The 57671-nt window shown below is 69.9% G+C and carries 49 protein-coding genes and 1 pseudogene (2 of these 50 running past the window's edge); 26 read left to right on the forward strand and 24 right to left on the reverse strand.

Annotated features, from left to right (window positions below):
• Both K7640_RS01335 and K7640_RS01340 read left to right on the forward strand, forming a co-directional pair.
• A protein-coding gene (locus tag K7640_RS01335; RefSeq protein ID WP_222952784.1) for a hypothetical protein crosses the window boundary here: on the forward strand, positions 1–119 show its 3' end. Its footprint begins 553 nt before the window's first position; only the last 119 of its 672 coding nucleotides appear in the window; the start codon falls outside the window, past its left edge; it ends in the stop codon at positions 117–119.
• A gap of 209 nt (positions 120–328) precedes the next feature.
• Complete coding sequence (locus K7640_RS01340) at positions 329–1540, forward strand: hypothetical protein (RefSeq protein WP_222952785.1); 1212 nt, start codon at positions 329–331, stop codon at positions 1538–1540.
• A 21-nt stretch (positions 1541–1561) separates the two neighbouring features.
• Here K7640_RS01340 and K7640_RS01345 read toward each other — a convergent pair whose 3' ends face one another.
• A complete protein-coding gene (locus tag K7640_RS01345) occupies positions 1562–2020 on the reverse strand; it encodes a hypothetical protein (protein ID WP_222952786.1) in 459 nt (152 codons plus the stop codon).
• A gap of 23 nt (positions 2021–2043) precedes the next feature.
• Here K7640_RS01345 and K7640_RS01350 point away from each other — a divergent pair, with 23 nt between their 5' ends.
• The 5 genes from K7640_RS01350 to K7640_RS01370 all read left to right on the forward strand — a co-directional run bounded on the left by K7640_RS01350 (position 2044) and on the right by K7640_RS01370 (position 7346).
• Positions 2044–2316: a hypothetical protein gene (locus K7640_RS01350; RefSeq protein WP_222952787.1), complete on the forward strand. Its 273-nt coding sequence runs from the start codon at positions 2044–2046 to the stop codon at positions 2314–2316.
• Positions 2309–2920, forward strand: coding sequence for a DUF6879 family protein (locus tag K7640_RS01355; protein WP_222952788.1), 612 nt, complete (start codon positions 2309–2311; stop codon positions 2918–2920). The genes K7640_RS01350 and K7640_RS01355 overlap by 8 nt, the downstream gene beginning before the upstream one ends.
• A 48-nt stretch (positions 2921–2968) precedes the next feature.
• Positions 2969–5338, forward strand: a complete 2370-nt coding sequence (locus tag K7640_RS01360) for a tetratricopeptide repeat protein (RefSeq protein WP_222952789.1) — start codon at positions 2969–2971, stop codon at positions 5336–5338.
• A gap of 120 nt (positions 5339–5458) precedes the next feature.
• Positions 5459–6325, forward strand: a complete 867-nt coding sequence (locus K7640_RS01365; protein WP_222952790.1) for a hypothetical protein — start codon at positions 5459–5461, stop codon at positions 6323–6325.
• 334 nt (positions 6326–6659) lie between these two features.
• Positions 6660–7346, forward strand: a complete 687-nt coding sequence (locus K7640_RS01370; protein WP_222952791.1) for a hypothetical protein — start codon at positions 6660–6662, stop codon at positions 7344–7346.
• A gap of 19 nt (positions 7347–7365) precedes the next feature.
• Here K7640_RS01370 and K7640_RS01375 read toward each other — a convergent pair whose 3' ends face one another.
• The 3 genes and pseudogenes from K7640_RS01375 to K7640_RS01385 form a co-directional block, all read right to left on the reverse strand.
• Positions 7366–7950 carry a hypothetical protein gene (locus K7640_RS01375; RefSeq protein ID WP_222952792.1) on the reverse strand — a complete coding sequence of 195 codons (585 nt, stop codon included), beginning with the start codon at positions 7948–7950 and terminating at the stop codon, positions 7366–7368.
• 546 nt (positions 7951–8496) lie between these two features.
• Positions 8497–8748 carry a hypothetical protein gene (locus K7640_RS01380; RefSeq protein WP_222952793.1) on the reverse strand — a complete coding sequence of 84 codons (252 nt, stop codon included), beginning with the start codon at positions 8746–8748 and terminating at the stop codon, positions 8497–8499.
• A pseudogene (locus K7640_RS01385) lies at positions 8745–9033 on the reverse strand (DivIVA domain-containing protein). Before K7640_RS01385 ends, K7640_RS01380 begins: the two are co-directional and overlap by 4 nt.
• A 483-nt stretch (positions 9034–9516) precedes the next feature.
• On the opposite strand from K7640_RS01385, the gene K7640_RS01390 reads away from it, so the two are divergent.
• Together K7640_RS01390 and K7640_RS01395 are read left to right on the forward strand one after the other, a co-directional pair.
• Positions 9517–10398, forward strand: coding sequence for a helix-turn-helix transcriptional regulator (locus K7640_RS01390; protein ID WP_222952794.1), 882 nt, complete (start codon positions 9517–9519; stop codon positions 10396–10398).
• On the forward strand, positions 10391–10588 hold the full coding sequence (locus K7640_RS01395) for a DUF397 domain-containing protein (RefSeq protein ID WP_222952795.1): 198 nt from the start codon (positions 10391–10393) through the stop codon (positions 10586–10588). The genes K7640_RS01390 and K7640_RS01395 overlap by 8 nt, the downstream gene beginning before the upstream one ends.
• Before the next feature lie 539 nt (positions 10589–11127).
• Here K7640_RS01395 and K7640_RS01400 read toward each other — a convergent pair.
• The 4 genes from K7640_RS01400 to K7640_RS01415 all read right to left on the reverse strand — a co-directional run bounded on the left by K7640_RS01400 (position 11128) and on the right by K7640_RS01415 (position 21961).
• Positions 11128–16038, reverse strand: a complete 4911-nt coding sequence (locus tag K7640_RS01400; protein ID WP_222952796.1) for a class I SAM-dependent DNA methyltransferase — start codon at positions 16036–16038, stop codon at positions 11128–11130.
• Entirely contained in the window at positions 16035–18836 is a 2802-nt protein-coding gene (locus K7640_RS01405; RefSeq protein ID WP_222952797.1) for a helicase-related protein, read from the reverse strand. The genes K7640_RS01400 and K7640_RS01405 overlap by 4 nt, the downstream gene beginning before the upstream one ends.
• A 14-nt stretch (positions 18837–18850) precedes the next feature.
• On the reverse strand, positions 18851–19915 hold the full coding sequence (locus K7640_RS01410) for a serine/threonine-protein kinase (RefSeq protein ID WP_222952798.1): 1065 nt from the start codon (positions 19913–19915) through the stop codon (positions 18851–18853).
• Positions 19916–20014: 99 nt separating this feature from the next.
• On the reverse strand, positions 20015–21961 hold the full coding sequence (locus K7640_RS01415; RefSeq protein ID WP_222952799.1) for an N-6 DNA methylase: 1947 nt from the start codon (positions 21959–21961) through the stop codon (positions 20015–20017).
• A 100-nt stretch (positions 21962–22061) separates the two neighbouring features.
• On the opposite strand from K7640_RS01415, the gene K7640_RS01420 reads away from it, so the two are divergent.
• From K7640_RS01420 to K7640_RS01455, 8 genes are all read left to right on the forward strand, one after another.
• Positions 22062–22583, forward strand: a complete 522-nt coding sequence (locus K7640_RS01420) for a DUF4352 domain-containing protein (RefSeq protein ID WP_222952800.1) — start codon at positions 22062–22064, stop codon at positions 22581–22583.
• A 79-nt stretch (positions 22584–22662) separates the two neighbouring features.
• Positions 22663–23235, forward strand: a complete 573-nt coding sequence (locus K7640_RS01425; RefSeq protein WP_255607730.1) for a hypothetical protein — start codon at positions 22663–22665, stop codon at positions 23233–23235.
• 39 nt (positions 23236–23274) lie between these two features.
• Entirely contained in the window at positions 23275–24105 is an 831-nt protein-coding gene (locus K7640_RS30690) for a ribonuclease HI (RefSeq protein ID WP_222952801.1), read from the forward strand.
• 194 nt (positions 24106–24299) lie between these two features.
• Complete coding sequence (locus K7640_RS01435) at positions 24300–26402, forward strand: ATP-binding protein (RefSeq protein ID WP_222952802.1); 2103 nt, start codon at positions 24300–24302, stop codon at positions 26400–26402.
• Positions 26403–26457: 55 nt separating this feature from the next.
• Positions 26458–27186: an NUDIX domain-containing protein gene (locus tag K7640_RS01440; RefSeq protein ID WP_222952803.1), complete on the forward strand. Its 729-nt coding sequence runs from the start codon at positions 26458–26460 to the stop codon at positions 27184–27186.
• Positions 27183–28343 carry a 5'-methylthioadenosine/S-adenosylhomocysteine nucleosidase gene (locus tag K7640_RS01445; RefSeq protein WP_222952804.1) on the forward strand — a complete coding sequence of 387 codons (1161 nt, stop codon included), beginning with the start codon at positions 27183–27185 and terminating at the stop codon, positions 28341–28343. Before K7640_RS01440 ends, K7640_RS01445 begins: the two co-directional genes overlap by 4 nt.
• The gene (locus K7640_RS01450; protein ID WP_222952805.1) at positions 28340–30322 is read left to right on the forward strand and encodes a hypothetical protein; all 1983 of its coding nucleotides are present in this window, start codon (positions 28340–28342) and stop codon (positions 30320–30322) included. Before K7640_RS01445 ends, K7640_RS01450 begins: the two co-directional genes overlap by 4 nt.
• Positions 30323–30640: 318 nt before the next feature.
• Positions 30641–32161 (forward strand): arabinofuranosidase catalytic domain-containing protein, encoded by a 1521-nt coding sequence (locus K7640_RS01455; protein WP_222952806.1) that lies wholly within the window; start codon positions 30641–30643, stop codon positions 32159–32161.
• Positions 32162–32448: 287 nt separating this feature from the next.
• On the opposite strand, the gene K7640_RS01460 is transcribed toward K7640_RS01455, so the two are convergent.
• Both K7640_RS01460 and K7640_RS01465 read right to left on the reverse strand, forming a co-directional pair.
• On the reverse strand, positions 32449–36747 hold the full coding sequence (locus tag K7640_RS01460) for a CHAT domain-containing protein (protein ID WP_222952807.1): 4299 nt from the start codon (positions 36745–36747) through the stop codon (positions 32449–32451).
• An 8-nt stretch (positions 36748–36755) separates the two neighbouring features.
• Positions 36756–37136, reverse strand: coding sequence for a CU044_2847 family protein (locus K7640_RS01465; protein ID WP_222952808.1), 381 nt, complete (start codon positions 37134–37136; stop codon positions 36756–36758).
• 237 nt (positions 37137–37373) lie between these two features.
• Here K7640_RS01465 and K7640_RS01470 point away from each other — a divergent pair, with 237 nt between their 5' ends.
• The 5 genes from K7640_RS01470 to aroF all read left to right on the forward strand — a co-directional run bounded on the left by K7640_RS01470 (position 37374) and on the right by aroF (position 41862).
• Positions 37374–37925: a hypothetical protein gene (locus K7640_RS01470; RefSeq protein WP_222952809.1), complete on the forward strand. Its 552-nt coding sequence runs from the start codon at positions 37374–37376 to the stop codon at positions 37923–37925.
• Positions 37926–38055: 130 nt separating this feature from the next.
• Complete coding sequence (locus K7640_RS01475) at positions 38056–38868, forward strand: phytanoyl-CoA dioxygenase family protein (RefSeq protein ID WP_222952810.1); 813 nt, start codon at positions 38056–38058, stop codon at positions 38866–38868.
• Positions 38869–38915: 47 nt separating this feature from the next.
• Positions 38916–39740, forward strand: coding sequence for a TrmH family RNA methyltransferase (locus K7640_RS01480; protein WP_374198042.1), 825 nt, complete (start codon positions 38916–38918; stop codon positions 39738–39740).
• 203 nt (positions 39741–39943) lie between these two features.
• On the forward strand, positions 39944–41023 hold the full coding sequence (locus K7640_RS01485) for a LuxR C-terminal-related transcriptional regulator (RefSeq protein WP_308042395.1): 1080 nt from the start codon (positions 39944–39946) through the stop codon (positions 41021–41023).
• A gap of 74 nt (positions 41024–41097) precedes the next feature.
• Positions 41098–41862: a 3-deoxy-7-phosphoheptulonate synthase gene (gene aroF / locus K7640_RS01490; RefSeq protein ID WP_222952812.1), complete on the forward strand. Its 765-nt coding sequence runs from the start codon at positions 41098–41100 to the stop codon at positions 41860–41862.
• A gap of 286 nt (positions 41863–42148) precedes the next feature.
• Here the strand turns inward: aroF and K7640_RS01495 are convergent, their stop codons facing one another.
• The 6 genes from K7640_RS01495 to K7640_RS01520 all read right to left on the reverse strand — a co-directional run bounded on the left by K7640_RS01495 (position 42149) and on the right by K7640_RS01520 (position 47396).
• Positions 42149–43429: an MFS transporter gene (locus K7640_RS01495; protein ID WP_222952813.1), complete on the reverse strand. Its 1281-nt coding sequence runs from the start codon at positions 43427–43429 to the stop codon at positions 42149–42151.
• Complete coding sequence (locus K7640_RS01500) at positions 43426–44670, reverse strand: acetyl-CoA carboxylase biotin carboxylase subunit family protein (protein ID WP_222952814.1); 1245 nt, start codon at positions 44668–44670, stop codon at positions 43426–43428. Before K7640_RS01500 ends, K7640_RS01495 begins: the two co-directional genes overlap by 4 nt.
• Positions 44667–45884 carry an aminoacyl--tRNA ligase-related protein gene (locus tag K7640_RS01505; protein ID WP_222952815.1) on the reverse strand — a complete coding sequence of 406 codons (1218 nt, stop codon included), beginning with the start codon at positions 45882–45884 and terminating at the stop codon, positions 44667–44669. The genes K7640_RS01500 and K7640_RS01505 overlap by 4 nt, the downstream gene beginning before the upstream one ends.
• Before the next feature lie 2 nt (positions 45885–45886).
• Positions 45887–46144 (reverse strand): phosphopantetheine-binding protein, encoded by a 258-nt coding sequence (locus K7640_RS01510; RefSeq protein WP_222952816.1) that lies wholly within the window; start codon positions 46142–46144, stop codon positions 45887–45889.
• 14 nt (positions 46145–46158) lie between these two features.
• Positions 46159–46932 (reverse strand): thioesterase domain-containing protein, encoded by a 774-nt coding sequence (locus K7640_RS01515; RefSeq protein ID WP_222952817.1) that lies wholly within the window; start codon positions 46930–46932, stop codon positions 46159–46161.
• Between the two features lie 173 nt (positions 46933–47105).
• Positions 47106–47396, reverse strand: coding sequence for a hypothetical protein (locus tag K7640_RS01520; RefSeq protein WP_222952818.1), 291 nt, complete (start codon positions 47394–47396; stop codon positions 47106–47108).
• Between the two features lie 32 nt (positions 47397–47428).
• Here K7640_RS01520 and K7640_RS01525 point away from each other — a divergent pair, with 32 nt between their 5' ends.
• The gene (locus K7640_RS01525) at positions 47429–47569 is read left to right on the forward strand and encodes a hypothetical protein (RefSeq protein ID WP_222952819.1); all 141 of its coding nucleotides are present in this window, start codon (positions 47429–47431) and stop codon (positions 47567–47569) included.
• A 239-nt stretch (positions 47570–47808) separates the two neighbouring features.
• Here the strand turns inward: K7640_RS01525 and K7640_RS01530 are convergent, their stop codons facing one another.
• From K7640_RS01530 to K7640_RS01540, 3 genes are all read right to left on the reverse strand, one after another.
• Positions 47809–48192: an MmcQ/YjbR family DNA-binding protein gene (locus tag K7640_RS01530; protein ID WP_222952820.1), complete on the reverse strand. Its 384-nt coding sequence runs from the start codon at positions 48190–48192 to the stop codon at positions 47809–47811.
• Positions 48193–48288: 96 nt separating this feature from the next.
• The gene (locus K7640_RS01535; RefSeq protein ID WP_374198043.1) at positions 48289–49428 is read right to left on the reverse strand and encodes an arabinogalactan endo-beta-1,4-galactanase; all 1140 of its coding nucleotides are present in this window, start codon (positions 49426–49428) and stop codon (positions 48289–48291) included.
• A 124-nt stretch (positions 49429–49552) separates the two neighbouring features.
• A complete protein-coding gene (locus K7640_RS01540) occupies positions 49553–50743 on the reverse strand; it encodes a cellulose binding domain-containing protein (protein ID WP_222952821.1) in 1191 nt (396 codons plus the stop codon).
• Between the two features lie 99 nt (positions 50744–50842).
• Between K7640_RS01540 and K7640_RS01545 the strand changes: the two genes are divergently transcribed.
• The 3 genes from K7640_RS01545 to K7640_RS01555 all read left to right on the forward strand — a co-directional run bounded on the left by K7640_RS01545 (position 50843) and on the right by K7640_RS01555 (position 53514).
• Positions 50843–51454 (forward strand): phosphatase PAP2 family protein, encoded by a 612-nt coding sequence (locus K7640_RS01545; RefSeq protein ID WP_222952822.1) that lies wholly within the window; start codon positions 50843–50845, stop codon positions 51452–51454.
• Between the two features lie 558 nt (positions 51455–52012).
• Positions 52013–52591, forward strand: coding sequence for a hypothetical protein (locus tag K7640_RS01550; protein WP_222952823.1), 579 nt, complete (start codon positions 52013–52015; stop codon positions 52589–52591).
• A gap of 242 nt (positions 52592–52833) precedes the next feature.
• The gene (locus tag K7640_RS01555) at positions 52834–53514 is read left to right on the forward strand and encodes a lytic polysaccharide monooxygenase (RefSeq protein WP_222952824.1); all 681 of its coding nucleotides are present in this window, start codon (positions 52834–52836) and stop codon (positions 53512–53514) included.
• On the opposite strand, the gene K7640_RS01560 is transcribed toward K7640_RS01555, so the two are convergent.
• From K7640_RS01560 to K7640_RS01580, 5 genes are all read right to left on the reverse strand, one after another.
• Positions 53481–54236: a PP2C family protein-serine/threonine phosphatase gene (locus K7640_RS01560; protein WP_222952825.1), complete on the reverse strand. Its 756-nt coding sequence runs from the start codon at positions 54234–54236 to the stop codon at positions 53481–53483. The two genes, K7640_RS01555 and K7640_RS01560, sit on opposite strands and share 34 nt — an antisense overlap.
• Positions 54237–54281: 45 nt before the next feature.
• A complete protein-coding gene (locus K7640_RS01565) occupies positions 54282–55133 on the reverse strand; it encodes an alpha/beta fold hydrolase (protein ID WP_222952826.1) in 852 nt (283 codons plus the stop codon).
• A gap of 104 nt (positions 55134–55237) precedes the next feature.
• Positions 55238–56512 (reverse strand): glutaminase, encoded by a 1275-nt coding sequence (locus tag K7640_RS01570; RefSeq protein ID WP_222952827.1) that lies wholly within the window; start codon positions 56510–56512, stop codon positions 55238–55240.
• Positions 56513–56594: 82 nt separating this feature from the next.
• Positions 56595–57263, reverse strand: coding sequence for an NADPH-dependent F420 reductase (locus K7640_RS01575; protein ID WP_222952828.1), 669 nt, complete (start codon positions 57261–57263; stop codon positions 56595–56597).
• On the reverse strand, positions 57260–57671 hold the end of the coding sequence (locus tag K7640_RS01580) for an LLM class flavin-dependent oxidoreductase (protein ID WP_222952829.1). The gene runs 650 nt beyond the window's last position; only the last 412 of its 1062 coding nucleotides appear in the window; its start codon lies beyond the right edge, outside the window; its stop codon occupies positions 57260–57262. Before K7640_RS01580 ends, K7640_RS01575 begins: the two co-directional genes overlap by 4 nt.

Genomic DNA, 57671 nt, shown 5'->3' on the forward strand with positions numbered 1-57671 from the left:
ACTTCCGAGCCGCGCCGCAAGCCTTCCGCCAGTGGGCGCGAACCCAGCTGAACGGCGGGGTGCTGTCGGTCGGCCGCGACGGCACGGTCCTCGTCGTACGGGGCGCAGAGCGGCACTGATCACGACGACCGCGCCACGGACCGGCTTCGGCCTGAACCGCGTGAGTCAAGTTTGCGATATCCGTTCCGGCCTCCCCATGCCTATCCTGCGACGGCTTGAGTCCGATGAACGGGATTCTCCGTAGCCGATGTGATCGGAAATGCACCGGGCAGCCTGGCGTTGCCGACCAGCCATGCACAGCCGGGCCTGCCGGCGGACGGGATACGGAATGAGCCGAACCGAAGAGCTGCGCCCCGAGGCCGACACAGAGAGCCAGCCTCCACGCAAGAGCCCGGCCGGTTGGCAGGTGGTGCTGAGCGTGTCGGTGCTCGCTTTGGCGCTCATGGCGGTTCGCTGGTTGCTGGTGGGGCAGGGCATCCTGTTCGGCTCATCCCGGATAGCGTTGGTCGACATCGTGATCAGCGCGGTGGTGGTGATCACCGGCACCGCGCTGTACCGACGGCGAATCGGGCGCGCGGCAGAGGCGGACGGCGCGCCGTCCGCGTTGTTGACCACCGCTGTCGCCGTGTTGGGCCTCCCGGCGCTGATCGGTGGGGTGCTGAACCTGGTGGTCCCTGCCACGCCTGCAGGGCTCCCCCATTCCGCCTGCGCCGGCGTGCAGACCCACAAAGTTCCGTATCGTGCCACGACCGCCGGCCCAAGCGGCAATTTCGCCCGGTCGGGGCCGGGCCTCAGTTTTCCCCAGTCCGACCGCTTCAACAAGGACTGCATCGTTGGCTTCAGTGGCTACTGCATCGGCGATCCAGTAGACGACCCAGTCGTCAAAGGCTGGAAGGACACCCGCTGGCTGTTGGCCGCCCGCCATGACAAGGAACCGACCCGCACGTTGGCTCGATGGCTCTCCGGCGAGCCCCAGGGTCGGCGATTCGTGTCCAGTTCCTACCTCGCCCCGCAGAGTCCCGACTCCAAACTGCGCTACCTCGACAAGCAGTGCCCCGACGGCCTTCCCCTGCCGAGCAAGGTGGTCCTCACCCCCGGCGATGCCGTCGACCAGACAACCGGGAAGCCGAAGCCCGGTGTGATCGGCCTGCCAGCCCGCGCGCCGCATGCGTTCAACATCGGCTTCGCGCTCGCCGTACACGACCCGACGGCGCTGCAGGCCGGCACTGCGCTGCGGCAACTTCATGGCAGCGGAGAGGTGGCACCCGACGGGACCGGGCGCGGGGAGTGGGACCCGAGCATCCTCCGCAGCCAACTGCGCAAGAGCCTCGTCACCCCGATCACCGTGACGGTGCTCGCGGTGCCGTGCGTTGATCCCCTCACTCCCGCCGCGTCCGACACGGCGGCGACCCTCGGCTACCGGGTGCCCGCGTACTCCGACGGCGTCGTCACGCCCACCACTGCCCCGGAGCTACCCGCGGACACGCGGGAGCGCCTGCTCAATCTCGCCTGCGACACCGAGCTCAGCGAGCCCCGGTAACGGGCGCAGGGACCGGCGTGGTCAGCGCCGGGCGGTGCCGTCGCCGAGGTGGATCCCGCCGTGGACGTCGCGTGCCTGGACGACCGGCCCGTGCACGTCACCGGAGACTGAGTTCGCCACGCCGCCGGCCCCCTCGGCGATCACCGCGTCGGCCCACGACCATCGCGAACGCAGCTCGGCCGCGAAGGACGGGTCGCGGCGTGACTCGCCGTCCAGCAGGTCGGCGAGACGACTCACGGCCTGTGGCGAGGGCTGCGACAGAGCGCGCTCGACAATTTCTCGCGCGGCCGGGTCATGGGACAAGCGGGCCCGCAGAAAATCGATCAGGGACACCACCGCCGTCCGCCCGCTCTCGGCCAACTCGGTGGTCGCCCAGGCGACGAGCGTCGTCGCCGCGGTGACCATGACCGGATCTGCCATCCGCCGCCTCCGATCGCCGCTGCCATCAAGCGCACTCAATGTTACCCTGAGTGCCGACACGCACACATCTCGGGGAGGTAGGCATGAGCGGGCAGCGCTGGGAAGCGAACCCCACCGCCGAGCTGAAGCGCCGCTGGGGCAAGTCCTCACACGAGTTGGGCAACACCTCCGGTGACGGCAGTTGTCCCGATGTGTGGGAACTGAGCAACGGCGACGTGGCGGTGATCGGGCAGGACCTCACCGAGACATACCGGGGACGACTGCCCGAAGGAGTCTCGGTGGACCCGGGTGAGCGGCTTATCATCATTCCCCGATCGACCATGATCGCGGCGAAGGTGGACATACCTGATGCATGAGCTGTTCAACGGCGACACCGGCGAGAGTCTGAGCCTGGAGGACTACTGGGCTGACTTCGAGAAACGATTCTGGCAGACCAGCGACCCGGGCTTCTGGAAGCTGGAGCGCCAGCAGACCTTCAAGGAACCCGGCGACGAGGGGTGGGAGGCGTTCGCCGCCGGGCGGTGGGAGGACTCACTGCGGATCCTCGACGGTCGCCGCCCGGAGTTCGAGGATTACTACCGCCGTATCGCCGACAACGGCTTCGCCACTCGCCGGGCCCGCGTCGTCGAGGAACCCCTGACGCCCTACCTGCAGTGGGAGTTGCACGTGCTGCGGCTGCGCCACGAGTACGGCGGGCTGACCCGGGTGGTGAGCGTCGACGCGGTGGCGACGGCCGAGTCGCGCGGCCCACTGCCGGAGATCTACACCCTCGGCACCGAGGTGATGTACGAAGCGGTCTACGACGCCGACGGCGTGCTGGCGTCCGCCCGCCGCTGGCGTGACCCGGAGCTGGTGACACGTTGCCAGGCCTTCATCGAGTCGCTCTATCGACGTGGTGAACCGCTGGATGCCTTCTTCGGCCGGGCGGTGGCACCGTTGGAGCCTCCTCGCGCGGGGTGAACCGTGAACGGGGTCGGGTCTGACGGAGCCGGGCACCCGCCGGCGCACGTGAACCGGTCCGAGGTGTCCGGCCCGGCGGAGCTGGTCCAGGCTCGCGACGTGTACGGCGGCGTGCACTTCCACGGCGACGCGGCAGCTCCGGACGTGCCGCAGCAGCTCCCCGGTGACGTACGCGGCTTCGTCAACCGGGTCGACGAACAACGGGCACTGGACCACTTGCTGTCCGACGGGCACCGCCGCGCCGAGGTCACCCTGTCGGTGATCACGGGCACGGCCGGTGTCGGCAAGACCGCGCTGGCCCTGCGCTGGGCACACCATGTCCGGCACCGCTTCCCCGACGGGCAGCTCTACGCCAACCTGCGCGGCTACGACCCCGGCGAACCGGCCCAGCCCGCACAGATCCTCGACCGATTCCTGCGGGCACTGGGCGTACCACCGTCGGCCGTGCCGGTCGACCTCGACGACCGGGCGGCGCTGTACCGGTCCCGGCTGGCCGGCCGGCGCGTACTGGTGGTGTTGGACAACGCCGCGACGGCCCGGCAGGTGCGCCCGCTGCTGCCCGGCTCGGATCTGAGCCTGGCGGTGGTAACCAGCCGTAACCTGCTGTCCGGGCTGGCCACCCGCGACGGCGGCCGGCGGCTGACCCTGCGCATCCTCGCCGAGGACGACGCGGTCACCCTGCTGCGGGACGTCACCTCGGCCTACCGCAGCGGCGACGACCCCGACGAGTTGACCGAGTTGGCGCGACTCTGCGCCCGGTTGCCCCTGGCGCTGCGCATCGCGGCCGAGCGGGCGGCGAGCCGGCCGTTCATGCCGCTCGGTGAGCTCATCGAGGACCTGCGCGACGAGTCGGCGCTGTGGGACGCGCTCACCGCGGAGGAGGGCGAGGAGTCCGACGCGGTCCGTGCGGTCTTCGCCTGGTCCTACCGGGCGCTGAACCCGACGGCGGCCCGGCTGTTTCGGCTGCTCGGGCTGCACCCCGGCCCGGACCTCACCGTCCCGGCCGCCGCCGCGCTGACCGGCGCGGCGACATCCCGGGTACGTCAGCCGCTGGACGCGTTGGTCGCCGCGCACCTGCTGGAGCAGAACGCGCCGGGGCGATACGAGCTCCACGACCTGTTGCGCGCCTACGCCGTCGACCAGGTCCGGCACCTGGAGAGTACGGAGGATCGGCGGGCGGCGCTGAGCCGCCTCCTGGACTGGTATCTGCACACCGCCGACGCGGCGCTGGACCGCACCCTGCCCTTCTACCGGACCGTACCGTTGGATCCGCCGGCCGACGTCACGCCGTTGGGGTTCGCGACCAGCGGTGACGCGAACGCCTGGTTCGACGCGGAGCGGGACAACCTGGTGGCTGCCACCCGGGTGGCAGCGGAAGCTGGCCTGCCACGGACCGCCTGGCAACTGGCGGCGCTGCTGCGCAGCGTCTTCATGCACCGCAACGCCTTCGAGAGCTGGTTCACCACCGCCCGGATCGGGCTGGCAGCGGCCCGCACACTGGACGATCGGCGAGGCCAGGCGGAGGCATTGGAAAGCCTCGGCAAGGCGCACTTCCAGGCCCGCCAGCTCACCGAGGCGGCCGAACACCATCGGGCCGCGCTGACCATCCGGCGGGAGATCGGCGATGTGCACGGCACGGCGGTGTCGGTCAACGCGCTCGGGTTGCTGGGCCTGCGCCACCGGCGGCTCACCGACTCGCTCGCCCACTTCGGCGAAAGCCTGATGATCTTCGAGCAGCTCGGTGATCAGCGCTGGCGGGCGCTGTTGTTGAGCAACCTCGCCGAGACCCGCTATGAGATCGGCGACCTTCCTGAGGCCGCCGAACTGCTGGAGCAGGCGCTCGCGGTGCAGCGAAGCATCGACGACCGCGGGCAGGAGGGCAATTCGCTGTTCTTCCTCAGCATGACGCTGCGCGAACTCGGGCGGGTGGACGAGGCCGCCGCAGCGATCGAACGGGCGGTGACCATCGCCGAGGAGGACGCCAACCAGGTGTGGTTGGCGCACTGGCTGGTCGAACAAGCTCGGGTGCTGCGCGCCTCGGGCCGGCCGGCCGAGGCGCTGGAGGCGGTGCACCGCGCGGCCACGATCCAACGCGAACTCGGTGACCGCAGCCGCGAGGCGATGGCGCTGGACGGCGCCGGTGAGGCGTACCGGGAGCTGGGGCAGGCGGACGAGGCGATTGCCTTCCATCTGCGGGCGGCTGCGGTGCACCGGCAGCTCGGCGACGACTGGCAACTGGCGCTGGCCCTCGACCACCTGGCCGCAGCCCTGACGGCGGCCGGTCGCGCCGACGAGGCCGCACCACACCGCGGGGAGGCGTACGCCCTGCTGGGCCGGTTCGCCGACGCCCGGGCCGTCGCGTTCCGCGAACGCCTCGCCGCGTCTCTGCCAGGAAGGAGTAAACGGCCGCACCGATGAACAAGCCGTTCGTCATCCAGTCAGGACGATCGGTTACTTCCATGCGTTGCGCGACCGTCATAGTGTCGACTGCCTCACGTTCGGTGATCGACCCCGACGGCATGGGAGGGCACCTTGGTCATGAGGCGCACCATCGCCAACTGGTATGCCAACGCGGAGGGTCGGAATTCAGCCGACTTCCGCCAGGACTGGGAGAACGACGACCGGCCTGACCGCACCCCCGATACCTGGCTCGACCGATTGAAGCCGTCGGAGCGGCCGGCTGCTGCCCGCCCTTCGGGCCGTTCCGCCCCGGCCTCGCGGAGAAGCAGCCCCGGACGGGTACCCACACAACGGGACCTGGCGGATGCCGCCCGCGAGCTCCAGGCTCGGATGCGCGGCATCAAGGACACGACGATCGCCCGGCATCTCCGGCAGAGCGGCTGGTCGCACGTCTCCGCGGAACAGGTTCGTCAGGCGCTGCGTTCCCACCCCGCCCGCTCGAACGCACAGTCCCAGCGACCCGTCACCGTACCGCCCACGCCTGCCACAGCCCCGCAGTCGACGACGACGAGGACCAAGTCCGGCGGAACCATCACGGTGATCTTTCCGCCTACCAACCCTCCCCCACCGACGAAGAAGTCCAAGGGGAAAATCACGGTGACCGCCTCCCCAACCGCGAAACGGAAGCAGACCCGAGCCAGCACTCCTGCTCACGAGCGGCCACCCCTGGCCGAGGTGATCCGCGCCGTCCAGGCAAGGCATCCGGGCCTGGGCATCAAGCTGTTGGTCCAGGAGGTCAGGGCAGGCGGCTGGCCGGCGGCCACCAGGAAGGAGGTGGAAGCCGCTCGGCAGTCCTTGCTTTCGACCCCGCCGCCACGAACTCCCGCGACGCTGAAGGCACAGGCATCGGCTTCATCGCTTCGAACCGCGCGAGCCCCGCACCCCGATGCCTGCTTCGCGTGCGGCGTCGTGCCTTCGCCGCTCGGGACGTGCCGTTGTTCCTGACGCCGATCGCATTCTCATCAACCGGCGCCGGCCTGTCGCGCCAGACTGGCGTAACGCCCGGTCGTCGTCCTGCAGCTCGGGATCGCGGCCTCGAGCGGCGTCCGGCCGGGGCGGCGGAAACCGCCGGCTCGACCGCGACGCCCGATGGTGTCAAGGTGCCATCGGCGGGAGCGAATGAACATGACGTGGTCGTCGAGTGACCGTTCGTACCGAGTGGACGGACACTTCTGATCTTCCGGCGGTCAGGCGCCCCCGCATAGCCTGACTCACTGCGACCGAGCCCGAACCGGCTCGGACCGCCTACCCCACACGCCTCGGCCAAGGAGTTCCCGGCATGACCTCGGATGCCCTCGACGGACCGGTTCCGGAAGCAGCCGTACCTGGGCAGCGGGTCCTCGACCTCCTGGACAAGGCGATCGCCGTCCAGAGCCCGTTGGTGCGCAAGAACATCGCCCGGGCCCGCCAGCGGAACCCGGAGGCGAGCCCTGAGCAGGTGATCCGCAACCTGGAGCGGATGTATGTCAGCGCGTTGACCGGAACGGGTGCGGCAGTTGGCGGGACGGCGGCGGCGCCCGGTGTCGGCACGGGCATCGCGTTGGCGCTGTCGGCCGGCGAGGCGCTCTCCTCCCTCGAACTGAGCGCGCTCTTCGCGCTCTCGGTCGCCGAGGTCCACGGCGTCGGCATCGACGAGGTCGAGCGCCGCCGGACCATCGTCATGGGCATCATGCTCGGCGGGTCCGGCTCCGCCACCATCACCAAGGTCGCCGAGCGCACCGGGCAACACTGGGGACGCCAGGTCGTCGCGAAGGTGCCGCGGGAGACGTTGAAACAGATCAACAAGATCCTGGGCAAAAACTTCATCACGAAGTACGGGACCAAGCAGGGAATCATCGTGCTCGGCCGGGTGGCGCCGTTCGGGATCGGCGCGCTGGTCGGTGGCGGCGCCAATGCCGCCATGGCCACCCTCGCGGTGAAGGCCAGTCGCCGCGCGTTCGGCCCGCCGCCGCCGTCGTGGCCATAACCGGGGGTACGCGCTGCCGTCAGCCTCCCGCCGTCCCGTATACGCCTCGCTCCACAACCGATGGCTTGGCCGGGAACTGCGCCAGGCCGGTCCAGTCCTCCAACGCGGCGACGAGGATCTTCTTGACCTGAGTCTTCGCCTCCTCCAGCGCAAGGTCGATGAAGCACTGGCATCTCGTCAAATCGTCGCCGTTGACCACGCACAACAGCACCCCGGCTACCTGTAGTCCTCGGGCGGTGGCGACCATCTTGGCGTCCGGGGGCAGCGGAATGCGGGAGGCGAGTTCGTGGGCGAACGACTGCACGACCCGGTCACCGCCGAGGAGCGAGGCGAGCCACGCCGCGACCGATCCGACCAGGTCGTGCAGCTTCTTCTTACCGGCCAGGATCGCGGCGGCCAGGCGTGCCAGCAGCGTGCACCGCCGGCGCCGCCGGCGGTTGAAGAGCCGCTTCCAGGTTTCCTCGGTCACGTACTCCGCGGCCCGGTCCGACACGACCTCGACCCACCCGTCGGTGAGGACCGAGGCGCAGAACTCGGCGGCCGTCTTGACTCGCTCTCGCTCGCGACGATCCCTGACCGCACCGCCTCGGGGTGCGGCGCTCATGCCGGTGACCTGCCGCCTCGGGCGTGACGCACGGGTGCTCCCCCGCGCCTTCCTCTCCTTGGGATGCCGTGGGCCCGCCTCCGGCATCCCGTAGTGCCGGTGGCAACGAATCCCCGGGATCCGTACACGATTCTTGCAGAGGGTGTTGTCCTGGCACCGCGCACGGCACTTCGGCATCTGACGATCATCACCACGTCTGGCCGGAATGACTGTCAGAAGATATACGGATGCGCACTCGCGGTTTTCGGAAGCACGTCGTCTTCACGGCCTCGGCATGGGAATTGCACGAACGTGAATAGCGCGACGTGGTCTTGTAGAGTCAGGTGTCGTAATTGTTTCCGGTCGCGGTTCCGAAAGGTAGTCATGTAGCGGCACCCTGCTCGTGGGCCACGTCCGCAGCGTCGGTGGCGCCGTCGATGAGCCAGGCGAGCATGCCGCGGTGGCCGACGCGGTCCTCGTTCGCCCGCTGGCCGCCGCAGTGGTGACGGCTTCTCGCGCCTTCATGGCTGCTCACTTTTCACGCCACAGTCGCGTTACCTTCGCAGCTCAGTGGCGCAGGCGGCGGGAGCACTCGCCGTCGTGGCCGTCGCGGAGTACGCAGCGCCGCCCGCCCGGCATCCGCAGATCGCAGAAAACCCGGTGCCGCAGGAACTGCTCGTCCTCCTCCGAGACGGTCATCTCCCCCGGGTCCATCATCGGCAGTACGGTGATCCACCGGCCGACGACCCGGGCCAGGCGCTGCGCGGCCGGCAGGTCGGCGGCGACAACGGGCAGGTGGATCACGTACCGTCCGCTCACCGCCGACCACCCTCGGCCTGCTCGGACTGCCACCGACGCAGCGCCACCTTGATCCGCAGCGTCTCCCGCCGGCTCTGCGCCAGCGCGTCCGTGGACGGCGGCCATGTCGACGGCGACCCGGTCGAGGAAGGCGTACACCTCATCGGGGTTGAGGCCGCGGCGCCCGAGCCGGGCGGGCGGGAAGCGGCGCTCACGCACCTGCCAGGGCAGCAGACTGGGGTACGCGCGGGAGCGGTACGTCGTCCCGGCGCTCTCGGGGAACGGCCTCTGGTTGCGGACGCTCATCGGCGCCTGCCTTCCTGGTCGTGGATGGGGTGGGTCCACTCGCCCTCCCCGCACGGGCGGACCCACCCCGCCCGAGCACCGCAGCTTCGCTCAGCGGTACGGCATCCGGGCTGGCCGGTGTTGGGTGGTCTGGGGAGCGCGGCGGCCGATCCGGGGGTTTCTCGGCCGCCGCACTGGCCATCCTGGGACAGTTCCCAGTGAATGAGCAACATGTGCGGCAACGCTTTCCCCGGTCTGCGCCGATTTTCTTTTCCGCAGCCGCAAGACGTTCCACGCGAAGGCCCGGCAGTGTTGCGCAACGGAAGAGTCAGCCGCCCGTGGGAATTGCGCGGTGATGGCTGTTGTCGGGGGTGTCTTGTATGGTCAGACGCGTGAGTCGCTTCGTCAGCACGAAGCGCAAGAAAAGCACTTCTCAGCTAACCGTTCCACGTTTCACCGATGGCGTCCGGATGTAACAAAACGCAACACGGAAAGGGGTGGCCGATGGCCGACGACATGGGCTCGACAGTTCCCAGGCGACAGCTCGGGCGAGCGCTACGCGACCTGCGCACCGAAGCCCGCATGACCCTCGACGGCGCGGCCGAGGCCATGCAGTGCAGCCGGCAGAAAATGTGGCGCATCGAGACCGGCCTCGGCCCCACCCGCGCCGTCGACGTCAAGGCCATGTGCGAGCTGTACGCCGCCACCCCCGAGCTGACCACCGCCCTCGTCGCCCTCGCCAACGAGACCAAAGCCAAGGGCTGGTGGCACTCCTACGGCGACGCCATCCCCGACTGGTTCGAGCTGTACGTCGGCCTCGAATCCGCCGCCTCCCGTCTACGTGAACACGACGACACCCTGGTCCCTGGGCTTCTCCAGACTCCGGGCTACACGCGAGGCGTCTACCAGAACCGCCCGAACATACCGCCTGAGGAACTGGAAGAGGTCTTGGAAGTCCGCCGACGGCGTCAGGAGATCCTGGTTCGGCGGCTCCCAAAGGCACCGCAGCTTGAGTGGGTCTTGTCGGAAGCGGTGCTGCTTCGATGCGTGGGCAGCACAGCAGTCATGGCTGAGCAACTCGACCGTCTCCTTGAACGCACCGCCCTGCCGAACGTGTCGATCCGCGTTCTCCCGCTGTCGGCGGGTGCCCACTATGGTGCGCTGGCTGGTGCCTTCGTCATGCTCGACTTCCCACTCGGCAACCGAGTCGTCCCTGATCCGTCCGTCGTCTACAGCGAGTCGGTGACCGGTGCTCTTTACCTCGATAGGCCGGAGGAGTTCGCGGTCTACGAGAAGGTCTGGGCAAGCCTCGTCAGCCTCTCGCTCGATGAGGAACAATCAAGGAGGATGATCGGCAAGATCAAGGAAGAGGTCCATCATGGCTGACGACCTGCTCGGCGCACAGTGGCGCAAGAGCACCCGCAGCGGCGACAACAACGGAAACTGCGTCGAGATCGCCGACAACCTGCCCGGTTTCGTCGCCGTACGCGACAGCAAGGACCCAGCAGGGCCTGTCCTCAGCTTCTCGCCCGACGCCTGGGTCAGCTTCGTCCGGGCTGCCAAGATCAGGCACTGAACCACTGTCAGACGGGAGCGCAACTGGCAGAGTTGCCGGAGGCGCTCCCGTCGCGCTGTCACTCAGGTGCTTGTGTCTCCACTCGCAAGCTGGGCCGCCCGGTCGAACAGTGACCAGTGGTTCCGCCACGCCTCCACCTGGGCTGGGTAGATCGCCGTGTGGCGGCTGTCAGGGTTACGCGGACGCACACCACCGACTCTCGACATGAACTCCTGGTGCCGCTCCTCGATCCCGCTGCGCAGGTCATCTCCGGGCACGACGTAGAAGTCCCGCCGCCCATCGGTCACATCCACCAGCACATAGAAGTCAATCGAGGCGGCCTAGCCTTGTACACGTCTGCGATCATCCATGCACCCTGGGCAGCGACCTGAACCGCCGCCCGCCTACCGTTGATCTTCACAAATGTCTGTGGACCCTCAGTGGTCGCTGAGTAGCCCTGCAAAAGGGCCTCGGCCACAGCGAGATGTCGCCCCGCCTGGTGCTTCTGATGGTTACTCGGAGCCATCTGTTCTCCTCAAGGGGTGAGAAGGGTGCGCGGGCTAGGACGGCTGCCAGCCCGCGTCGATCGCATCCTGGAGCCGCTTGCTGAATACGGCATGCGCCTGCTGGTACTCGTTCTCCCTATCCGCCTTATAAAACGGCGCCGTGTATCCGTCAGGCACCGGACTCCGATTCGGATCATCGAAGTGACCCACTAGCTGCTCGAAATGCTCCTTCGTCTGCCCATACCCGAACGCGTGGTGGCTCCGGGCGAGCTTTCGACCTTTCCTATCAAACCAAGTATCCCGCTCGTAGTCTGACAGGATTGGATAGCGTGAACGGCAAATCGCGATCAGTTGCTCGACAGAAATTCCAAGACACACTGCGACAATTGTATCCAGTTCGACAAGGGCTGCACGCCGCGCAAACTCGGATCGCAATGGAGCTTCCCGACTCCAAATCGACGACACTTCTTCGAGTGGCGGAACGCCTGGCCACTCAAAGGCCCACGAGTCGGCCAGCCACGTATTAGAGAATAGTTCAGACCAAAGCGGTCCATAATCTGCCGTCAAACAGTTGAGACGCATGACCCGCAGAACCAAGGCACCAGCGAGCGGATGATTGGATCTGACTGTTGGCATTTTCGGAGCGTCGCCGATTTGAAGGTCCGCGCGTCCAACTGCGCGAAGAAGATAATCAAGCGGCAGGGAAGACCAGAATCCGGCGGCGAGTACAGTATCCAGGTTCCGCCGCGCCGCAAGCGAATGCACGGCATTCACATGAGTGGGGCCTGGCGGAATTAACGCCGCAAACAAGCTTCGCTCGGTGTCGAAGGGAATCATTCGTCGCCAAGCAAGTCGGAAGTACTCCGAGTAGGGACGCCCATCCCAGACGTCTTGAGCGGCAACCCAACGCTCATGGCTGCAGGCTCGAACGTAGTTTGTAGCAGGAACGACCTTCACCGCGAGCGCCGAGAGATCCCAGGTCGACCAATCGCGGTTAGTTTTGCAAGGATTGTTTGGCTGTTTGTTGAAGGGATTTGCTATACCTAGATGAGGACCTTGCAGAATCATGTCATGAAGCGATTTTGGGTTACCCGTCGACCAACGTATCAAGCCGTCCTTTTTGCCGTTCGCTTCATCGTAACCTCGGCTAATTCGAGGCGCTACACTGACAAGTCGATACTCAGTCATTGACAGCGCCGCAATTGCCCCTTGCTCCTCAAGGCTTACTGGATACAAGAGCTGGGTATAACGGACCGGTAGGTCGCCCTCGCCACCAGACAGCCGTTGCCATTGCGCCAACAACCCTTCATCGACCTCGATTAGGCGAGAGGAATGCGGACGCAAGTCCCATTTACCCTCGTGCTTAATTCCAGGAACTTCCCCGCGACCGTCGTGGAGCAAGGACTCTGCTAGGGTTCTAGGCGCAAAGAGCCAACTCATATGAGTAAACTTGACTGGACGACTAGCGCCATAAACGTGCACTCCGAATTCAGTATTGGCGTGAACCTCCGGGAAGACAGCGGCACGGTTCGAGAAATGGGCATGGAATCGAAGGTGCTCGTATGCCGCCGCCCGCAGTGCGCCCTCCTTTACGCCACCTAAATGCGTGTCCGGATGAACCATTCCAGCAGTTCCTAAAGAACTCAAATTAGCCCACACTCTGCAGACAAATGCGCGGTACAGATCTGCCTGAGTTCCCGCAAGAAGCCGGTACGTTGCCGATCCACCTAGGGTCGCGACCGTACCGACATTTGTTGTGAGCACATCGAGAAAGAAGCTGCGAGCAGGAGCGGCTCGTAGCACCGAGGCTTTCCTCTCCTGCCACTCCGCGACACTGGGCCTGTCCGCCAGAGCAAACCACGGTTCGAGTTCGGCCAGGATGACATCCTCTTGCCAACGCGGCCGCACCCATGGCGGGTTTCCTACCTGGAGGTCGAAGCCGCCCTTGGCGAACGCCTGGGCGAACGTCAACTCCCAGTGGAAGAAGCCCTGCTGGTCGGCGATGCGCTCGGCAGCCAGTAGCCACGGGAACCGGTCGGCCAGCATCCACGGTGAGTCCACCCCGATCACGCCGTCGAGCTTCTGCTCGAAGTCGCTCATCTCGGCCAGGCTGTCGAGCTTGCGGCCGTAGAAGCGTTCGGTGTTCTCATCCACGTCGCTGCGCCCGACCAGTGCCTCCGCGAACGTCAGCCAGTCGTCCAGATTGGTCAGCGGCACCTGCTTGCGGAGCTGTTCGGCCACGGTCGTCCGGCGGGTGCCGGTCGCCTTGGTCGGCAGGGTCATCTGCCGTGGCTCCACGTTGCCGAAGATGTCCGGCGTCTCGTAGACCACCTGCTCCTCGTACGCCGGGATGTCCTTCACGTGTGACACCTGGACGGGCGCGGCCGGGTACGCCGCGTCCGAGCCGTCGAGCAGGCCGACCTTGTCCAGCGGCCAGAACCACAACGCGCACCAGGCGTCCATCAGGGTCTTGAGTCGCCAGTACGGCGTGCCGGGCGCGGTCAGGTCGGCGAGGATCTTGTCCCGCGCCACCGCCTCGGTAACCTCAGGCAGGTCGTCGGCACCCCATACCTTGATGTCGCGGCGGATCTCCCGCTCGGAGATGGCAAGCCGCTGCTGCACCAGCCCCCACAGGAATTCAGCCCGGCGGGCCAGCGCCTGCAACCGCTTGACCTGAGAGTTCTTACCCTTGGCGGACGGCACGCGCTTCATCGCCGTACGCCATGCCTTGAGCTTGGCGGTCTCGGCCGGCGCCAGCTCGCGGGCCTCCTTCTCCCCCGCGACCGCACCCCAGCCGTCGGCGGGGAGCAAGAAGTGGTGGATGGCGCCCTCGTCGATCGGCCCGTCCCGGAACGGCTTCTCCTTCGGGGCGGTGGTGAGCCACGACTTGTCGGCGAGCTGCTTCGGTTCGTAGGTCTTGCGTCCGCAGCCGATGAGCGAGTTGCCGCGTTGCAGGTGCAGACCGAACCAGGGCGCCTGGAGGCCGGCGTGCATGACGTTCAGCCAGAGTGAGACTTCGGCCAGCTCGACGGCGGTGCGGTTGAGGTCGACGCCGTAGCAGTTGTGCAGCGCGATGTACGCCTTCACCCGCTGGAGTTCGAGGTGGTACTGCTCCGGGTCCAGGTCCACCTTCAACTCGCGGGCGCGGCGGCGCAGGTATTCGGCGGCGACCTGGTTGATCGCTTCGTTGAGGAACGCGCCGGAGCCGAGCGCCGGCTCGCAGATCGTCCAGTCCAGCAACTCGCGCGCCGGGGTGGTGGTGCCGTCCTGGTCGAGGCGGTACTTCAGGGCGAGCTGGACGGTGACCTCGGTCAGTGACTGCGGGGTGTAGTAGGAGGCGCTGGTCTGCCGGTCCCGGCCGGCGAGGCGGTAGACGAACGCGCCGGGGGCGTAGCTGACCCGGCTGCGCACCCCGGTGTACGGGTCCTCCTTGTAGACGAAGACGCTGTCCTCGTACTCGTCGGCCTTGGAGGCCGGGATCATCCACGAGCCGTCCTTCGGGTCGCCGTTCTTCGCGACCTCGTAGAGCTGCTCGGTGGCGACGAAACCGGTGTAGGACATCAGGCCCTCGTAGACGGCGCCGAGCTGGTTGATGCCGAGCTGGGCGTACGAGATGAAGCCGCCGCGGCGCCGCTTCGCGCCCTTGGTCAGCATCAACCGGCGCAGCACCTGGTAGAGGACCTTGTTGCGCAGCCGGGTGTCGATGGTCGGCGCGTCCGCGTCGTCCTCGTCGCCGTCCGGTGCGAGGACCCGGCCGATGAGCTTGGTCTTCTCCGGCAGGAACAGGTCCGACTTCATCGGCTCGAAGCGCAGCCCCTCCCCCTCGCTGGCCTTGTCGTCGACATCCGCGCCGCCGCGCGCGCGGTGGCCGTTGTTGACCATGCGGAACAGCAGGTCAAGCGATTCGTAGAGGTGGAAACCGCCCTCGGCGGAGGGGGCGAGCCGGCGGGACACCAGGTCGCCGACGCGGGCGAGGCTGTAGCCCTCGACGTACTCGCGGTCGTTGACGGGGAGCACGCCCAGCTCGGGGCGGGCCTCGGCATAGAGCAGGAACAGGATGCGGTAGAGGTAGCGCAGGGCCTCGCGGCCCAGTTCCTTGGCCAGCTCGTCGAGCACCATCACGTCCTGCGGCTGGTAGCCGGCCCGCCGGATCTGGTCGAGGACCTCGTTGGCGATGAGTTCGACGGAGACCTTCAGGCCCTCGCGCAGTTCGCTGGAGACGCCGACGGCGTGCTGCCGGGAGCCGGCGACCATGTCGGCGAGGGGTTCGGTGCCGCCCTCGGCGGGTGGCCGCAGCGAGTCGGCGCCGAAGAGGGCGGCGACGACGTCGTACTCCTTGTCGTCGTTGCGGGCGAAGGCCGTGTCCAGGCTGACGGCCAGGTAGCGGCCCTCGCCCCAGGCGGTCCGGTCGGCGAGCGTGACCACGCCGCCGCTGAGGATGAGCACGTACCGGGGTTTGGGGTTGTCGGCGGCGAACAGCCAGGAGGCGAGCTTCGCGCCGGTGTCGATGGTCTCGGTGCCGCTGAGGGTGACCGGGGTGAGCAGCCGGCCGGCGTCGTCCGGGTCCTGGGCGGCCTCGGCGTCGACGGCCCAGCCGCAGTCGAGCGCGACGATGCCGTGCGCGGAGGTCAGCTCGGCGTGCGCGACGGTGATCTGGTGTTCCTGGCCGGCGCGCTCCACGGTGATGGTCTGCGGGTTCGGCTCGAAGCCGAGTGCCTTCAGCAGCTCCTGGTGCAGCTTGCGCAGCCGCTCCGGGTCGAAGAACTCGTCGTCGGCCAGCTCGGACTTGGCGTCGAAGTAGGGCCGGCGCAGGCTGCGAAGGCCGGTGCGCGGCGTCTGGTCGCCGGCCTTCTCCCGTTCGGCCCATTGCTTGAGTTGGCCGCCCTTGAGCGTGGTGGGCAGGATCTCGGCCAGGTAGTGCGCGGAGAGGTATTCGCCGCGGTTGGTCAACGCTTCGAAGCTCATGCGGCACTCTCCGGGGACGGGACGACGACGGCGAGGACCCGCAGCAGCGGGTCACCTGCGGTTTCCAGGCGGTCGAGCAGGTCGTGCTGCTCGGCGACGGTGTGCCGGGCGCGCTCGCGGCGCTTCGCGCGATGCGCCGCCGGCAGCTCGTCGAAGAGGCTGGCCTGTTCGAAGGTTTCCAGTTGCCGGCGGTACTGCTCCAGCGGTGCGGCGTTCGCCACCGCCCACTCGTCGCGTTTGCCCTCCAGGTGGGCGCGGGCGACGCGGACGGCTTGCGGCAGGAGCTGCCGGAACGGGTCCAGGGCGACCGCCTCCGCCCGGTTGACCATGGTCGGGCCGACGTTTGCCTCGCGCAGCACCTCGTCCATCGGCCGGATCTCCGGCGCGGTGGGCAGGCCGGAGACTGCCATCCACTGCACCACTGTCGGCTGGCCGAGGCGGTTGGCGTAGACGCCCTGGATCAGATAGGTCGGTGCGGCCACGTCGGCGGTGAGCACCGGGGCCTGCTGGCGGCCGAGCCGGATGAGCACCTTGTCGACGAGCCAGTCGACCATCGGGTGCACGTCGCTGAGGAAAGCGATCTCCGGCCACCTCGGGGTCCGGCTCTGCCGCGCCTGGTCGAGCTTGCGCTGGGCGAGCTTCCGGTCGAAGGTGACCTTGAGCCGCAGGTCCTCGCCCTCGCGGTGGGCGCGCAGATAGGAGCGGGGCAGGTCGGTGAGCCGGTGCACCAGGTCGTCGGGGGCGAGGAAGGTCAGCAGCTCGTCCTCGCGGCGCAGGTCGATGTGGTCCTCGGGCCGGTCCTGGTAGATCTCCTGGAGCGCCGCGTCGACGAAGTCCCGGGTGGAGTCGAAGAGCTTCGGCACCCGGGCCACCGGGATGTCCGCCGCGACCGGTGCGGTGCCGACGTCGCCGAACAGGTCGGCCAGCACGTCGATCTCGGCGTGCGCGGCCTCATAGGACTCGTCGACGCTCCTGCCGGCGAGCAGGTCGCGGACCAGCCGGTCCTCCTCGGCCTTGGCGTCGTAGAGGCCGGTGGCGGCCTCGACACTGCCGAGGCTGCGGTGGGCGACCGCCTCCCGGTCGAGCAGCTTCTCGGAGACCGTACGGTCGTCCTTGGCGTCCTCGCGGTCGGAGGTGAGGATCAGCGCGCGGAACTGCGGCTGGTGCTTCTGCCCGTAGCGGTCGACGCGGCCGTTGCGCTGCTCGATCCGGATCAGGCTCCACGGGATGTCGTAGTGGATCAGGTGGTGGCACTGCTGGTGCAGGTTGACGCCCTCGGAGGCGACGTCGCCGGTGAACAGCAGCCGCAAGTCGCTGCCGGCCAGCTCGAACTCCTGGAGGATCCGCTGTTCGTCCTGGTCGGCCACGCCGCCGTGCAGCACCCGCACCGCGTTCGGCTTGAGCCCGAGCAGGGCCGGGACGGTCTCGGCCAGCCACTTGATGGTGGGCACCCGCTCGGAGAAGACCACCGCCCGGGTGTCGCTGCCCCGGCCGACGCCGATCGTCTTCAGCTCCTCGACGAGCTTCCGCAGCTTGCTGGAGTCCTGGTCGGTCATCGCCGAGGTCAGCTCCGCGAGCCGGTCCAGCGCCGCCCGTTCCGCGCCGGTGGCCTTCTTGCGCCGGTTGGTCACCGTCTCGTGCAGCGCCCGGTGCGAGGACAGGAACGACTTCACCAACGTGTACGGGAAGAGCCGGTGCTGCCCGGTGACCGCCTCGTCGCTCCACTTGCCGGCGAGCCACACGTCGGTCAGCTCGTCGAAGATCTGCTCCTCGATCGGGCCGGCCGCGCAGTACACCGCCTGGGAGGGACCGCGGTCGGCCCAGCGGTCGCCGATCTGGTCCCGCACCTCCGGACTGATCTTGGTTCGGCGCAGGTAGAGGTGGGCGATGTCCTTGGCCTCGTACCGCTTCTCGTCGGCGATGGCCGCCGGGTCGAGCAGCGAGATGAGCTGGGCGAACGACTCCTTGTCGCCGTTGTGCGGGGTGGCGCTGGCCAGCAGCAGCGCGTCGGTCTTGGCGGCGAGCCGGCGGGCCAGTTCGTTGCGCTGGGTGCCCTTGTTGATCAGGTTGTGCGACTCGTCGATGACCACGACGTCCCAGGTGGTGGCGTCGAGGTGGTGGCCGAACTGGCCGGCGTCCTTGAGCGTGTCGACGGAGATGATGGCCCGCTTGAAGTAGGTGAACGGGTTCCGGCCGGCCGGGATCTCCTGCTGGATGCGCTGGATGCCTGTCGAGTCCAGGCGCACCAGCGGGATGGCGAACCGGGTCCACAGCTCCCGCTGGAACTGTTCGAGCACCTGCTGCGGCGACACCACCAGGATCCGGTCGCCCCGACCCCGGCGGATCAGCTCGGCCAGGATCAGCCCGATCTCCAGGGTCTTGCCGAGGCCGACCACGTCGGCGAGCAGGATGCGCGGTCGCAGGCCGGCCAGGGCCAGCTCGACCGGGCGCTGCTGGTAGGTAAGCGGGTCGAGCAGGAACCGGTCGGTAAGCGCGAGGCCCCGCTCGGTGCGCGGCAGCGGCGTCCGCCGCAGCACGGCCTCCAGGAACAGCCGGCTCTGCCGGAACCGGGAGGACGTGTCCGGGACGAGTTCCGTCTCCTCGGGGACCAGCGGGGTGATGTTCTCCAGGCCGGTGAAGAACGTCGCCTCGACGTCCTGCACGAACTCGGAGACGCCGACTGCCTTGATCATGGTGCCGTCGGCGGTGCCGGTCTTGACGCTGCGGACCAGCCACTCCTCGTCCCGGACGACGATGCGGGAGCCCGGGGGGAAGGTGGCGTCCTGGGAGATGGTCATGCGGTGGCGCCTTCCTACAGGGTCGAGCGTCGGGCGTACTGGCGACGGATCTTCTCGACCAGCCAGGTCACGTCGGGGCCCCGGCCTGCGGCGCGCTCCGGGTCGGGCAGGGTGGGGGCCGGATCCGGTACGTCGACGGTGTCGTGCTTGTCGACCGCGGTGTCCTCCGGCTCCTGGCGCGGATCCTGAAGGTCCGGCGGGACGAGCAGCTCGGTGTCGCCGTCGTAGGTGAGGCTGGCGACCTCCTGCCGGAGGCTCGGCACGCTCGTGCCGCTGCTGGCGGTGGCGACCGCCAGCAGCCGGGCGCCGACGTCGCCGAGTCCGGGTCGGGCGCCAGGGTCGTGCGCGAGCATCGCCCCGAGCAACGGCGCCAACTCGGCCGGCACGCCGGACAGGTCCGGCAGGTCGCTCGGTTCGGTGATGCGCAGCAGCAGGTTCCACGAGTTTGCCGGTGGATAGAGGCCGTGGCCGGTCAGCGCGAAGACAAGCGTGGCGGCCAGCCCGTAGACATCGACGGCGGCGGTCAGCTCCCGCTCACCCCGCACCTGCTCGGGTGACATGTAGGCGGGCGTACCGACCAGGGCGCCGGGCTCGGTCAGAAAGTCGCTGCGGTCGATCAGGATGGCCAGACCGAAGTCGATGAGCTTCGGACCGTCCGGCCCGAGGATGATGTTCTGCGGCTTGAGGTCACGGTGCAGCAGGCCGGCCTGGTGCACCCGGCCCAGACCGTCGGCGAGCATCGCGCCGACCATGGCGGCCAGCGGCAACGGCAGCGGACCGCGGGCGTCGACGTGCTGCCGCAGCGTCGCCCCGGGCACGTACTCCACCGCCAGCCAGGCCGGGTCACCGTAGGGGTCGGCGTCCTCCAGGCGGGCGATTCGTGAGCCGAAGACCAGCTTGAGGCTGTCTACCTCGGCGGCGAAGCGGTCCCGGACCGTCGGCTCCGCGATCAGGTGCTTGCGGATCACCTTCAGCGCGACCCGGTCCGCGGTCGGCGACACGGCGAAGAACACCTCGCCCATCCCGCCGGAGCCCAGCGGCTTGACCACCTCGAAACCGCCGATGGTGCCCAGCGTCATCCCGCCCCCTCACGACGACACCCAACCGAACTGCTGGTCCGGACCGCCGACCACACACCCGGCGGACGCACGACCGTACATCGTTGAACAATCAAGGAGCTATTGACCCTTTGGTGATTCGTGCTGGTCCTGACGTCGGAGCGTCGGTGCCAGGGATCCTCGGGCCAGTCCGTCAGCGGTCAACTGGGCGAGCTCCGCGCCCAACGAAGCGGCCTGTCGGATTGCCGACTCGAACGCGTCCAGCCGCCGAAACGCCTCCCCGTGCGCCCGCTGCTCCTCCAACGCCAACCGCCGCACCTGCGCCCGCCGCACATCGAACCGCAGCGTCCCCGACAAACTCGACGCCTGCCGCTCGTTCGCCGACGTCCGCAATTGCCCCGCCAGGAACCACGAGTCCAGCGCGGCCGGATTCGGCCGCAGCAGATAGAGGTTGCGCCCCAACAGCGCCCCCTCGGCGCTCACCACCCGAGCGGTGAGCTGCCGCGCGATCATCGGCACCACCACGTCCCCGACGGCCAAGGCGATCTCCTGCCCGAGCCGACCGTCGCCCCGACCGGACGCCTCCTCGCCGTTCAGCACGTCCTGCACGGTCAGCACCGGCGGTCCGCCGGCTGATGGCTCGGCGTCCTCGCCAGCGAGCGCGCGAACCGGCCCGATGACCTGCAACGCCCCGGCCCGGGCCAGCTCCCCCACCGTGAGGAACTCCCCCTCGTGCCCGTCGGGGGCGGGCGTGACCTGCGGCATCAGCGTCGACAGGTCGCCGACGACGGCGGCGAGCCGCTCGCGGGTGCGTACCAGATGTTCGCCGGTGGCCTGGCCCGCGACGGCGGGTTGGCGGCGGGCGGGGGTGAGGTCGACCTCCTCGTCGAGCAGCTCGATCACCGGCACCGCCCGCGCGAACCCGGCCTCCGCCACCTCGGCGTCGGGGGCGGCGAGGAAGGCCCGCCAGGTCTGCAGGATCCGCGGCGCGGTCTCAGCCAGGTCGCCCCCTGCGGCATCGACCAGCAGTGCCCGTGCCGGTGGCGGCGCGTCGGCCGCCGCCCGCCGCAGCACCCACAGGTGCAGGGGTACGCCATGCCCGGTCGCTGCCCGGGCCGGTAGTGCGATCACCGCGCGAAGGTGGCCTCGGCGCAGCAGTTCGGCGCGGATCCGCTTGCCGGCGCGGCGGCTGGCGACGGTGGGTGGCATCAGCAGCACGGCGTGCCCGCCGACGCGCAGGTGGGCGAGGGCGTGTTGCACCCAGGCGAGTTCGGGTTCGGTGCGGGGGGTGGTGCCGACGATCCAGCGCGGGTCGTGGCCGAGTTCCTCGTCGCCCCAGTTGGTCGCGCCGAACGGTGGGTGGCAGACGACGGCGTCGAAGGCACGGCCGGGGAACGCGTCGTCGCGCAATGAGTCGCCGATGCACACCTCCCCCGGCACATCCCGCAGGGCCAGCCACAGTCCGGCGAGGCGGCCGAGGTCGGCGTCGAGTTCCTGCCCGTACGCGGAGGTGCAGCCGGCGCGGACAGCGGCCCGGAGGGTGGCGCCGGAGCCGGCGGCCGGGTCGAGGACGGCGCCGCCGCCGACGTCGGCGAGTGCGGCCATCAGGTCGGCCAGGTCGTCGGGGGTGGCGAAGAGCCGGCCGGGGCCGGGGGCGGAGAACCGTTGCCACAGCTCGTCGAAGGCTTGCTGCGCGCCGAGTTCCGCGGCGAGGGCGTCGATGTCGGGCAGTAGTGGCTTGAGCTGAGGGCCGATGGATCGGCCGGGGCGTTGGCCGCGTTGTCGGGCGAGCAGCAGGGCGCCGACGGCGGCCAGGGCGGAGGCCGGTGACGCGCTGGCGGCGGCGAGGTGTCGCCAGAGCCGGTCGGCGGTGGCGAGTTCGGGGAGTTTGCCCTGGGTGTGCAGCCACTGTTCGACCTGGGTGAGGTCGAACTCGGGGCTGGCCGGGGTGCCGGCTACCGGGGCGGGGAAGTCGGCGTGCCGTTTGCGCCAGTTGCTGACCGCGGCCCGGCCGACGCCGGCGAGCCGGGCGATCTCTGCCGCCGTAATGGTCGGTGTCTCCTGCACCTCCGTAGTGTGTCACACCCGTCAAGCATCATGTCTGTTGACAGTGTTCACGGGTCATGCTCTTATTGACGCCGCCACGGTTCACACCAGGAGGACATCGATGCGCAAGCTCACCACCCTCGCCCTGATCGCCACCGGCCTCGTCGCGCTCGGCTGCGGCGCGGGCACCACCGACAACGCCTCTACCTCGGGTGACGGCGCCGGCGGGGACAAGCCCGCCAAGACCGCGAAGCTCGGCCAGCCGGCCCGCGACGGCAAGTTCGAGTTCACCGTCAAATCCGCCAAGTGCGGGGTCGCCAAGCTCGGCACCAGCACCCTTGGCGCCAAGGCGCAGGGCCAGTTCTGCCTGGTCACCATGACCGTCAAGAACATCGGCAAGGAGGCGCAGATGTTCGACGGCGGCAGCCAGAAGGCGTACGCGGCCGACGGCACCGAGTACTCCGCCGACGGCGGCGCGGCCATCTACGCCAACCAGAACGCCGAGACGTTCCTCAACGACATCAACCCCGGCAACCAGGTCAGCGGTGTGGTCGTCTTCGACATCCCCAAGAACGTCAAGCTCACCAAGCTCGAGCTGCACGACTCGCCCTTCTCCGGCGGCGTCGACGTGGCGCTCGGCTGACTCTTCCTTTCGCGTTCCGGGGCGGGGTCACGCCCGCCCCGGAGGTTCACCACCGTCTGTTCACCCGAGGAGCAGTGCCATGACCTACCCGACCACCCCGCCCTCACCCGAGCAGGGCATCCCGACCAAGCGATCGAAGACGCGGGCGTACGCCGTCGGCGGCATCGCTCTGGTGCTCGCGCTCTGCTGCGGCGGCCTCGGCGTCGCCGCCCTCACCGGCACCGACCCCGACCCGGCAGCCGAGGCCCCGGCCTCGGCGTCGACCAGCCCGATTACGGCCACGCCCACCCCCACCACGGCCCCGCCCACCACGGCGGCGGAGACCACGACGGCTCCGGCACCGACGGTTGCCCTGTTCGACGAGCCGACTAAGAAGGACTTCAAGCTCGCGGTCAAGGTCCTGCGCAAGCAGTGCTTCGGTAGCGCCGGCTGCAACATCACCTACCGCATCGACGTCACCTACACGGGCAGTGGTCTGGACCCGGCGAAGACCTACGAGGTCACCTACGAGGTGCGTGGCGGCGAGGACCCGGCGGTGAACACCTTCGAGGTGACCGGTGAGACGGCCTCGGTGCAGCAGGAGGAGACGGGTAGCACCCGACGCTCCGGCGACAAGCTGACCGCCGTGGTGACCGACGTCGCCGAGCTCTGAGTGGTCATCCTCCGATCAACGAAGACGTCAGGAGGCGTCGTGCGTCCCGATGAGTTCCGCCACGCCCTGCCCCTGCTCCCCGCTGCCCTGCACGACCGGGCCGCCGCCCTCACCGCCTACGCCCGCCCCACCCGCTGCGCCGACTGCCAGCGCATCGGCGACGCGCTCACCCTCGCCGTCACCGCCGCCCGCTACGACGACCTCGACGCCACGACCGAACTCCTCGACACCGCCGACCGGCTCGCCACGTCGCACCCGCCGCACCGTGGTCCCGCCGGCCGGCATCCGCAGCGGGGCCGGGGTCAGGTGGCCCGCTGGGTGTCGGCGTCCGCGCCGCTGGTCGCCGCGACCGACGCCAGCTGGAAGGGCCGCGCGGGTGGCATCGGGTACGTGGTCAGCGACGGCCGCTACGGCCTGCTCGGCCGGGGCACCGGCCGGCTCGACCCGACCGGGGTGTCCCGGGTGCTGATCGACGAGCTGCAGGCGGTCGACTACCTGCTGACCGCGTACGACGGGGAACCGCCAGTCGGGCTGACGGTGCTGGTGGACAGCCTGTCGGCGCTGCGCTGGCTGCACCGCTGGCAGGCCGGCGACACTGCCGCGATGTCCGCCGGTTACGACCTGCGGCAGCGCCGGTGGACGTCCCAGCCCACCCTGGTCCGCCTCGCCGGGCACGTCGCCCGCCGACCCGACCTGATGTTCGACCACGTCAAGGGGCACAGCGGTCATCCGCTCAACGAGGCCGCCGACGCCCTGTCCCACATGGCCCGCCGTCGCCGTACCGACGCGTTCGACCTGCCGGCCCGCGCGCACGCCCTGGTCGACGCGTTCCTGCGCGACTGGCATCGCATCAGCACCGCCCGCGGCTGAGCCGCCGCCCGGCAACGTCTGCCCGCTGTCCCCGACCGGACCGGCCACCCCCCGGCCCGTCGACGTCACCTGCCCGGAGGCGACCCATGCCCACTTCCCGGAACCGGCAGGCCACCCGGCACACCGGCTGGATCGGCCCCACCCGGTAGCCCGCACCCCGTACCCACCACATCCGCGACCAGAGGGAGACGACGATGAGCGACACCGCGCAGCCCCTGCTGGAGCTGGTCTTCGACCGGCTCGCCGACGACGAGGCCGTACCGGCCGACGTCGCCGACCTGGTCCTCGCCGCGCTCGCCGGCGGCGACGACCTGGCCGCCGCCCTCGCCGGCAAGCCGACCCGGCTGGATCCCCGCTCCCCCACCGGTGACGGTCCGGGCCGGCGGATCTGGTTGAAGTCGGTGACCGTGGCCGGGTTCCGCGGCGTCGGCGAGGAGCGCACCCTCGACGTCGCGCCGGGGCCAGGTCTGACGCTGGTGGTGAGGCGCAACGGCTCCGGCAAATCCAGCTTCGCCGAAGCGGTGGAGCTGGCGCTCACCGGCGACAGCGCCCGCTGGGCGGAGAAGAGCAGCGTGTGGCGGCAGGGCTGGCGGAATCTACACGCCCCGCAGCCGTGCCGGATCGCGGTGGAGCTGCTGGTCGACGGGGTGGCCACGCCGACCCGGGTGGCGCGGGCCTGGCCGGCCGGCGCCGAACTGCCTGACGCACAGCTCACGGTCACCAGCGACCGGGGTCGGCACGATGGCCTCGACGAGCTGGGCCTGGCCCGGCCGCTGGAGCTGTACCGGCCGTTCCTCACCGCCGCCGAGCTGGGCCGGCTCACCGGAGGCACGCAGAGCCAGCTCTTCGACGCGCTCTTCGCGATCCTCGGCCTGGACGCGATCACCGACGCCGACCGGCGTCTGCTGCGCGCCGCCCGGCCGCACGAGACGGCCGTCAAGGAGGTACGCGCGCAGCGGACCGCCCTCGCGGCCACGCTGGACGGGGTGGCCGACGACCGGGCCCGGCGGGCGGCGGTGCTGTTGCGCCGTCGGGGCGCGGTGGACCTGGCGGCGCTGGCGGCGATCCTGGCCGAGCCGGACGAGGCGAACGCCGACGAGGCGGTCCGGCGCTGCCGGGAACTCGCCGACCTGGCCCTGCCGGGCGTGGACGAGGTGGCCCGGTTGGCGGGGCAGCTGCACGCCGCGGCGGCGGAGACGGTCCGGTACGACGGTGGCCGGTCCCGGGCGGCGTTGCGCACGGCGGAACTGCTGCGCCTCGCCGTGGAGGAGCACCACGAGGGTGGTGACGGGCCGTGCCCGGTCTGCCGGGCGGGAACGCTGGACGGGGAATGGCGGGCGCGGGCGGAGGCGGCGCTGACCGAGTTGCGGCAGCGTAGCGTGGCCGCGCAGAACGCCGCCTCCCGGCTCACCGCCCTGCTGCGCCAGGCGCACCACCTGGTCGACGACATCGCGTTCCCGCCCGAGGTGCCGGAGCGGGCCGGCGGCAACGAGGACGGCGAGCTGACCGAGGTGGTCGGGCCGCTCACGGAGGCGGTGGCGGCGCTGCGGCGCGTACCCGGTGGGCCGGTGGAACTGGCCGACCACCTGGCGGCGCGGTACCCGGCGGTCGTGGCGGCGGCGGGCGCGGCGCGGGCGTACGCCGAGGGTTTCCTGCGGCAGCGCGACACCGGCTGGCGGGCGGCGGCGGTGCGGCTGCGAGCCTGGCTGGCGGCGGCGGGCGGCCTGGCGGTGCGGGAGACGGCCCTGGCCCGGGTGAAGGCGGCGCGGGCGTGGTTGTCGGAGACCGGTGCGGTGGTGCGGGACGAGCGACTGCGACCGTTCGCCGCGCACTCGCAGCGGATCTGGGAACGGCTGCGGCAGGAGAGCAACGTCGAGCTGGGTGCGATGCGCCTGGAGGGGTCGAACACGCAGCGGCGGGTGGTGTTCCCGGTCGCCGTGGACGGCGCCGACAACGGCACCGTGCTGGGCGTGCTGAGCCAGGGTGAGATGCACGCTCTCGGACTGGCGACGTTCCTGCCGCGTGGCTGCGCGGCGGAGAGTCCGTTGCGGTTCGTGGTGGTCGACGACCCGGTGCAGAGCATGGATCCGTCGAAGGTGGACGGCCTCGCCCAGGTGCTCGCCGAGCTGGCCCAGGAGCGGCAGGTGGTGGTCTTCACCCACGACGGCCGGCTGCCCGACGCGGTACGGCGCCTCGACCTCGGCGCGGCGCGGATCGTGGAGGTCCACCGGGCGGAGCGGTCGGCGGTGACGTTGCGTCCGGGCGATCCGCCGCTTGGAAGATCGAAGAAGTGCTGACATCCGACAGGCGACAGACTTTCTGTCAATATGACAGGAAGCCTACGGTGGATCCATGTCAGACGGTCACTGGGTTCCGCCCACGGTTCTTCTCACGGTGGACCTCGTCATCTTCACGCTGCGCGAATCCGAGCTACACGTGCTGCTCATCGAGCGCGGCGTGGATCCCTATCGAGGCGCCCTCGCGCTACCCGGTGGTTTCCTCAACCACGAGCAGGAAGACCTGCTCCCCGCCGCCCATCGGGAGCTTGCCGAGGAGGCGGGCCTCGGGCCCGATCGGCTGCACCTCGAACAGCTCGGCATCTACGGCATGCCGGGCCGTGACCCCAGGGGGCGGGTGGTCTCCGTGGCGTACCTGGCCATCACCCCCCGACTGCCCGAGCCGTTGGCCGGCACCGACGCCGCCGAGGCCAGCTGGACGCCGGTGGCTCAGGCACTGTCCGGCGAAGCGCCCCTGGCCTTCGACCACCAGCAAATCCTCACCGACGGCGTGGAGCGGGCCCGCGAGAAGTTGGAACGCTCCGCGCTCGCCACCGCCTTCTGCGGCCCGACCTTCACCATCGCCGAACTACAGGCCGTCTACGAGGCGGTATGGGGTGTACGGCTCGACCCCCGCAATTTCTATCGGAAGGTGCAGAGCGTCGACGGCTTCATCGTGCCCGCCGGCCCGACCCGCAAGACCGACGGCGGACGTCCCGCTCGACTGTTCCGGTCCGGTCCACGCACCACGCTGCACCCCCCGATGACCAGACCACAGGACTTGCCAGGCAAGGAGAAGACGTGAGAACGAACCGCGGTCTCGTCGTGATCCTCACCGCCCTCAACCTCGAGTACGAGGCGGTCCGCGAACGGTTGACCGACCTGCGCGTACACCGGCACACGGCCGGCACCCGTTTCGAGGTGGGCCGGATCAGCCAGAGCACCTGCCGGGTCGCGCTGGCCCTGGTGGGCAAGGGCAACCACCCCGCCGCGGTGCTAGCCGAGCGGGCGATGGCCGAGTTCTCCCCGGCCGCCGTGCTGTTCGTCGGAGTAGCCGGCGGCCTCTGGCCCAACATCCGCCTGGGCGACGTCGTCGTCGCCAGCAAGATCTACGCCTACCAGGGTGGCACCAGCGAGGACGACGGCCTCAAGGCCCGACCGAAGGCATGGGAGATCCCGCACGAGGCGGACCAGGTGGCCCAGCACGTGAACAGGAGCAACACCTGGCGACACCTTCTGCCAGCAGGTTCGGCCCCCGCTGTTCACTTCGGGCCGATAGCCGCCGGGGAGGTGGTGCAGGACTCGGCGATCTCCGAGCAGGCCCGGTGGATCCGGCAGCACTACAACGACGCCGTGGCCATCGAGATGGAGGCGGCGGGCGTGGCTCAGGCCGGCCACCTCAACCGCGCCCTCCCGGTGGTGGTCGTACGCGGCATCAGCGACCGCGCCGACGGCAGCAAGGCGGCCAGCGACGGCCAGCACTGGCAGCCGAAAGCCGCCGGTCACGCCGCCGCGTTCGCCACCGCCCTGGCACAGGAACTGATCATCGAGGGCCCGATCAGCCGAGCAGGCAGCGCGGGCCGGAACGGGAGCAGGCCGATGCGCATGACCAACCGCAACGTCGCCACCGGGAACGCCCGCGTCGGCGTCCAAGCCGGTCAGATCCACGGCGACGTCACCGTCAGCGCGGACCCGCAGCGGCCGGTCGACCTGGCCGCCGACCTCGCCGAGCTGCGCCGCCACGTCAAGCAAGCTCGCCTCGACGGGCACCTGGACGAAGAGACCTACGCCGCGGCCGAGTCGGAGCTGGACACGGCGACCGAATGCCTGCCCGCGAGCGAGCCCGACAAGAAGGGTGCCCTGCTGGTCACACTCAAGCGGCTACGGGGCCTGGTGGCCGACGTGGCGGAGCTGGCGGCGCGGCTGGCGGCGATCATCGCCGTGGTGCGGGGGATGTCATGAACTCCACCCAGACCAACGTCGCCGGGGGAAACGCGCACGTCGGTGTGCAGGCTGGCGTCGTTCACACGGTCAACTTCTATGAACTGCCGCCGAATCCACGGCCAGAAGATCAGTTCCGTGCCGCCGTGAAATATCTCGACAACCGGGTCCGCGACGAGGCACGCAGGCTGATCGAGGAGGCGGTCGCCCGCGGTTACGTGACCCCGGAGGTGCAGTTCTACCGGTTGGTCGCGCTCTTGAGCGGCCGTACCCTCCGACAACTCAGCCGAGAGGACCTGGATCGCCTCGAAGCCATCTGCATGAGCCTCCCCCACCTCGATGACCGTGACGAGTGGGCGGCAGGGCTGAGGGGGATCGTCCGCTTGGTGTCGCCGGTCAGCGACCCGGACGCGGAACTCGTGATCAAACAGATTGACGCGTTGAGGCAGCGCCAACGCGACCTGATCTACGGCCACCTGGAGGCGCTGCTCGAGGGCACGATGCAGGACGAGATGTGGGCACGCTCCGTCGCCCTCGCCCAGACGCAACGGACGGCGCGCGACCGGCAGGATCGGGTCTGGAAGTTCTTCCACCCCGATCCTGTGCCGCCGCGGGTGCTGGCGGTGCGGCCGGCCACCATCGCCTTCCGCGATTGGCTGGGCATCGGCGCGGGCGCGGCCCTGTTCACGGTAGCGCTCGTCAAGCTGGCGGGACTGGTCGTCTCCAGCGGACAGCTCGGTCCCGTCCTCGGACTGCTCACCGGCTTGGGCGGGCTGGCCGCTTTCTGGGTCGGCGCGGCTGACCGGCACTTCCGCCGGGCGCGGCTGCGGGCAAAGGACGCCGGGCTGCTTCCACCGCGCCCACGTCGCTCCGAAGCGCCGGCGAGCGGCTTCGCCGGCAAGGTGGATCGGCTGTTCAACCGCTACTTCGGCCGGTACGTTCCCCGCGGCGCCGACCGGGCCTACTGGCTCGACCAGACGGCGGGCATCCGACGGCAGCTCCGTGATGAGGTGGTCGAGCTTTACCGCGAGCAGCGCATCCCGGCGGAGCGGGTCGCGTGGCTCGTTCGATACCTGGTGAGCGATGTCCGACAGCGATGGGAGAACGACACGCTGACGGCGTACCGCCACGAGCTGCGTATCCCCACCAGGACCAGTCTGCTGCGCGTCGGCGGGTTGAGCCTTGTCGCCGCCGGAATTTTCTGGACCGCACCCGCTCTCACCTCCGCGCCCCTGGCCGGAGGGGCGTGGCTTCTGCTCGCGGTGGCGTCCGCCGTGCCGGCCGTGCGGTCGTCGTTTCGGGTCGTCGCCGAGCATCGACGGGTGAGGGCCGACGAGGCGGAACGATTCGCCGAAGAGATGGCACGAGAGGCGGCCTACCGTCGATGGCAACGCAAACTGTCCGACAAACCGACCGACACCGAGATGGCCGCCTGGCTGGAGGGCGATCGGAAGGTCCTGGTGGATCAGGCAATGCGCCAGTACCGGCTCCGCCCCAGCCATGTGATCGCCCACGCCTTCATCGAGGCGCCGGCCGACTCCTGCAAGAAGGCCCGTTACCAGCGTGGGCCGTGGCGGTACAGCCGCTACCGGCTGCTGCTGTTCCTGCTCACCGACGACGGCGTCCGGCAGGTCAACATCGACCTCGACTTCGAGGCCGTCACGCATCACACCACCCAGCGGCTCAACTACCGCTTCGACGCCGTGGCCGCCGTCCGGATCGACGGAATCGCCGCCCAACGGCAGACCTTCGAACTGACGCTCGTCAACGGAGAGCCGATCTCGGTCCGGGTGAGCGACCCCGACATCGAGTCGGAGCCGCACACCGACGATCCCACCAAGGTCACCGAGCTGTCCGTGGACGCATCCGGGCTCCGCCACACCCTGCATGTGCTCGAAGGGGTCGCCGCCGAGGGCAAGGAATGGATCAGGCATCGTCGACGCCGCGCCGACGCCAGGCTCGCCAAGTTGTCAAAGGTGATACGAGGCCTGATCGACTGACCGACCGTCGCGGCACGGTCCAGTGTCAGTCACTGATGGTGCGGTGCCGGCTCGCCTGACGAAAATCCAGAACCGACACACGACATCAGCACTGTGCTCTAATGAAGCCAGTCGATGTTTGCGCTAACACTTTCCGGAGTGTGCCACCACCGCCGACACCTCCAGCGTCGTCGCGCGTCCGGGCCCCACGACGGCCACGGCACCCCGCGGCAGACCCACGCCGCGCATGTCAGCGCTGCCATCGACCGCCATTCACCACCCGTGAGGCTCCGCGCCGCCACCGACGGTCCCGGAGCCCGGCGCACCAGAGGAGCCGTCATGACCAACCCCCGTCCCCGATCCGTTCGACCCCGCCGAACACGTCTGCTGTTCGCAGCCCTGGCCCTCGTCCTGGCCGCCGGCGGCACCGCCCTGGTCACACAGGCGCGGGTGGCCGTCGCCGCCCCCGGGCCGGGTTCCATCGTGGGCGCGCAGTCCGGCCGCTGCGTCGACGTGCCGAACGGCAGCACCACCAACGGCACCCAGGTCCAGCTGTACGACTGCACGGGCGCCGCCGCGCAGACCTGGACGTACACGTCGGCGAGGCAGTTCACGGTGTACGGCAACAAGTGCCTGGACGCCAACGGCCAAGGCACCAGCCCGGGCACCGCGGTGATCATCTGGGACTGCAACGGCCAGGCCAACCAGCAGTGGACCGTCAACACCAGCGGCACCATCGTCGGTCAGCAGTCCGGGCTGTGCCTGGACGCCAACGGCGCCGGCACCGCCAACGGCACCAAGCTGATCCTGTGGACCTGCAACGGTCAGGCCAACCAGCGGTGGAACACGTCGACGACGCCGACGTCCCCGCCGACCACCTCACCGCCCCCGGCGGGCGGGCGGCCGTGCGACATCTACGCCGCCGGCGGCACGCCGTGCGTGGCGGCGCACAGCACCACCCGCGCGCTGTTCGCGACGTACGGCGGCAACCTCTACCAGGTGCGCCGCTCCTCGGACAACGGCACCCGGAACATCGGGGTGCTGAGCGCGGGCGGCTACGCCGACGCCGCCGGCCAGGATGCGTTCTGCGCCGGCACGACCTGTGTCATCACGGTGGTCTACGACCAGTCGGGGCGCGGCAACGACCTGTGGTACCAGGGGTCCGCGCAGGTCCCCGGCTCCACCTCCAGCCGACCGGCGGTCGCGACCAGTGAGTCGTTGACGGTCAGCGGCGCCAAGGCCTACTCGCTGTACATCAACCCTGGCAACAGTTACTGGCGGGACGGCCACCTGACCGGCGTCCCCACCGGCGCGGCGCCCGAGGGGATGTACATGGTGACCAGCGGCACCCACGTCAACAGCGGCTGCTGCTTCGACTACGGCAACAGCGAGACCACCCGCAGCGCCGACGCCGCCGGGGCGATGGACGCGATCAACTTCAGCACCAGCTGCTGGTTCGGCGGCTGCTCGGGCAGCGGCCCGTGGGTGCAGGCCGACCTGGAGTGGGGCCTGTTCCCCGGCGGCAGTCAGTCCTGGAACCCGAACCAGCGGGCGTTCACCAGCAAGTTCGTCACGGCCACGCTGAAGAACAACGGCACCTCGCGGTTCGCCATCAAGGGCAGCAACGCACAGTCCGGCAACCTCTACACCCTGTACGACGGGACGCTGCCGCCCGGCTACAGCCCGATGAAGAAGCAGGGCGCGATCATCCTGGGCAGTGGTGGCGACTGCTGCAAGCCCGGCGGTGGCGCCAACCTCAGCGCCGGCACCTTCTATGAGGGCGCCATGGTGGCGGGCTACCCGTCCGACGCGACCGAGAACGCCGTCCAGGCCAACGTGGTGGCCGCCGGCTACCGCTGACCAGCACACCACGTGGGCGGCAACTCCCGCTGTTAGCGTTATCAACCGTTGCCGGGAGCTGGCTGCCACAGTAGGACTGCCCACCATGGCCAGCAGCCCGCCCAGCGGTCGGTGGCCGGCGCGCCGCCGGCCACCGAGCGGCAGCCGGTCGGACCTCGCGTCGCCGTGGCGCGGGTCCGACCGGCAACGCGGGGACCGGCGCCAGGAGGCGGCGGTGCGGGTGGGTGTTGATCAGTAACCGCTGCGGCATCCGTGGCTGATGTCCGGGTGCCACGGAGCCTGGCGAGTCACCCGCTGGCCTCGCCGTCGCGGTCGCGTTGGAGCTGCTGCGAGTCGAGGCTGTTCAGCGCACCGGCGAGCTCGGCCTGGAATTCCTCCGGGTTGGCCGCCGCGAGCCGGCGGTACAGGGTGACGGCATCGGTGGTGGCGGCGAGCGCCTCGTCGATCCGGCCACATTCCGCGAGGGCGTCGCCGAGCTTGTGCAGGGAGTCGGCGAGTGCGGGTTGGAAGGCCTGAGGGGTGGCGATGGCGTGCCGGCGATAGATGTTCGCGGCTTCGCCGAGGGCGTCGAGGGCCTCTTCGCGCTCATCGCGGTTCCACTGGTTGACGCCGAGATTGTCCAGCGCCTTGGCGAGGTCGGGTTCGTACCCGGGGTTGGCCTCGATGAGTCGGCGGAACAGGTGGACGGCCTCGGAGGCGGCGGCCGTTCCCTCGTCATACTGGCGGACCTGGCAGTGGTGACTGCTGAGGGCGGTCAAGGCGGTGGCGAGAATGGGCCCGATGACCGCGGGGTCGTCGGCGACGATGTCGTGCAGCAGGGTGGTGGCTTCGGTGCCCAGATCGAGGGCGGCCTGGTCATGGCCGAGATCCGACCTGACAATGCCGAGGTTGCTCAGTGCCGCGCCGAGCCGGGGCGCGAACCTCGACGGGTCGGTGGCGGCCAGCCGACGATAGATCTTGACGGTTTCGATGGCCGCGGTGAGGGCTTCCTCGTGCCGGCCGGACATCGCCAGGCGGCCCGTGAGGTTGGCCGTCGCCGCCGCGAGACTCGGGTTGAGGGCATCGGGGTCTCGTGGGGCGAGACGGCGCAGGATCTTCACCGCCTCGGTGTCGGCGGCCAGGGCCTCGTCCAGCCGGCCGAGATCCATCAACCGGTTGCCGAGGTCGATGAGATAGCCGGCCAGCTCGACGAGGTGTTCGCGCTGGTTCTCCGCCGCCAGCACCCGCTTCAGCTCAACCGCCTGCTGGCAGTAGCCGAGCGCCTCCGCGCGGCGCCCCCGGCCGGCGAGGTTTTCCTGTAGCTGGTAGGCGATCTGGGCCACGCCCGATCGCGCGTTCGGGTCGCCGAGGCGGACGGCCTCCCGGGTGTGGTGGTAGGCCTCCCGAAGGTCCGCGATCCTCCCGTCCAGGGATTGGGGCCAGCTCAGTTCCCGCCACCGCCAGTAGGCCCCCGCAGCGTGATGAGCGGTCACCAGTTCCTGCCAGGCGGCGGCAGGATGGCGGCGTTGGATCTCGCTCGCCGTCCACCTGTGCATGAACGCGAGTTTGTCCTCGCCGGTCGCGGTGACCGTGATCAGGCTGGACGCGGCGCACGCACTGAGCAGCTTTTCGAGGTCGAATCGGGTACGTGCCAGGGGCTTCGGCCGGAAGGCCAGGTACGGTGCGAGCCTGGCTCGGACGGGTTCGCTGAGCCGCGCCGGATCCAGATCACGGGCCGAGAATCCGGCCTCACGCGCGATCCGGTCGATCTCGCGGAAGTTGTGGAACCATTCCTCGGCATCCCCGGCCGACCTGCCCGGCTCGCCGATCTGGTACAGCAGGGCGTTCTTGTCGACCGGCACGCGGTAGACGCTGGCGCCGAGCAGGAGCCGGTGCGCTCCCGGAATGTGCGACAGCCCGGCGAGCAGGTCGTCCAGGAGGACGTCGTCGGCGGCGAGCGCCGCCGCCTCGGCCAGCGCCGCGTCCAGTGACTCGTGCTCGGTCAGGTACTGGTCGATGTCGTCGTCGGGCCGGCCGAGTCGGTGCAGGCGATCCGTCACGGTGTCCACCAGGCGGAGCAGCACGTCGGTGAAGCGCGCCTGTCCCTTCGCCAGCAGCGCGTCGACGTACTCCAGGCAGCGTGGATGCCCCCCGATGGCCCGCCAGAGCTGCGCGATCCCGGCCTCGTCGAGGCGGTCCAGCTGGGGCAACGCCCAGACGAGTTTGAGGGTCTCCGCGTACGACAGCGGGCCGAGCGCGTGGAACCGCAACGCCCGCTCGGCCCGGTGGGGCAGGACGAAGCGGTACCGGGTGGTGAACAGGAGCCGTCCCTGGCCCGGGGCGGCCGCGAACTCGGCGAGCAGGGCGGCGAGTTCGGCGTCGGCCAGCGGGCGCGCCGCGTCCGTCGTGTCGATGGCGAGGTTGTCCTCGAAGTTGTCGATCAGGACGACGGTGGGCGCCAGCGGAAGAACCTGGTCACGCAGCACCGCGAACCGTTGCCGCCAGGTCAGGTCACCGTCACCGGCCCGGGCCAGGGCACGGAGTACGGCGTCGCCGGCCCACGGCGGCCGGTGCCCGAGCCGGCCGGCGTACGCGTCGACCAGGGCATCCAGGAACTGCTCGGCGCTGGTCTGCCGGGCCACGATCGCGACCACCAGGGTCGGGTCGGCGTCGGTCAGCCGGGCGACGAGTTCGTCGGCGAGGGTCGTCTTGCCCACCCCGCCGAGGCCGTGCAGCACCAGGCCGGCCACGCCCGGTGAGCGCAGCTCATCGGGGTAGCGGCGCTGCTCCCAGCGGCGGCCGACCACCTCTCCGGTCTCCCGCCGGAGAACGCCGGCTCTCGGCTCGGGCGGCGACGAGTCGAGCTGCGGGCTGCTGGGGTCGAGCAGCGGCACGGATCCGGAGCCGGCCGACAGGCTGAGGACGGCCCATTCGTCCCACTCGGCCAGCCGGTGGTCCCGGTCGTCGAGGCGCGCCAGCTCGCGCTGCACCACGGTGCGTGCTTCGGTGACGGCGGCGACCACGTCGGCGTCGGGGGTGGCGGCCAGCAGGTCGTAGATCCGGGCGAACGCGCGGGTGGCGTAGCTGTCGGTGATCGCGGTCTGGGTGGCGATCACCGCGGCGGCCCCGCTGGCCAGCAGGCGTGCCGCGAACGACGGATCACCGGTCGCGGTGGCCGCGTCGGTGTGGCAGGCGGCCAGGGCGACCACCGGTGGCATCCGCCCCGGTGGGATCGCCTCGTCCACGAACTGCCGGGCGGTCAGCGGTCGGGCCTCGCCCTTGTCGTTCTCGAACACGAACGAGCCTGGTCCGCCGTGTCCGGACAGGTGCAGTACGTGCGCCGGCCGCTGGCGTAACGCCTCCCGGATCGCGGACGTGGTGGCGAAGTGCACGATGCGCACCTCGGCCCGGCCGGCCCGGGCGCCACGCACCGCCTTGAGGACGTTGCGCAGTTCCCGTTCGTGGTCGAGCAGTCCCTCGTGGCCGTGCAGCGGTGACGAGATCGCCACCAGGATCCGCAGCGGCCCCGCGGATGGCGGCACGGTGGCCGCTTCGGTCCGCCGGTACAGCCGGACGAGTGCGTCGAGCGCGACGGGCTGGTCCTCGTCGGGCAGCCACAGGGTCTCCCAGGGCAGGTGGCCCAGCTCGCCGGCGGCCCGGATGCCCAAGCGCAGCGGAACCCGCCGGGACCGGGCTGCCGCGAGCGCCGCCGCGAGTTCGGTGGTGATGGCTCCGGGGAGGAAGGTCGCGGCCAGCAGCCGGCCGACGTGCTCCGTGTCGGAGGTCTCCGCCTCGTCGGGCGCCGGTGCGGGTCGACGCACCCCGGCCAGGTCGGTACGGTTCCGGCTCCACCGCTGCACCGCCGTACGCAGCAGGGGGCTCTCCCCCGGATGGGCGGCGGACCGGGTGACCCCGGCGCCGGTGAGCCGTACCTGGTCCTTCTCGACGTCCAGGGTCAGGTCGATGACGTCGCCGGCCCACGCGCTGCGCCGCACCGACGGCGCCGCCAGCCCGGACAGCAGCGGCAGCAGGTTCTCGATCCGAGCCAACCAGACCGAGTCCCTGGCCCAGCCGTCGGCGGAGTTGTACCGGGCGGAGACGACACCGACCACGACGCCGTCGCCCTGACGCCGCACCGGAGCGCCACTCATGCCGCGCAGCACCGACGGGGACTGCAACCGGCCGAGCGGAATCTGGTCGTCGCGGGTGGTGCCGCCTTCCATCGTGCCGCTGGCGTCGAGGAACCGGTGCGTGTGCGCCGGGTCGTCCAGTTCGACGACGCCGGTGACGATCACCGGCGACCGTTGCGGTTCGCTGTCGGTGGGCGCCAGCGCCTGCACCGACTCGGGAAACTCACCCTCGATCCGCACCACGGCCAGGTCGTGCAGCGGATCGATGCGCACCGTCCGGCCCGGTACCGCCGCGCCGCCCGCCAGCGGATCGACCCATACCGGCTGGCCTTCCTCGCCGGAGCGCACCGAATCGAGGACGTGCCAGGCGGTTACCAGGATGCCGGGCGCGATCTGGAAGCAGGTGCCGGCGGGCTCCCCCCGTGCGCCGGACAGAATGCGGCCGAGGAAGCCGGGCACCCGCGGGTCGGCGCTCACCGCCGGCCTCAGTCGTGCGCCGCGGCCTGGTCGCGGTTGGTCGGGGTGGGCTCGGGCTGTCGGCCCGCTCCGACGGCGTAGGTCAGCCGTACGGTCAGGGTCGCCTCGCCCGAGCCACCCGCCACGATGACGTTGCCCTGCACGGAGAACTTGATTCCGAACTCGACCTCGATGCCCTCCGGGCAGGCCGCCCGGCGGGTCAGTTCGTTCGCCGTTTCCACGGTGGAGATGGCCACGGCCACGATGGCCTCCCGGGCCCGGTCGAAGGCGTCGACGACGCGCTCGCGTGCGACGTCGACGCGGGAGGTCGGCTCGGAACCGGCGACCTGGACCACCTCGACGAGGAGTTCCCTGCCGCCCACCCGCATCGGTACCGCTGCGACCGCCACTGACGCCCCTTCCGCATCCGGCCTTCCGATCCTGTGGTGGTCGGTCGGCCACGTCCGGTAACTGTAGTGGGTTGGTCGATGCGTGCGCAGCCGTCGTCGATCCACCCATCCGGGAGGTCCGGGTAGGAACCGCACAAACGCGGCTGCCGGCCGCACAGCGTGCAGATGGGCGCAGCCGAGCCCACTGAGACACCGCGCCCGGTGCGTACGCCGCGCGGCAGGGGGTACCCGCCGGGCATGGCGCGTTACACGAAGCCCGAGCTGCGGGAACAGCTGAAGGAAGAGATCAGGGCGTCCGACCGGGGCGGCCGGCCCGGACAGTGGTCGGCGCGCAAGTCCCAGCTGCTCACCAAGGAGTACCAGAAGCGCGGCGGCGGCTACCAGGGCCCGAAGGACGAGCGCCAGCAGTCGCTGCAGCACTGGGGCGAGCAGAAGTGGCAGACCCGCAAGGGCACCTCGCGGGCCCGCCACGACGGCGAGACCGACCGCTACCTGCCCGAACAGGCGTGGAAGGAACTCTCCCCCGAGCAGCAACGCGCCACCGACGCGCGCAAGCGCAAGGAGTCGCGGTCCGGTCGGCAGTACGTCCCCAACACCGGGCCGGCCAGCCGCGCGCGCCGCGACGCCGCAGCGGCCGTGTCACTCACCGAACTGCCGGTCGCCGACGCTGCCCGGCACGTCCGCGACCTGGACACCGCTCAACTGAAGGCAGCCCTGCGCGCCGAGCGCAACGGGAAGGGCCGGAAGACGCTGATCCAACGACTCCAGGCGGAGCTCGACCGCCGCTGAACCGGCCCTGGCCGGGTGTTCCGGATCCCACGTCGATCCCGGTCGTGCACCGGATCTGTGCGGCACACCCGACAGCAGCGGCGCGGAATGTGTCGGGTGATCGGGGGCGGTGTCGCCGCACGATGGGGACATGGATGACACGACCCTGGTATCCCGCTTTCTTCGCGCCGGCTTCGTGAAGGTGGCGGGCGCCGTCGCGCCGCGGGTGGCCGCGGACTGCGCGCGGCTGCTGTGGCGGGAGACGGGCTTTGACCCGGACGACCCGGCGACGTGGACGAAGCCGGTGCACTGGGTGGCCGGCATGGCGCAGGGGCCGTTCGCGGCCGCACCCAACTCCCCGTTCCTGCACCACGCGTACGACCTGCTCGTCGGCGCGGGACGCTGGGAGCCGCGCTACTCACTCGGCACGTTCCCGTTGCGTTTCCCGCACCGGGAGGAGCCGGACGACGCGGGCTGGCACATCGAGGGCAGCTATCTGCCGGAGGGGGAAAGCTGGTACTTCACCAATGTGCGCTCCCGTGGCCGGGCGCTGCTGATGTTGTTCCTGTTCAGCGAGGTCGGTGCGGAGGACGCCCCGACCCGGATCCGGGTCGGCTCGCACCTCGACGTGCCGACGGTGCTGGAGAAGTACGGGGAGGACGGGGCGAGCGGACTGGACCTTGCGCCCGAGTTGGTGGCGGCATCCGACCACCGGCCACTCGCCCTCGCCACCGGGTCCCCGGGCGACGTCTTCCTGTGTCATCCGTTCCTGGTGCACGCGGCGCAGCCGCACCATGGGACGCGGCCGCGCTTCATGGCCCAGCCGCCGCTGATGCCGGCCGCGCCGTACGAACTGGAGCGGGCCGACGGTGCGTACTCCCCCGTGGAGATCGCGATCCGTCGTGGCCTCGGCTGGGAAACCGCCGCCGTGGATGGTGCAGGCACGTCCTACAGCGCCGGGTAGCCGCAGGCGAGGCAGGGATGGGTGAGGCGCGAGGGAGGCGTGGACAGGTGGGCCCGCGGGTGAGTGGCCGCGATGCGCGGTTCCAGCAGTGGGAGGCTCTGCTGCGCAATCGGCGCAGGCGGCAGCGCCGCGGCGAGTTCCTCGTGCAGGGAGTACGCCCGATCGCCATGGCCGTCGCACACGGCTGGCGGATTCGAGAGCTGCTCTACGACGCCGACGTCCAGCTGTCCGGCTGGGCGCGCGAGGTCCTGGACACGGTCCGGGCCGAGACGGTCGCCGTCTCCGGTGAACTGATGCACGAGTTGGGCGGTAAGGCGGACACGGTTCCGGAGCTGTTGGCGGTGGTCGCGCTGCCGGAGGACGACCTGTGCCGCATCCCGGCCGGTCCGACCATGCTCACCGTCGTGTTCGATCGGCCCACCAGCCCCGGCAACATCGGGACCCTTGTGCGGTCCGCAGACGCCTTCGGTGCCTCCGGCGTGATCATCACCGGCCACGCCGCCGATGCGTACGACCCGAAGGCGGTACGGGCGAGCACCGGCTCGCTGTTCGCGCTGCCGGTGGTCCGGGCGCCCTCCCACCAGGCCGTACTGGCCTGGGTCGCCGGCGTCCGCGCCAACGGCGTCGGCCTCGGCATCGTGGGAGCCGATGAGCACGGCGCGCTGGACGCCGCCGAGTACGACTTCACGCGACCCACGCTGACCGTGATCGGCAATGAGACCACCGGTCTGAGCGTCGGTTGGCGTGCGGCCTGCGACCAGCTTGTCCGGGTCCCGATGTGCGGGGCCGCCAGTTCCCTGAACGCGGCGGCCGCCGGGACCGTCGTGCTCTACGAATCGGCACGTCAGCGCGGCGCTGCCGCCCGGCGGTAGCGCACGGGCGAGGCCGCCCGAGCCGATCGGCCTGTGTGCCGCATATCTGCGGGTCGGCGAGCTCGTGGTCGAGGCAGCGGCGGCGGGTCTGAGTTCGGGGGCATTCATAGCCGCTGCCGTTCGTCGTCATGGCCTCGCCCCGGTGCTGACCGGAGGTTGCCGGCACACCCTCCAGACCGTCCTAGGACTCTGGCTGCGCGCTTGTGGGGAAGTTGCTTGCCAGTGCTGAGTCCACATGGGACTATCTCGCTCAGCACATCGACCTGGCCCGGTTGGGCCATCACGGGGAGGGCGATTTCGTGCTGCTCGCCTTAGGCTTGGATTCCGTAGCGGAGAGCGTCTACCGGCAGATGCTGGCCCACCCCGATTGGGGGGTGGCGGAGCTCAGCGCCCAGCTCGGTGTCACCGAGACGCGACTTCGATCCGCCCTGGACGTCCTGTTCGAGATGTCGTTGGTCCGCAACTCGATGGATCGACCTGGCGGTCTGCACGTCGTCAGCCCGGACGTGGGGCTGCGGGCCGCGCTTGCCCAGCAGCAGGCCGAGCTGGCTCGCCGTCAACAGCAGGTCGCGCAGAGTCAGGCAGAGATCAGTCAGCTGATCGATCAGCTCGGAAGAACTCAGCGGGATGCCTCGGCCCCGGCCGCCCTTCATCTGAGCGGTATAGATGCGGTTCAGGACAAGCTGGCTCAGCTGGCTCGCGAGACCGAGTGCGAGATCCTCACCTTCATGCCTGGCGGCGCCCAGTCGGCGGAGGCGCTGCGGCACGCACGCCGCAACGACACCGAGCTTCTCGACCGGGGCGTCCGTATTCGTACCGTGGGGCTGGACAGCATCCGCAACGACCCGCAGACACTCGCGCACGCGCGTTTCCTCACCGACGGCGGCGCGGAGTTCCGGACCTCGCCCATCCTTCCGCCTCGCATGATCCTGGTGGACCGGCGGGCCGTACTGGTGCCGATGGACCCGGCCGACACGCGTAAGGGCGCCCTCTACCTGACCGGTAGTGGGTTCGTCGCCTCGATGCAGGCGCTCTTCACCCAGGTCTGGGAGATAGCGACGCCGCTGGGCGCGGCCCGCGAGCCGGAGCGTGAGGGCCTGAACGCCCAGGAGTGTGCGTTGCTCGAACTGCTCGGCCAGGGAATGACGGATGAGGCCGCCGCAGCCCGGCTCGGTGTCTCGCCGCGGACTGCCCGGCGGATGATGGCCGACCTCATGGAACGCCTGCAGGCCCGCAGCCGGTTCGAGGCGGGGCTGAAGGCCGCCCAGCGCGGCTGGCTGTGACTCGGCAATTCACCGATCGGAGACAAGGCATGGGAACCTCGCCGGAGAACGCCCCACCGATGGTCACCCGCCGGGTGGCCATCGGTGACGCCGTGTTCGGCGGCGACCGCCGGCCCATCATCTCGGGTCCCTGCTCGGTGGAGCCGGACTACGTCAGGCATGCGGAGGCGGCGGCAGCGGCGGGAGCCGACGTGCTCCGCGGCTGCGTGTTCAAGCCACGGTCGGGGCCGGATCGGTTCCAGGGCATGGGTGCTGAGGGCATTCCGCTGCTCGGGCAGGCGCGCGCCCGTACCGGGCTGCCCATCATCGCGGAGCCGCTCGACGGTGACGACGTCCGGCTGCTACGCGATCACGTGGACGGTTTCCTCATCGGTGCCAGGTCGATGCGGAACAGCCGACTGCTGGAGAGCGTTGGCCGTACCGGCATGCCGATCATCCTCAAGCGGTCGTTCGCCGCCACCTACGCCGAGTGGCTGGGGGCGGCCGACTACATTCGCGCCACGGGCAACGACGACGTCATTCTCTGTGAGCGGGGAATCCGCACCTTCGTCACGGAAACCCGCAACACCCTGGACGTCGCGGCAGTGCCGGTGCTGGCCAGTCGCACCGACCTACCGGTGATCATCGACCCCAGCCACGCGGCGGGGCGCCGGGAGTGGGTGCTTCCGCTCGCACTCGCCGGTGCGGCGGTCGGTGCCGCCGGCATCATCGTGGAGAGCCACCCGGTGCCGGAGCAGTCCTGGACCGACAGCTGCCAGGCATTGAGTACGCCGGAGCTCCGCGACCTGATCGAGAAGGTGGGGCGGCTGAACAGCTTGAATGAACTGTCGAGCACCTAGGCCCTGTCCTGTCGATCATGTCGGTGCGAGGCGCGGTCCAGGCGGCGGTCCGGCAAGGCGGCGGTTCGTCCGGATACCGGTGTTGTATCCGGACGAACCGACAACGCCGCCGGTCGCCGTCTGGGCCCGCCGCAGCCCGGCAATGATCGGCAGGACAGGGCCTAGTCCCGCGACGAACGGCCCCGGCGCGACAGCATCACGGTGCCGCGAGGATGAGGTCGGACGCCGACCGCGAAGGGTTTCGCGGGTCGGCGTCCGCCCGGCCACTTCCGGTGGAATCGATCGCTCAGGTCGACAGGGCGGGCTCGGCCACCCGGGCGGGCTCGGCCGAATGGCCGGACCCGGCTTTGCGGGTGGGGTCTGCCAACGGCGGGGTGTCGTGCTGGCGGAGCAGCAGGAAGGGGATGCTGCAGAACACCGTTCCCAGGCCGGCGTAGACGAATCCCCACCGCAGCGCGTAGTCGCCGATGTAGCCCCAGCTTATGTAGGCGATCGGCATGACCCCGATCGCCGCCATGTAGACGACGGAGAAGACCCGGCCGAGGAACTGCTGGTTGACCTCTTTCTGGATGTAGGCGAAGAACAGGGTGTTGAACCCGCCGACGAAGAAGCCCTGGGCGGCCGAGAGCAGCAGCAGCCCGGCGACGGCCGGCACGACGGGGATGAGCGCCAGCGACATGCCACCGGCGGCGATGAGTGCCGCGAGCAGCCGGTTGGTCGGGACGATGTCGTGCAGGAACAGCAGGAGGAGGGTGATCGCGATGCCGCCGACCGCCTCAGCGGTGAGCGCTCGTCCGTAGATTCCGCTCGACCCGTGCAGCACCTCGGTGACATACAGCGGCAGCAGGATGTTGAAGGAGATCAGGAAGAAGTTGACCGCGGCGCAGAGGATCACCATGTTCCGGATCAGCGGCCGGCTGTTGAGGTAGCGGAAGCCGGAGCGCAGGTCGGTCAGCACGCCGGCGACGTTCTTGCCGTCCGCGACGTGCCGGTAGCGGATCGCCGCCGCCGCGAGGGCCGACAGCCAGAACGACGCGCCGTTGAGCACCATCGCTCCGGCGACGCCGATGACGGGCATCGCCACGAGGGCGGCGCCCAGCAGCGGGCCCACCGCCTTGGTCGTCTCGGTGAGGTTGTTCGAGACCGAGTTCGCCTTGACCAGGTGTCGTTGCCGGACGAGCTGCGGGACGATGGAACGCGCGGCCGGGCGGTAGAGAGCGGCGCAGGTGCCGAGCGCGAAGCAGGACAGCGCCAGCAGGGGAACGTTGAGGGTGTTGCGGTAGGCCATCACCGCAACGCCGAAGGCCACCGCGCCGCTGATCAGGTCGGTGGCGATGAGGATGGCCTTCTTGTTCCACCTGTCGGAAAGAACGCCGCCGATCGGGCCGATGAAGGCGATCGGTGCCAGGGCCGCTGCCAGCAGGTATCCGGTGAGTACGGCTGATCCGGTTTCGGAGACCACCCACCACGCGAGCACCAGGTCGAACACGACGGTGCCGAGCGCCGAGACGAACCCGCCCGACGCGAGGGCGATGAAACTGCGTTGGTAGAGGCCGCCGGCGGTCACAGCACCACCTCGAGCGCCTCGTCGTAGCTGCGGACGAACTCGCTGATCGGCGGGTCGGTGGGCCCGGGCTGGTAGCGGCCGAGGACCGAGCAGAAGTAGTCGGCGTTGAGGCCGTCCGGGTAGAGGACGCCGCCCGGCTGCTTGTAGCAGACGCAGCGCAGTACCTCTTCCCGGCTCGCCAGTTCGGCCAGGCCGCGGATCTCGCGGATCACCCCGGACCCCCGATGCGGGAGGTTGTACCAGAAGTAGTGGGTCCCCGCCGTCACCGTGGCGGTGGTCGGCGTACCGGCGGCCTGGAACTCGCCGCGGGAGGTCGCCACGGTCGCGTGGTACAGGACGCGGGCGAAGTCGACCCCGTGCGCCTGCTGGAACAGCGGGTAGAAGAGGCCGCCGGCGCCGGGGCGGTTGGTGGTCTCCAGGACGTACGGAACACCGCCGCGCAGCCGGATCTCCGTGTGGGTCGCGCCCGAGCGGATGCCCAGTGCGCGCACCGCGTCGTGCGACAGCCGGATGATGTCGGCCGCGACGGACGGCGGCAGTCCGGGGTTGATGTGGTAGAGCCGGTCGGGATAGTACGGCCCGACCGGGGTTCCCTTGGACATCAACCCGTCGCAGGCCGCCGCGCCGTCGAACCACACGGTGTCGACGGAGTACTCCTCACCGTCGAGGTACTCCTCCACCACTATCCCGGCGTCCGGGCGCTCGCGTCCGATCACCGTCGCGTTGATCATGGAGACGGCCTGGAGGTGTTCCAGGAGTTCCCGTTCGGATTGCACCCGCCGAACCCCGCAGCTGGCGTAGCCGTGGGAGGGTTTGACGATCAACGGGTAGCTGAGGTCGGCGCAGTTGTCCCGGACCTCCTGGGCGGATCGGAACGACCAGCCCCGGGGAGTGGTCACCGCCGCGTCGCGCCAGATCCGTTTCATGGTGGCCTTGTCCCGGGCCCGCAGCGCGATCTCCCGGCTGCCGTCGGCGAGCTTGAGCGCGTCGGCCAGCGCGGCCGTCTCGGTGAGGAACATCTCCTGGGCGGTCAGCACTCCTGCCGGGGTGCCCACGGTACGGCGGACGGCCGCCATCGCCGCCGCGGGATCCTTGCGGATGTCCGCGCGGATGACGTTCGGCCCCGTGGTCCGAACGTCTTTGGTCAACACGTACACCCGGTCCTGCTCGGCCTCCGCGACTCGCGTCATGTCGGCGACGAAGAAGTCGGGCGACTCGACGATCACCAGGGAGCGGTTCATACCTGCTGCTCCATCCGTGCGAGGCCCTGGCGGAGCTGGGCGGGCAGGTCGGGAATGGTGTTCAGGGCGAGGAGGACCCGGTCGAGGCCGAAGGCGAGGCACATCGTGCTGGGCGTCGTGCCGTCGGAGCTGGCGAGCCCGAACGGCTTGGTGAAGTGCTGGCCGTGCTTGTTGACCGATGCCACGGCGATCGGGTCGCCGTCGTCCACCTGCACCAGCATCTCGATCTTGCTGTCGGTGATGAGCTGGGAGAAGAGCTGCTCCTGGGCGTTGTCGTTGAAGAAGATGTCGGTGGCCGTCGCGAGCTGGTACTTGAACCCGAACAGGTCCGCGATGGCCGCCATCACGGCGACGAGTCGCTGGTGGACCGGGGCGAGGTCGGCCTGCCTGCCGAAGAACACCCCCTCCCGCATGGTGAATTCGCGGAGGCGCTCGCGGTTGTTGAGGTTGCCCGACTCGTCCCGGAAGCACGATCCGGCGAGGGTGAGCACCAGGTTGTCGATCGGCCGGTGTTCGACCAGTGGATAGGCGTGCAGGCACAACGCCGGGTTCAGGATGTCGGCGGGGGTGCGCAGGAATTCGTGCAGCCGGCCCCGGTCGTTGTCGGCCCGCCAGTAGGGCAGCAGGCCCTCGAAGTCCTCCATGTCGGTGGTGACCGGTGCCACGAAGCTCAGGTGTTGGCAGCCGGTGTCGAAGTAGCCGGCCCGGTCGACGACCGTGGCGGGCAGCATCGAGGGGACCCGGATCTCCGTGGCACCGTGGGCATGTTCGAGGAAGCGGCGGAGGAAGTCGTCGATGGCGCGCAGCCGGTACGCGCCGGGACCGGTGTAGATGTTGAGGCCCCGCCCGCGCGGCTGCACCTCATTGAGGTCCGCCGAAGGCGTCGGTGCCTCGTCCAGGTCGGCCGCGAGGCGCATGGCGGCGGCGCGCAGCGCGGTCGTGTCCTCGGCGCTCAGGGCCGGGGCGTCGGTGCCGGCGGCCGGGTCGTACACGACGCGGGAGGACAACCGCTCGCTGAGGGCCGTGTACGAGGCGGCGACCCGTTCGATCACGGACGTGACCTTCGCGACCGACAGTGCCTCCGCGGCGTGCAGGCGGACCTCGGTGGCGGTGATGTCCAGCTGCTCGATCTGCGGAAAGTGGAAACGCAGCCGCGTGCGCATGGTGGGCCACAGGTTCTCCTGCAGCGCGATTGGCAGGCTGATGCTGGGCATGTTCAGACCTCCGTCAGGGCGAGTCCGAGCTGACGCTCGATTCCACCGAGCGTCTGCAGGGCACCGATCGTGAATGCTTCGTAGTCGATCTCGTAGTTGAACAGTTCCGTCATGCGAATCGCGATCTGCATGGTGGCCAGGGACTCCAGCCCCAGCTCCGCAAGGTCGACGTCCCGGTACGCGGGATAGTCGGCGACGGCCGCAGCGATCGTCGCCTCGGGCAGCAGGCCCGTGAAGAGTGACTCAATCCAGTGCGACAACGTTTCTCCTCAGGTCACGAGAGATCGGGCGGGAATAGGAAGCTGTCGGTCAGCCAGGTGTCGATAACGGCATGCACCCGGGGGGCGGCGGCGCCGATCAGGCTGAAGTGGTCCAGATCCAGCACGTCTGTGCGGGTGATGCCCGGAGCGAAGCGGCGCCACAGGTCCCGGTGTCGCACCGCGTCGCCGTCGCGGGTGAAGAGGATCGCGGTGGGCCCGTGATACGCCGGCGGCCGGTATCGATCCGCGGCCCGCCCGTTGCGCAGATAGGTGCGGACCATGGCGCTCACGTAGTCGAAGGCGAGACCGGCCGGCAGTATCCGCGCCTCGACGGCTCGCGCGCTCACCATGGCGATCAGTTCGGGCTCCTCCCCGACCGTCGCGGGGTCGAACGGCGGATCGAGGCCGAGGCCGCGGGAGACCAGCGAGAGGGCGACCGAGGTGTTCTCCGGAGCGACCGGGACAGTCGGCGGCGCCGTGTCGATGATGCCGACCAGGGCCACCTCACGACCGGCCATGGTCAGCTGACGAGCGGTTTCCAGGGCCACCAGACCGCCGAGTGAGTAGCCGAAGATCTCACATGGTCCGTCCGGCCGGCGTTCGTTGATCGCCGCCGCGTACCGGCGGGCCGACTCCTCCAGCCGGGTTGGTGCGGTGGTCGTCCGGTTCTCCAGCCCGTACACGTCCCGACGCGTCGCCAGCAGCCGGGTGACCGGCCGGTAGTTGCTGGTGCCTCCGCTGATGCCGTGGGCCCAGAACAGCGGCGGTCGGTTCCCGCTGACCTGCATCTCCACGAGGCAGGAGGCAGTCCTGGAATGTCGTTCGCGTTGCCCCTCGTCGCCTTGGTCGGCCCGACCCCGCGCGGGCACGGCTGAGGAAAGCATCGGAAAGGTTGTGGACACCTGGCTCGCCTTTCAACGAATGTGGCCGGTGCTTGTGGAGACGGATGGGACGGTGCCGGTCAGCTGCCGACCATCCCGGGCTCGGTCGCCGCCACGCTCCATTCCTTCAGTTGAGGTGACATCGCGAGTGCGCGTTCCACCAATTTGGAGGCAAGCGTCCGGGCCGTCATCTGATCCATCTTTACGCTGAAAACGCCGATATCCATCCTGCGCGCGACGGCGCGCACCGAAATGTGTTCGACCCCGTCCTCGGCTCGTGCTGCCGCCCACAGCGTGTCGATGAGGCGTGCCGAACCGCCGTCGAACATCGTTCCGGCGCCACACGTGATCGTTATCAGCGTCAACTGCATGACTGCGCTTAGTCCCAGATGAGACTGTCCGCATGCACGTCAACGTTCGCCTGCTCGGCCGCGGCCGCCGGGCCGCTGTCGAGGGAGACGAGCAATGGCGTGACAGCACCAAGGATGGCGAGGGCGATAGCGATGATGCCGACCCGAATCCGCATGGCCGTGTTCCAATCTGACGAAGGAGGATTCAGCCTGCCGAGGAGGCAAATCCGGTAGCCTGGGTTGGTCCTCAGGTTTCCTGAGACCAATCTTCATCGCGGCCTGAGCAATGAGAAAGGCTTTCGAGGTGGCCGGATCCGCCCCTGGACGGAAGTGGCCACCGCTCAAGGCCCGACAATTCGGCTCGCGGCTTCGACGTGGAGGTTCGTGCTGCCGGAAAGGCCAGGTCAGGCGCGCCCGTGGCGTGCGCAGTTCGTCACAGGTGTGGTTCCGACGATTCGCCGAGGTCACCGACGAGCGGATCCGGCACGCGCATCCGCCAGGCGTCGGTGACGAGTTCCGCCAGCCGGTCGACGCTCACCTGCGTCAGCCGCAGCATGACCAGGGGCAGGCCGTCGTACGCGGGGGTGGTGAAGAAGAGCTCGGGCTCGCCGAGGAGCAGCGCCTGCTTCTCCGCTTCGTCGCCCACGTACAGCACGGCGATGTCGGTCCGGATGCGGCGCGGCGCGCCGGGTCTGCGCTCGGGGTAGGACCAGACGAATCCCTTGTCGGCCACCCGGAAGTCGAACCCGTCGCTGTCGATCTCGACCACGTGCGGCAGGGCCAGCGCCAGGCGACGGACGTCGTCCGCGTCAGCCATCGAGGTCGCTCCGGGACACCGCCGTCTGCATCCGCACAGCCTAATCGCCGCGCCGCCACGCCGGTCGGGACTCCGCGGCGAGGCGGTCGCGACGGCTCAGGGCGTCCAGCGTACGTGTGGATTGACCCGCCCGGACCAGTCGAAGACGGCCATGTTGTCCCACTGGTTGCCGGTGCCGTTGATGTTGGCCGGATCCCAGCCGTTGCCGCTGATGGCGTACCAGGTCGGTTCCCAGTAGAAGACGCCGATGGCGCCCGCGTTGCGGGCGGTGTTCTGGACCCAGTCGAACTCCTGGGCCTGCCCGGACCAGGTCGCGCTGATGCCGTCGCAGGTCGCGTCGCCGATGGCGTTCGGCTCGCTGTCGGCGTTGTCGCGGGTGAAGGGGTACGCGGTCTCGACGATCACCACCGGCTTGCCGTAGCGACCACGCAGGTCGACGATGTTGTCGTAGAGGTTCGCCAGGGTGCCGTGCCACATGCAGTAGTACGACAGGGCGGTGATGTCCCACTGCACGCCCTGGGCGCGGATGCCGTCGTAGAACCATCGGGCGTTGGCGTTGCTGTCGGCGTCAGCGGTGTGGATCATCACCGGGATGCCGCCGCCGCACGCCTTGGTCGCCTGGTAGCCCTGCTTGAGCAGGCCGGCCAGCGGGGCGAAGTCGTTGTTGACGACCTTGCCCTCGTTCCACAGCATCCCGACGTTGATCTCGTTGCCGATCTGCACGCTGTCCGGTGGGGTGCCCTGCCCGGCGAGGCTGGCGCAGACGTCGTAGGTGAAGGTGTAGACGTCGGTCCGGAGTTGGCTCAGGCTGTGGCCGGCCCAGGCGGCCGGCTTGTACTGCTTGCCGGGGTCGGCCCAGGTGTCGGAGTAGTGGAAGTCGATGAGCACCTTGAGGCCCTTGGCCTTGGCCGCTCGCGCCTGGGCCAGCACCTTGGCTTTGTTGTGGTAGCCGCTGATCGGGTTGTTCCAGATGCGCAGTCGGACGTAGTTGACGCCGACGGACTTCAGGATGTCCAGTGGGTCGCGGGCGACACCGGCGGCGTCGCGGTACGTGGCGCCCAGATCCAGGCTGCGCTGCAACGAGGAGACGTCGGCGCCGCGCATGCTCAGCGTGTTCGCGGCGGAGGCGGGCGCGGGCGTGCCGCCGAGCGTGGTGGAGGCGGCGAGGATGCCGGCCGTGACCGCCCCGATCAGTGCCCTGCGGCGGCGGTCGGGTGGTGCCGAGTGTGTGCTCACGTGACTCCTTCTCACCGGGGGCGGGCCGGGCCAGCTCCCGCCCGTGTGGCCACCGCTCCCCCAGGGCGGCTGATCGCTGGCGAGGTCCACCGCCGGGACGCCGGCCGGCGATCCTCGGTCGCGCTCAGCCCACCGTGCAGGGGGCGCCGTTCAGCGAGAACGCGGTCGGTGGGGCGTCGCTGGTGCTCCACCGGCCCTGGACGCCGAAGGTCGCGGAGCCGTTCGGCGCGAGGACGCGGTTCCAGTCGACGTTACGGGCGGTGACGGTGGCGCCGGTCTGGCCGATCGTGGCGTTCCATCCCGAGGTGACCCGCTGGTCGCCCGGGTAGGTGAAGGTGACGATCCAGCCGTCGACCGGTGCCGTCCCGGTGTTCTGGACCGTCACCGTGGCCACGAAGCCGTCCTGCCACTCGGACTGGTTGCGGTAGGTGACCCGGCAGGTCGAGGGCGGCGGGGGCGTCGGCGTGGTCGTCGTGGGCAGGGTGACCGTGTTGGAGGCGATCGACACGTTGCCCACCGCGTCCCGGGCCCGTACGTAGTACAGGTTACGCAGCGGCGTCGACGCCGGTAGCGACGTCGTGTACGTCGTCGCCGGCACGGTGGCGATCAGCGTCGAGGTGAACCAGCCGTCGAACCGGTAGACGTTGTAGCCGAGCACACCGACGTTGTCGGTCGACGGCGACCAGGACAGCGTGGCGGTCGAGGCGGTCACCTCGCCGACGGTCAGGTTCTGCGGGGCGCTCGGCGGGGTGGTGTCCGGGCCGGTGTCCGTCACCGGGGTCACCACGGTCAGCGTGTCCGACGAGTTCGAGGTGTGCCCGAGGCTGTCCCGGGCGGCCACCCGGAACGAGTACTGCTTGCCCGGCCCGAGGTAGTTCGTGATCGTGGTGGTGGTGACGTTCCCGACGCTGGCGCTGTAGATGACGTCGTCGAACGCCTGGTAGTACGTGATGACGTAGCCGGTGATGGCGCAACAGCCGGGCTTCGCGGCCGTCCAGGTCAGGGTGACCGACCCGGTCCGTACCTCGGTGGCGGCCAGGTTCGTGGGCGCGCTCGGCGGGAAGGGCGAGGTGCCCGGCGTGCTGGGCGCCGTGGTCGGCGTCGGCGGCGCGGTCGCCGTCGGCTCGGCGGCGGCCACCGCGGCCCCGCCGGGCGCCGGGGCGAGGCCGGGGTACGCGGCGGGCGCCGCGGTGCCGGCGTCGGCCGCCGGTGCGGCGCTCAGCACGATGCCGAGCACGGCCGTCGACAGTACGACGGCGGCCAGCACACCCGGCCGCAGCCGACGGAACAGCGAGGACGAAAAGACGCCGGTCATGCCTCGACGATGCCGCCAGACATCGATGATCGCCAACGTGTCTCACGCCTCGGTCGGGACCGGCCCGACGCACGGTGAACCATCCGGTAGAACTGTCAGGTGCCCGGACTCGTCGACCTGCCTGCCCGCGCCCCGTCTCGACCGGCACGCGCCGTCACCGAAGTTTTCGCGCCGGCCGTCCTCGCGTCGGTGCTGCCGCTGGTCATCGCCGTGCACAGCACCGCTCCGGCCGTTGCGACCGGTCTCGGCTGGGCACTGCTCGCCATCCTGTTCTGCTCCGCCATCCCGTACGCCGTCGTCTGGGTCGGCGTACGGCGTGGCCGGTTGACCGACCACCACATCGGCGTCCGCGAGCAGCGCCGCATGCCGCTGGTCTTCGGGATGTTCTCGGTCCTCGTCGGCCTCGCCGTGCTCGTCCTCGCCGGCGCGCCTCGGCCGCTCGTCGCCATGGTGGTGGTGATGTTCGCCGTCCTGCTCGTCGTCACCGTGGTCAACCAGGTGTGGAAACTCAGCGCCCACGCCGCCGTCGCCGCCGGCTCGGCCGTCGTGCTGATCATCGTGTTCGGGCCGGCGTTGGTCCCGTCACTGGCGGTCGTCGCCGTGGTGGGTTGGTCCCGGGTGCGGTTGGGTGACCACACGACCAGCCAGGTCGTGGTCGGCGCGCTGGCCGGGGCCCTCACCGCCGCGCCGACGTTCCTCCTCCTCGCCTGACTCCCGGGAACCCGCCCGTGGGAGTCGTCACCGCCCGGCCGGCGTCCTCGCCAGCAGATCAGGGCAGGTCGACGTCGTCGCTGCGGTGCCGGACGTCCGGCTCGAAGCCCGCCAGCCGGTTGCACAGGTTGCGCAGCGCGGCGTCGAGGCCGGTCCGGGGATGGCCGGTCGCCCAGGCCAGGTGCTCGCACTCGGCCAGCGGGATCGCGCGCCGGGTGACCGCCGCCCGCCGAACTGACGTACGTCGATGTTGCCAGCGCGGATCCAGATGTGCTGGAATGGCTCATATCGCCGCAGCACGGGGGCAACCGTGCTGAGAACGGCCAGCACGGGAGCATCGTAGCGCCGGCAGCGCGCCGCCTCGGCAGGCAGCTCGCACGGCGCATCGCCGGGCCATCACCGTGCTGACAGGCACCCTGCCGGGCATGCACTCCGGTCCGCCGCAGGTGTCCCCCGGCACGTGTACCCGACGGCCGACGCGCTCGACGCCTGACCCGCGGGGTGCGTCCGATCCGGTCTGCCAGCGCACCAGGACCGGCGACGAGGTGAGAAGCGATCATGACGATCCGAGAGAGTTTCGCGGGGTGGTACCGCCACCGCCTGGTGTGGGTGGCGGTGATCCTGCTGGCGACCGCGGCCGGCACGGCCGTACTGGTCAACCGGGCCGACCCGAAGCCGGAGCCGGCGGATCTGCAGGCGCAGATCGTGGCCCGGATGCGCAGCACGCTCGAACAGGCGGACCCGGAGCAGCACCACCACGCCGGGCACGGCGGCCAGCAGGGCGCCACCGGGGCCAAGCCGCCGGTGATCTGCGGGGTCCGGGTCTACGGCTACGAGCCGGCCGGGGCCACCGCGCTCGCCGACGTCCGCGAGGTCTACGGCTTTCACCTCTGTGGAATCGCCGAGCAGAAGCGCCCCTGGGACGTGGCGGTCAAGCTGGCCGGCCCCGTGATCATGGACATGTCCACCGAACCCCCGGGCATCCAGGTCGTCGAGGCGACGGCCGACGTCAGGTTCGTCGACCGGCTGCGGGAGATGTTCCCGGCCAGGTACGCGGCGCTGGCGCAGAAGGAGGCGCTGACCGCCGCGGAGATGGCCGAGCAGCGCCGCCGGTACGACGCCGCAGCCGGCCTGTGACCACGCCGGCCGCCCGGGCGGGCGGCATACCCGCACCCGCCCGCCGCACCCGCGAGAGCCGTACGGCGATGCCGCGGCTGCGGCCCGCCACGCGCGGACCCGTCGCTGATCCGGCGATCCCGGACACCTCGCTCCACATCCGACTATAGATAGATCAGCGTTGATATTTATCTTCATAGGTGCAACAGTGGACCTGGGAGCGTTCCCATCCCGATCCCGCCCCGAGGAACGGAGGATGAACAGTGCGTTCACACAAGTCCGATCAACCCGGCGGACGACCCCGGTCAACCGCCCGCCGGTCCCTCCAGGCGCTCGTCCTGGTGCTCGCCCTGGTGGTCGGCACACTGCCCGCGACCGGCGCGGCCCAGGCACACGGCACCGTCATCAACCCGGCGAGTCGCGCGTACCAGTGCTGGAAGACCTGGGGCAACCAGCACACGAACCCCGCCATGCAGCAGCAGGACCCGATGTGCTGGCGGGCGTTCCAGGCCAACCCCGACACCATGTGGAACTGGATGAGCCAACTGCGCGACGGCCTCGCCGGCCAGTACCAGGCCCGCACCCCGGACGGGCAACTGTGCAGCAACGCCCTCTCCAGGAACGACTCGCTGAACCAGCCCGGGGCCTGGAAGACGACCACCGTCAGCCGCAACTTCACCGTCCAGATGTACGACCAGGCCAGCCACGGTGCTGACTACTTCCAGGTCTACGTCACCAAACAGGGGTTCAACCCGGCCACCCAGCGACTCGGGTGGGGCAACCTCGACCTGATCAAGACGACCGGGCGCTACGCGCCGGCACAGAACATCTCGTTCGACGTCTCCACCTCTGGACGCACCGGAAACCACATCCTGTTCGTGCTCTGGAAGGCGTCACACATGGACCAGACCTACATGTGGTGCAGCGACATCACCATCACCTGATCGGCAGGGCCGACCGGCGCGGCACCACTCCGGCCCAGGGCGTTGGCGTCCTGGGCCGGCTCCGTCGTCGGGTAGCGGGGACCGCCGGCGGCCGACGCCTCCTCCGTCGAGCGGAGGCGAACCGCTCGTCTGCCCGGCGGCAGCTCAGAGAACTGTCGCTGCCCTGACCAGCCCGGCACCCACCACGGCCAGCGGCCGCGGTGATCCTGTGGCCCGGCGCGACGCGACCGTTCAGGTGACGCGCTGTGCCAGAAGTGCGCTGGCGTCGTCGCCCAGACGATCTGGCCGGTGCTGGGCCGGAACGTCGCCACGACAGCGGTCGCGGTCGTGGCGACGCCGGCGCCGATCAGCAGTGCGTTGAGACGGGACAGGATCATCGCCGGTGGATGGCCCTCGACGGCGTACGCCGCCATCGCATACCGCAACATGACCATGGTCTCGACGGCCCCCAGGCCGTGACCGGCGACGTCGCCGACAGCCATGACCAGATCTCCGTTGGCCAGCGGACGAACCAGGTACCAGTCTCCCCCGATCCGCAGGACGGGGTCCGCGGACCGGTATCGCACGGCGACCCGCAGGCCGGCGAGGTCGTCGACGACGCTGCTCGCGGGCTGGATGGCGTGTTGCAGCACCTGGTTGATGTGCCGCTCGCGGGCCAGTTGACGCCGGTACGAGAGCGGGACACGGCTACCGCCGGACCGGACCCTGTCATCGTCGGTCATCTCTTCGCATTGTGGTGGTCAGCGCCCCGACGGCTGCCCCGCCGGTCAGCCGTGGCTCGAGCCGAGGAAGCTGCGCAGGGCCGCGTTGACCTCGTCGGCGTGCGTCCAGAGCAGCCCGTGCGGCGCCCCCTCGATCTCCACGTACCGCGCGTCGGGCAGCAACTGCCGGAAGCGGCGGGCCGTGGCGTCGATGGGGAGGATGTGGTCGGCGGTGCCGTGCAGGATCAGCGCCGGCTTACCGCTCGCCCGGACCGCCTCGACGTCGGCGCGGAAGTCCTCGATCCACGAGGAGACGACGGCGTAGGCCGCCACGGGGGCGCTGGAGATGGCGACGTTCCAGCTGCCGGTGACCGCCTCCTGGCTGATGCGGCTGCCGAGGTTCTCGTCGAGGTTGTAGAAGTCCGCGAAGAACTTCGTGTACCAGGCGTAGCGGTCACCCTTCGCCGCGGCCTCGATCCCGTCGAAGACCTCCTGCGGCACGCCCTCGGGATTGTCGTCACGGGCGACGAGGAAGGGCTCCAGCGAAGCGAGGAACGCGAGCTTCGCGACCCGCTCGTGGCCGAACCGCGACACGTAGCGGGCGAGCTCACCGGTACCCATCGAGAAGCCCACGAGGATAACGTCGCGCAGATCGAGGGTCTCCAGCAGGGTGTTCAGGTCGGCGGCGAAGGTGTCGTAGTCGTAGCCGGATCCGACCTTCGACGACCGGCCGAAGCCGCGACGGTCGTAGGTGACGACGCGGTATCCGGCGGCAAGCAGTTCCCGCGTCTGCCGCTCCCAGCTGTGGCCGCTCAGCGGATAGCCGTGGATGAGCACGACGGGTTGCCCGGCGCCCTGGTCCTCGTAGTAGACCTCGACCGGCGTGCTGTTCTCGTTCCCGACGTTGAGGTATCCCATGTTCTCTTCCTCTTCTCCAAGCGAATGGCGTCGGCCGGCTCCTCGCCGGTCAGCGCCGTGTCCTCAGGTTCGCACCGGTGGCGGAACCTTCGCCTCGGTGGAAACTACGTAATCGCACTGGCCAGGTTCATGACGACGGTGAGCCGGCCGCCGTCGCCGGGATCGGGGTCCGGGATCATCGTCTCCGGGTCGACGAGAAAGACCTCGTGACCGTCGAGCGTGAGCCGGCGTGCGACCTCCAGCAGCATTCGCCGGGCCACGTCGTCGATGGAGTGCACCAGGGAGACGTCGAGAACCACCCGGGGTTCCGACGGCGCATTCTCGACGAGTTCGCGAACGATCCGCTCGGCGCCCGCGAAGCGGATTCCGCCCTGCAGCCGGAGCACCCGGGTCGCGTCCGCTCCACGGCCGTGCACCCGATTGGCACGCACGACCGCGCGCGCCGCGGGCGGAACCTCCATCACATGCAGCCCCATGTCGGACGAGAACCGCTCGAACAGCGACACTCCGCGAACGCTGTTGCCGTGCCGGTCCAGTCGAGGCGAGAAGGTGGCGATGCCGAGCTGACCGGGAAGCGCACCGATCAGTCCCCCGGCCACCCCGCTCTTCGCCGGAATGCCGACCTGCGTGGCCCAGTCGCCGGCGGCGTCGTACATCCCGCAGGTGGCCATGACGCTCAGCACCTGGCGCACCACTGCCCCGTCCACCACCTGCACGTTGGAGACGGGATTCACCCCACGGTTGGCCAGCGTCGCCGCCATCATCGCCAGATCTCGTGCGGTCACGAGCACCGAACACTGCCGGATGTAGCCATCGACAACGGCCCTCGGGTCCTCGGTGAGGATGCCGTGGCTGCGGAGCATGTACGCGATGGCGAGGTTGCGGTGCGCGTTCTCCATCTCGGATGCGCACACCGTCTCATCGACCGCCAGCCGACGGCCCGCGAAGGCGGAAAGCCCCCGCACGACGCGGTCCACCCGCTCGACGGGCGTCAGGTTTTGCGGGCCGGCGAGTGAGTGAGCGGTGATCGCACCGGCGTTGATCATCGGGTTGCGGGGACGGCCCGTGTCGTGTTCGAGGGAGATCTCGTTGAACGCCTCCCCTGACGGCTCGACCCCGACCTTGGCGAGCACCCGATCGAAACCGCGATCGGACAGCGCCATCGCGTACACGAACGGCTTCGAGATCGACTGGATCGTGAACGCCGCGTCAACGTCGCCGGCACCGTAGACCGTGCCGTCGACCGTGGCGAAGACCGCCGCGAGACGGTCAGGATCAGCCGTCGCCAGCTCGGGAATGTAACCCGCCCGCTCCCCGGAGGTATCCGACTCGACATCCCCGAGCACGTCGGTCAGATAGTCAGGGACGACCGACCGCATCCGCCCTCCTTCGGTGTTCGCCTGCCCGTACTCATGAACTCCCCCGGACAGCCCGCGTTTGTCATTTCGAGCGGTTCCCCATTCAGGTCCGGTCGTCGAAGGCGGCCGTAGCCGAGGCTGCGGTGAGGGTTCGTAGCTCGGCGGCCTCGACGTTCGCGCCGAACGCGGCGGTCCCGGGTTCGAGGCGGGCGCCGGCCGCGAGGGGGCCGATCGCGACGGCGTCGAATCCGAGCGCGTCGACCAGCTGTGCCACCGTGGCGACGTCCCGGGGAGAATCGCCGGCGATCGCGATCGCCTTGCGCCCGGGCCGCCCGGCGGGGCGAGCCTCGTCCTCGAGGTCGTGATAGCCCATGTGGTTCAGGGCTTTCACGACGCGCGCGCCCGCCAGGAACCGCTGCACGGCGTCGCTCGAGGACACGCCGGGCGCGACGACCGTGTCGCGTGGGCCGTCGATCTCCCACCAGTGGTTCATCGCGTCCACGACGAGCTTCCCGCTCAGCTCGGCTGCCGGGAGGTTGCGGTGCCTGCTGAGCGGGAGCGCGAGGATCACCATGTCCGCGGCCGCCGCGGCCTCGGTCGGCCAGACGGCAGTCGCGCCGGGTGTCAGCACCTCGGTGGTCAACGCGATCCTCGCGGGATCTCCGGAGCCGGAGATCAGCACGCGGTAGCCTGCGGCGACGGCCAGCCGTGCCAGGACGGTGCCGACCTTCCCGGCGCCCAGGATGCCGATGGTGGTGACCGGAGCGGTCATCGCGCCGCGACCGCGGACTGCTCGGCCAGCAGCTCACGCACCCGCGGGATGACCTGCGTGCCGTACAGCTCGACCGACCGCATCCGCGCGGCGGCGGAGACCGTCCCCGCGGCGGAGTAGATCATGTCGAAACGGCCCACGTCCAGCACCCGGATCGCGCGGGCGATCTTCGCCGCGACGGTCTCGACCGAGCCTACGTACAGCGAGCCGTGCGCCACGTCGGCATCGAACTCCCGCCGTTGGATCGGTGGCCACCCGCGCAACGCGCCGATCCGATCGCGGATCTCCCGGTAGCCGGGGTAGAACAGCTCCCTGGCCTCCTCGTCGGTCGCGGCGACGAAGCCGGGCGAGTGCACCCCGACCGGCTGGGGGGTCGTGCCGAGCTGCTGGTGCGCGCGTCGGTAGAGG

This window comes from Micromonospora sp. PLK6-60, from assembly GCF_019890675.1.
GTDB lineage: Bacteria > Actinomycetota > Actinomycetes > Mycobacteriales > Micromonosporaceae > Micromonospora.

What these genes read in the sequence shown, in the direction of transcription:
- K7640_RS01340 (WP_222952785.1), top strand. Translation starts at nt 329, where the DNA reads ATGAGCCGAACCGAAGAGCTGCGCCCCGAGGCCGACACAGAGAGCCAG.
- K7640_RS01350 (WP_222952787.1), top strand. Translation starts at nt 2,044, where the DNA reads ATGAGCGGGCAGCGCTGGGAAGCGAACCCCACCGCCGAGCTGAAGCGC.
- K7640_RS01355 (WP_222952788.1), top strand. Translation starts at nt 2,309, where the DNA reads ATGCATGAGCTGTTCAACGGCGACACCGGCGAGAGTCTGAGCCTGGAG.
- K7640_RS01365 (WP_222952790.1), top strand. Translation starts at nt 5,459, where the DNA reads ATGAGGCGCACCATCGCCAACTGGTATGCCAACGCGGAGGGTCGGAAT.
- K7640_RS01370 (WP_222952791.1), top strand. Translation starts at nt 6,660, where the DNA reads ATGACCTCGGATGCCCTCGACGGACCGGTTCCGGAAGCAGCCGTACCT.
- K7640_RS01375 (WP_222952792.1), bottom strand. Translation starts at nt 7,950, where the DNA reads ATGAGCGCCGCACCCCGAGGCGGTGCGGTCAGGGATCGTCGCGAGCGA.
- K7640_RS01390 (WP_222952794.1), top strand. Translation starts at nt 9,517, where the DNA reads ATGGCCGACGACATGGGCTCGACAGTTCCCAGGCGACAGCTCGGGCGA.
- K7640_RS01395 (WP_222952795.1), top strand. Translation starts at nt 10,391, where the DNA reads ATGGCTGACGACCTGCTCGGCGCACAGTGGCGCAAGAGCACCCGCAGC.
- K7640_RS01400 (WP_222952796.1), bottom strand. Translation starts at nt 16,038, where the DNA reads ATGAGCTTCGAAGCGTTGACCAACCGCGGCGAATACCTCTCCGCGCAC.
- K7640_RS01405 (WP_222952797.1), bottom strand. Translation starts at nt 18,836, where the DNA reads ATGACCATCTCCCAGGACGCCACCTTCCCCCCGGGCTCCCGCATCGTC.
- K7640_RS01410 (WP_222952798.1), bottom strand. Translation starts at nt 19,915, where the DNA reads ATGACGCTGGGCACCATCGGCGGTTTCGAGGTGGTCAAGCCGCTGGGC.
- K7640_RS01420 (WP_222952800.1), top strand. Translation starts at nt 22,062, where the DNA reads ATGCGCAAGCTCACCACCCTCGCCCTGATCGCCACCGGCCTCGTCGCG.
- K7640_RS01425 (WP_255607730.1), top strand. Translation starts at nt 22,663, where the DNA reads ATGACCTACCCGACCACCCCGCCCTCACCCGAGCAGGGCATCCCGACC.
- K7640_RS01435 (WP_222952802.1), top strand. Translation starts at nt 24,300, where the DNA reads ATGAGCGACACCGCGCAGCCCCTGCTGGAGCTGGTCTTCGACCGGCTC.
- K7640_RS01440 (WP_222952803.1), top strand. Translation starts at nt 26,458, where the DNA reads ATGTCAGACGGTCACTGGGTTCCGCCCACGGTTCTTCTCACGGTGGAC.
- K7640_RS01450 (WP_222952805.1), top strand. Translation starts at nt 28,340, where the DNA reads ATGAACTCCACCCAGACCAACGTCGCCGGGGGAAACGCGCACGTCGGT.
- K7640_RS01455 (WP_222952806.1), top strand. Translation starts at nt 30,641, where the DNA reads ATGACCAACCCCCGTCCCCGATCCGTTCGACCCCGCCGAACACGTCTG.
- K7640_RS01470 (WP_222952809.1), top strand. Translation starts at nt 37,374, where the DNA reads ATGGCGCGTTACACGAAGCCCGAGCTGCGGGAACAGCTGAAGGAAGAG.
- K7640_RS01475 (WP_222952810.1), top strand. Translation starts at nt 38,056, where the DNA reads ATGGATGACACGACCCTGGTATCCCGCTTTCTTCGCGCCGGCTTCGTG.
- K7640_RS01500 (WP_222952814.1), bottom strand. Translation starts at nt 44,670, where the DNA reads ATGAACCGCTCCCTGGTGATCGTCGAGTCGCCCGACTTCTTCGTCGCC.
- K7640_RS01505 (WP_222952815.1), bottom strand. Translation starts at nt 45,884, where the DNA reads ATGCCCAGCATCAGCCTGCCAATCGCGCTGCAGGAGAACCTGTGGCCC.
- K7640_RS01515 (WP_222952817.1), bottom strand. Translation starts at nt 46,932, where the DNA reads ATGCAGGTCAGCGGGAACCGACCGCCGCTGTTCTGGGCCCACGGCATC.
- K7640_RS01520 (WP_222952818.1), bottom strand. Translation starts at nt 47,396, where the DNA reads ATGCAGTTGACGCTGATAACGATCACGTGTGGCGCCGGAACGATGTTC.
- K7640_RS01525 (WP_222952819.1), top strand. Translation starts at nt 47,429, where the DNA reads ATGCACGTCAACGTTCGCCTGCTCGGCCGCGGCCGCCGGGCCGCTGTC.
- K7640_RS01530 (WP_222952820.1), bottom strand. Translation starts at nt 48,192, where the DNA reads ATGGCTGACGCGGACGACGTCCGTCGCCTGGCGCTGGCCCTGCCGCAC.
- K7640_RS01540 (WP_222952821.1), bottom strand. Translation starts at nt 50,743, where the DNA reads ATGACCGGCGTCTTTTCGTCCTCGCTGTTCCGTCGGCTGCGGCCGGGT.
- K7640_RS01550 (WP_222952823.1), top strand. Translation starts at nt 52,013, where the DNA reads ATGACGATCCGAGAGAGTTTCGCGGGGTGGTACCGCCACCGCCTGGTG.
- K7640_RS01560 (WP_222952825.1), bottom strand. Translation starts at nt 54,236, where the DNA reads ATGACCGACGATGACAGGGTCCGGTCCGGCGGTAGCCGTGTCCCGCTC.
- K7640_RS01565 (WP_222952826.1), bottom strand. Translation starts at nt 55,133, where the DNA reads ATGGGATACCTCAACGTCGGGAACGAGAACAGCACGCCGGTCGAGGTC.
- K7640_RS01570 (WP_222952827.1), bottom strand. Translation starts at nt 56,512, where the DNA reads ATGCGGTCGGTCGTCCCTGACTATCTGACCGACGTGCTCGGGGATGTC.
- K7640_RS01575 (WP_222952828.1), bottom strand. Translation starts at nt 57,263, where the DNA reads ATGACCGCTCCGGTCACCACCATCGGCATCCTGGGCGCCGGGAAGGTC.